Here is a 55,197-nt window from a genome sequence, read left to right as displayed (position 1 = left end):
CTTGTTCGGACTGACGCTGCTGGCGCTGCTGGTGCTGCTGTGGGTCATCCTGTCACTATCGACATCAAGCTTCGCCTCCGCGAACAACATCTCGAACCTCTTGCGCCAGGGCTCGATGATCGCCATCCTGGCTGTCGGCCAGACCTTCGTCATCATCACCGGAGGCATCGACCTCTCCGTCGGCGCCGTGGTCGGCTTCGCCACCGTCATTGCGGCGATGCTGATCAATGCCGGCATACCAGTGTTCCTCGCCATCCTGATCACGCTGCTGGTGGGCGTCGCCATCGGCCTGTTCCATGGTTTTGGCATCGTCAAGATGGGGCTGCCGCCCTTCATCATCACGCTGGCGACGCTGACATCCTTGCGCGGCATCGGCCTTCTGATGACCAACGGCAACTCGATCTCGATCAACAACGATGCCTTCCAGGTATTCTCGCGCAACTCCTTCCTCGGTGTCCCCAATCTGTTCTGGATGGTCATCCTGGTCGGCATTCCGGCCTATGTCTTCCTGCATCACAGCCGCTGGGGACGTTACCTCTTCTCCGTCGGCTCCAACGCCGAAGCCTCGCGCCTGTCGGGCGTCAACGTCCAGCGCACCATCTACATGGCCTACACGCTGTCGGGTCTGTGCGCTGCCTTCGTCGGCGTGCTCTTGGCCTCGCGCATCGGGATCGGCAATCCGACCCAGGCCGAGGGCTGGGAACTGCAGGCGATCGCGTCCTCGGTGATCGGCGGCACCTCGCTGTTCGGCGCGGTCGGGTCGGTGCATGGCCCGCTGCTAGGTGCCTTCATCTTGGCCACCATCAACAACGGCGCCAATCTCTTGAACGTCAACGCCTTCTGGCAACGCATCATCACCGGCGTTCTGATCATCGTCATCGTCTATTTCGACGGCCTGCGCCGCCGCGGGGGCAAGTGACCACCACCTAAATCGATCGCCGGCCCGTATGAAGATGGGCCGGCGACTTCATGACCGACTGGATTGAAAGCATGAAAGCCGTCGTCTGCCGCTCGCCCGGCGAGCTTGTCCTGGAGGATCGCCCGGCGCCAGGAGCCCCCCCTGCCGGCTGGGCGCTGGTCGCGGTCAGCCATGTCGGCATCTGCGGCACCGATTATCACATCTTCGAAGGCAAGCACCCGTTCCTCGCCTATCCCCGCATCATGGGCCACGAAGTGTCGGGAACGATCGTCGAGGTCGGCGAAGGCGTCGACCTGGCAATTGGTGAGCCGGTCGTCATCAATCCCTACCTGTCCTGCGGCAAATGCATCGCCTGCCGGCACGGCAAGCCGAATTGCTGCGTCAGGATCGAGGTGCTCGGCGTCCATCGCGACGGTGCCATGTGCGAACATATTCTTGTCCCGGCCCAAAATCTCTACCCGGCGGACGGCCTGTCGCTGGCGGACGCCGCCGCCGTCGAATTCCTGGCCATCGGGGCGCATGCCGTGCGCCGCTCGCGCGCCGATCCCGATGCCCGCACGCTGGTCATCGGCGCCGGCCCGATCGGCCTCGGCACCGCCATCTTCGCCCGCATCGCCGGGCTCGACGTGACGCTGCTCGACATGAGCACCGAGAGACTTGCCTTCGCCGCAACAGAACTCGGCTTCAAGACCCTCGACGGCTCGCGCGGCGCGGTGCCCGATCTGGTCAGGGACGCGACATCAGGCGAAGGTTTCGACGTGGTCTTCGACGCCACCGGCAACACCCGGTCGGTGCAGTCGGCCTTCGCCCATGTCGCCCATGGCGGCTCGCTGGTGTTGGTCAGCGTCGTCAAGGACGACATCGTCTTTTCCGATCCCGAATTCCACAAGCGCGAGATGACGCTGATCGGCAGCCGCAATGCCTTGCGCGCCGACTTCGACCATGTCGCCGCCTCGATCCGCAACGGTACGGTGCCATTGGCCAAGCTCGTCACCCACCGCACCACACTCGACGGCACGCCGCGCGATCTCGCCCGCTGGGCGCATGAGAAATCCGGCCTGATCAAGGCCGTGATCGAGATCGGGTCATAACCTGGCAGACGCCGGGCCCGGCCCGAATTGACGACGTCCCGCTCAGGTCGACCCCCACTCCGTCTCGGCTTCGCCGAGCGACCTTTCCCCCGATCGACGGGGTAGAGGAAGGGCGCAAGCCTGTTGTAGCCAGCGCTCCTTAACCAGACTCCCTCCTCTGCCAGCGGACTCCCTTCCTCTCCTTCCGGAGGGGGGAGAGGTGGCTCGGCGAAGCCGAGACGGAGTGGGGGAAGGCGGTCCTCAAATGCGCCGCCGCTGACAAGTGACCGCGACCGAGTTGGGCTGATGTCAGCGTGAGCCAGATAATCACGATTTCGTACAAGGCCGGCAATCCCTACAGCGCCGACAGCTTCAACTCCACCCGCTCTGCCGAGAAACGCGTCTCGGAAAACTGGATCGGCTGGCCGTCAGGCGTGACGTTGATGGCGGCCGTGACCAGTACGATGGCGCCCGGCTGCAAGCCGAGATCGGCAAGATCGCCCGCATCGGCGTGGCGCGCCGACAGCACGGTCGATTGCCGGAGATAATCGTCAATGCCGAAACGCGCCAGCGACGCGGTGATCGAGCCCGTCTGCGCCATGGCCTTGTCGATGCCGGCAAAGCGCCTGGCATCGAACCAGCTGGCCGCGCGCGACACCGGCCGGCCATCCGCTTCGCCGCGCGTCTCCAGCCTTATCACCTCGGCACCCTTGGCCAGGCCAAGACCCTCGGCGACGCGCTGGCTGGCCGGCTCGACCGAGGAATCCAGCAGCACGGTGTGCCGCTCCGACGTCTGCCCTTGCAGGCCTGTCGAGAAGCGGGTGCGCGCGCCGATCGGATAGGACAACCGCTTGCGCGACAGCACGAAGGTGCCGCGTCCCTGCTCGGCTCGCAAAACCCCTTCCTGGACGAGGGCTGATATGGCGCTGCGCACCGTATGACGGTTGACGCCATAGCGCTCGGCCAGCACCACCTCCGGCGGCAGTGCGGCATTCTCCGCGAAATCGCCTGTCGCGATCGCGTGCAGGATCTTGTCGGCGATCTGCCGCCACAGTGAAACGCCGCTGCGCCGCTCGATGCCGTCAGCCGCCATCTGCCCGATCATGACTTGCCCCACGCAGCTTCTGGCGCCCCAGCCTTCATGACTGTCACGCACCCGTCATGGACTAGCGCTAGGTAATATGTATAATTTGTATAGTTGTCTATATCAATAGACAAATTTAACAGGAGGAATGCTGCTGATGCGAGGACAGGAAGCCCGCGACCAGGCGGGGCGCAAGGCCGCCATGGCGACCCTGGCGCAATCCAGCGGCGATGACATCGTCCGGCTCTGGAATGGGGCCGGGCTGCCTTCGGAGGCTGAATTGCTGCGTGGCCCCGAGACCGGGCTGGTGACGCTGCGCGGCCGCATCGGTGGTGGCGGCGCGCCTTTCAATGTCGGTGAGGCAACCGTCACCCGTGCCACCGTCCGCCTGCCGTCGGGACAGGTTGGGCATTGCTATGCGCTTGGCCGCGACAAGCAGAAGGCGAAGCTGGGGGCAATAGCCGACGCGCTGTGGCAGGACCCTGCCCGCCGCGCCGAGGTCGAGACCCGCCTGATTGCGCCTCTGCAATCCGCCTTGGCCACCTCCCAGGAGAAACGCCGCGCCGAGACGGCGGCAACAAAGGTGGACTTCTTCACCATGGTTCGCGGAGAAGATTGATGGAGATCGCAGCGCAATCGATTGAAGGTGGTTTCGCCGATCCGGTCTTCAACGCCCAAGCGGTGTTCCGCGCGATCATGGACGCCATGGCGCGGCCGGGCAGCGTTCAGCCCTTGCCGGTCCTGGCCCGCCCGCCGGCACCGCTCTTGGCAACAGCCGGCGCCATCGCGCTGGCGCTCTGCGACAACGACACGCCGCTCTGGCTCGACCCCGCCCTGCACGCCTCCGCCGCGATCGGCTCCTGGCTCGGCTTCCACACCGGCGCACCGCTGGCCAACACGCCAGCCGATGCGCATTTCGCCTTCATTGCCACACCGGCCGAGATGATGGCGCTCGACGGCTTTTCGCAAGGAACGCAGGACTATCCTGACCGCTCGACCACGCTGATCCTGCAGGTCGGCGATCTCGTGTCGGGCGCCCCGCTGTTGCTTGAGGGCCCCGGGATCGAAACCAGCGCGACGATCGCACCGGCGCAGATGCCGCGCCATTTTGTCGAGCAGTGGAAGCAGAATACCAAGCGCTTTCCACGCGGCGTCGACATCATCCTCGCCACGTCAGGCGGCATAGCCTGCCTGCCGCGCACGACGCGCGTCAAGACGATGGAGGCCTAGGATGTATGTCGCGGTAAAAGGCGGCGAGGCCGCAATTGCCAACGCCCACAGCCTGCTTGCCGATCGCCGGCGCGGCGACCGTACGGTGCCCGCGCTGCGCCTCGACCAGATCGTCGAGCAGTTGGCGCTCGGCGTCGACCGGGTGATGAGCGAGGGTTCGCTCTACGACCGCGAACTCGCCGCACTCGCCATCGTCCAGGCGCGCGGCGACATGATCGAGGCGATCTTCCTGGTGCGCGCCCACCGCACCACGCTGCCGCGCTTCGGCTACTCGAAGCCGATCGACACCGGCGCCATGCGGGTCGAGCGGCGCGTGTCGGCAACCTACAAGGACCTGCCTGGTGGCCAGCTGCTCGGACCGACCTTCGACTATACCCACCGGCTGCTCGACCCGGACCTTGCCGCCGGCGCCGATGTCGCGGAGCCGCTGCAGCGCGAGACGGAGACGCAGGCGATGCCGCGCGTCTCGGCGATCCTTGCCCGCGAAGGCTTGATCGAGCCGGATGGCGAGATGCCGCAGGATCATGTTCCCGGCGACATCACCCGTGAGCCGCTGGAATTCCCGATGGCGCGCGACATCCGCTTGCAGGCACTGTCCCGCGGCGACGAGGGTTTCCTGCTGGCGCTCGGCTATTCCACCCAGCGCGGCTATGCCCGCAACCACCCCTTTGTCGGCGAAATCCGCATCGGCGAGGTCGAGCTGGAGCTCGACGTGCCCGAACTGCCTTTCGCGGTGCCGCTCGGCAGCGTGCGCGTCACCGAATGCCAGATGGTCAACCAGTTCAAGGGCTCGGCCAAGGCTCCGCCGCAATTCACCCGCGGCTACGGTCTGGTCTTCGGCCAGAGCGAGCGCAAGGCGATGGCGATGGCGCTCTGCGACCGCGCGCTGCGCGCCTCGGAACTGGGCGAGGACGTCGTTGCCGCAGCACAGGACGAGGAATTCGTCATCTCCCATTCAGACAATGTCCAGGCGACCGGCTTCGTCGAGCATCTGAAGCTGCCGCACTATGTCGACTTCCAGGCCGAACTCGACCTCGTGCGCCGTATGCGCGCCGAGTATGAGGCACGCGAAAATCCGATGACGAAGGACGAGAAGAAGGAGGCGGCGGAATGACGACGCAATCGACCGACATCGCCACCTACAACTTCGCCTATCTCGACGAACAGACCAAAAGGATGATCCGCCGGGCGATCCTCAAGGGCATCGCCATCCCCGGCTACCAGGTGCCGTTCGCCTCGCGCGAAATGCCGATGCCTTATGGCTGGGGCACCGGCGGCGTGCAGGTCACCGCCTCGATTATCGGCCCCAACGATGTCCTGAAGGTCATCGACCAGGGCGCCGACGACACCACCAACGCGGTCTCGATCCGCGCCTTCTTCAAGAAGGTCGCCAATGTCGCCGTCACGACCGATACCGCCAGCGCCACCATCATCCAGACCCGTCACCGCATCCCCGAGCATCCACTGACGGCGGGCCAGGTGCTGGTCTATCAGGTGCCGATCCCCGAACCGCTGCGCTTCCTCGAACCGCGCGAGACTGAAACGCGCAAGATGCATGCGCTGGAGGAATACGGCCTCATGCATGTGAAGCTCTACGAGGACATCGCCAAGCATGGCCGCATCGCCACAACCTATGCCTATCCGGTCAAGGTCGAGGGCCGCTATGTGATGGACCCGTCGCCGACGCCGAAATTCGACAATCCCAAGATGCACCGCTCGCCGGCGCTGCAGCTCTTCGGCGCCGGCCGCGAGAAGCGCATCTACGCGGTGCCACCGTTCACCGAGGTCGTCAGCCTCGACTTCGAGGATCATCCGTTCGAAGTCCAGACCTTCGACCAGCCCTGCGCGCTGTGCGCGGCCGAGAACGTCTACCTCGACGAGGTCATTCTCGACGACCATGGCGGCCACATGTTCGTCTGCTCCGACACCGATCATTGCGAGAAGCGGCGGGCCGACGGCCATCGCGGCCACCTTGCTCCGGAAACCCATTCTGTCTCGGAAAAAATGGAGCCGGCGCAATGACCGACGAACCACTGCTGCGCGTCTCGGCACTCTCCAAATTCTATGGCTCGCGCGTCGGCTGCGACAATGTTTCGTTCGACCTGTGGCCGGGCGAGGTCCTGGCTGTCGTCGGCGAATCCGGCTCCGGCAAGACGACGCTGCTGAATTGCCTGTCGACGCGGCTGCTGCCCTCCTCCGGCACCGCCAGCTACCGCATGCGCGACGGCCAGTTCCGCGAACTCTACCGCATGAGCGAGGCCGAGCGCCGCTTCCTGATGCGCACCGACTGGGGCTTCGTCCATCAGAACCCGGCCGACGGCCTGCGCATGACGGTGTCTGCCGGCGCCAATGTCGGCGAGCGGCTGATGGCCGTCGGTGACCGCCACTATGGCAAGATCCGCGCCACCGCCGTCGACTGGCTGTCGCGCGTCGAGATCGAGCAAGACCGCATCGACGACGAGCCGCGCGCCTTTTCCGGCGGCATGCGCCAGCGCCTGCAGATCGCCCGCAATCTCGTCACCGGACCACGGCTGGTGTTCATGGACGAGCCAACGGGTGGCCTCGATGTTTCGGTCCAGGCCCGCCTGCTCGACCTCCTGCGCGGGCTGGTCACCGATCTCGGTCTCGCGGCCATCGTCGTCACCCACGACCTCGCGGTGGCGCGGCTCCTGTCGCAGCGCATGATGGTGATGAAGGACGGCCGCGTCGTCGAAAGCGGCCTCACCGACCGCGTGCTCGACGATCCGCGCGCGCCCTACACGCAATTGCTTGTTTCCTCGATTTTGCAGGTGTGACGATGGCGCCAAGGCACCCCCCTCTGGCCTGCCGGCCATCTCCCCCTCAAGGGGGGAGATCGAAAGCTTTTCGGCCTCGCACATTCTCCGACGTCGAAAATTGGCGAAAACAGAAGTGACAGCCAATCTCCCCCCTTGAGGGGGAGATGGCCGGCAGGCCAGAGGGGGGCGCTGGCCCGCAAACGAACGACTGGAGACCCCTCTGATGCCGACCCCGCTCGTTGTCTCCGACGTCGCGAAGAGCTTCACCATGCATCTGCGTGACGGCATCAAACTGCCGGTCGTCGCTGGTGTCTCGTTCTCCATCAAGGCCGGCGAATGCACGGTGCTCGGCGGCCCGTCCGGTGCCGGCAAGAGCTCGATCCTGAAAATGCTCTACGGCAATTATGCCGCCGACGAAGGCCAGATCATCGTCAATCATGAGGACGGGCTGATCGATCTCGCCAACGCCAGCCCGCGCACCGTTCTTGCCGTGCGCCGGCAAACGATCGGCTATGTCAGCCAGTTCTTGCGCACCGTGCCACGCGTCTCGGCGCTGGATGTGGTCGCCGAACCGCTGTTCGAGCGTGGCGAGGAGCGCGAGGCGGCGAGAGGCAAGGCGCGCGCGCTGCTGGCGCAGCTCAACCTGCCGGAGAAACTCTGGGCGCTGCCGCCGGCGACCTTCTCCGGCGGCGAGCAGCAGCGTGTCAACATCGCGCGCGGCTTCATCACCGAGCACCCGATCCTGCTGCTCGATGAACCGACCGCCTCGCTCGATGCCAGGAACCGCGACGTGGTGATCGAACTCATCGCCGCCAAGAAGGCGGACGGCGTCGCCCTGCTCGGCATCTTCCACGACCACGACGTGCGCGAGGCGGTTGCCGACCGCATCATCGACGTCACCGCGTTTGCCCCCGGGAAAATCGCCGCATGAGCAGGAAATTGTCGGAGACGCCGCTGGTTCACCCGACGGCGGAGGTGCACAATTCCACGCTCGGCCGCTGGACCGAGATCGCCGACCGCAGCCGGGTCTCGGAAAGCGAACTCGGCGACTATTCATACATGATGCAGGATTGCGCCGTCTGGTGCGCGACCATCGGCAAATTTGCCAACATCGCCGCAAGCGTGCGCCTCAATGCCACCAATCACCCGACCTGGCGGCCGACGTTGCACCACTTCACCTACCGCGCCTCCGACTATTGGGACGACGCCGAGCATGAGAGCGAATTCTTCGCGGAGCGTCGCGCCAAGCGCGTCACCATCGGCCACGACACCTGGCTCGGCCATGGCTCGACCGTCCTGCCCGGCGTCACCGTCGGCGAGGGCGCGGCGGTTGGCGCTGGAGCCGTCGTATCGAAAGATGTCGCCCCCTACACGATCGTCGCCGGCGTGCCGGCAAAACCGATCCGCGAGCGCTTCGACCGCCGCACGGCGGAGCGCTATCAGGCACTCGCCTGGTGGGATTGGGATCACGCCAGGCTGCGCGCCTCGCTCGATGATTTCCGGGAACTGTCTGCCGAAGCCTTCCTGGAGAAATACGAGGGATAGCTCCTCACATCGTCGTCATGGGAACTCGTTCATACCCTTGACATACGACTCGGACAGGAGGCCATCTTCCCAGGGAGATCGCCATGCCCGACACAATCAGCCCCTCGCTCGCCGGATTCTTTGCCGGCTCCAATCCTACCACCCCGGCGCATCTCGGCACACGCCACGACATGTCGGGCAACTTCCTGATCGAGCCCGGCAACACCGTCGTTAGTCACCTGGTCGGCGGCTCGCCGTCGGAGGCCGTGGTGCTTGCAGTGCGCGAGAAGATGCTGGCGATGCCTGACGCCGACCGGTTGGCCTTCACCCCCATCTCCAGCCTGCACATGACGCTGTTCCAAGGCGTCATCGAGTATCGCCGCCGCTTGCCCTACTGGCCCCAGGACGTACCGCTCGACACCAGCATCGAGGCCATGACCCGGCTCTATCTGGAACGGCTGAAGGATTTTCGGGGCTTCGGCCCGTTCAACATCAGGGTGGTCGAAATCGTGCCGAGCGGCCTCACCGTTGCCGGCGCGACCGACGACGACGTGCGCATCATGCGTCAATGGCGCGATGCGCTGGCGGTCCCGTTCGGGTATCGGCACCCCGATCACGACGCTTACGTCTTCCACATCACCTTCGCCTATCAGATCCAGCGTCTTGCCGACGACAGGGCGGCCGCGTGGCAGACGCTGTTCGACGATTGCCTGGCGCTTTTCGCGCGCCAGGCGCCGGTCATCGAGATCAAGCCGCCCGCATTCTGCAGCTTCCGCGACATGGAGCATTTCGAGGAATTGCAAGTGCTCGGCTGATCGCGCGGAAACGGGCGCATGACGCAGCGCCTGTGGAGCGTAACAAAACTGACATCCAGGCGACACGGCAGGTTCATGTGGCTGCGTTAGGCGAGAAGCCTGACGATCAACATGGTCCTGACGGGAACCTGCCCATGCCAGCAACCTCAGCCACGCTCGAAATCCGCGGCGTCACCCGACGATTTGGCAAGAACACCGCTGTCAGCGATATCAACATCTCGATCCCGCAGGGTCAGATGGTCGGCGTCATCGGCCGTTCCGGCGCCGGCAAATCGACCCTCCTTCGCATGATCAACCGCCTCATCGATCCCAGCCAGGGGTCGATTTTTTTTGACGGCGCCGAAGTCTCCCAGTTGCGCGGCTCACCGCTGCGGCGCTGGCAGCGCGACTGCGCCATGATCTTCCAGCAGTTCAACCTGGTGCCACGCCTCGACGTGCTGACCAATGTGCTGCTCGGCAAGCTGAACCACCGTTCGACGATATCGAACCTTTTCGGCATGTTCTCCCGCGCCGAATGCGCCGAGGCCGTCGCCGCCCTCGAGCGGCTCGACATCGCCCGCACCGCACTGCAGCCCGCCGGAACGCTATCGGGCGGACAGCAGCAGCGCGTCGCCATCGCCCGCGCCATGATGCAGCAGCCCAGGGTGATCCTCGCCGACGAGCCGATCGCCTCGCTCGACCCGCTCAATGCCAAGGTGGTGATGGATTCGCTGCAGGACATCAATCTGCGCGAAGGCATCACCGTCGTCACCAACCTCCACACGCTGGATACCGCCCGCACCTATTGCAACCGCATCATCGGCATGGCGGCCGGCAAGGTCGTCTTCGATGGCGCGCCGGAAGAGCTCGACCGCGAGGCCGTCCGCCTCGTCTACGGCGCCGACAGCAATGGTGGCGAGATTTCGGAGGCCATCACCTCCACCAGCGTTGCCTTCAAGCGAAAGATCGCCGCATCCGCCGGACCGCTCGAACCTGCATTCCCAGCTTACTGAGTTCAAGAAAGAGCGGCTCGGATCGTCCGCCCGCGTCAAGGGCACCTGTCAAAATCGATAACGCTGCCGGCGCGGGGCCGGAACCTACAGGAGAGATATCAATGTTCAGGAAGATGGTTCTCAGCGCCGTTTCGGTGCTCGCCATGGCCACCAGCATGGCCCACGCCGCCGATATGAAGGAATTCCGCGTCGGCATTCTCGGTGGCGAGAACGAAACCGACCGGCTGCGCAACTACCAGTGCCTGGCCGACCATTTGAAGGCCGAATTCGGCTTCGAAAAGGTCTCGCTGTTCCCGGCCGCCGACTATGACGGCGTCATCCAGGGCCTGCTCGGCGGCACGCTCGACTTCGCCGAACTCGGCGCTTCCGGCTACGCCAGCGTCGTCCTGAAGGACCCGAAGGCCGTTACCCCGATCCTCACCACCCAGCAGACCGACGGCGCCACCGGCTATTATTCGATCGGCCTGGCACTCAAGTCCTCCGGCATCACCGACATCAAGTCGGCCAAGGGCAAGAAGCTCGGCTACGCCGATCCGGATTCGACCTCGGGCTACCTGATCCCGCTGACCCAGATTCCGAAGGAGACCGGCGCTTCGAACGAGACCTTTTTCGCTTCGACCCAGTTCAACGGCGGCCACGAGAACAACGTCCTGGCCGTGCGTGACGGCAAGGTCGACGTCGCCGTCGATGATTCCTCGGGCATCGGCGACTTCAAGAACGGCTACACTTCGGGCACCTTCCACAAGGAAGTCGCCAAGGGCGCCGTCGACCCCAATGACTTCGTCGAAGTCTGGCGCTCGGGCCTGATTCCGAACGGCCCGTTGGTCGTGCGCACCGCGCTCGGCGACGACATGACCGCCAAACTGGCCGCCTTCTTCACCGACCTGCCCAAGAAGGACAAGGCTTGCTTCGAAGGCGTCGAAGGCGGCGATTTCACCGGCTACGTTCCGGTGAAGGCCGACTTCTACAACGTCATCGTCGAAGCCCGTAAGGCAGCCATCGGCGGCTAACGGCGAAATCGGAAAGGGCGGCGCTAAAAACGCCGCCCTTTTTGCATCTCCGATCATGACCCTTTCCGTGACAGCCCCCTCTTCTGGCGCTACCCACCAGATGGCCGATGCCTGGCGACGGCAGACGTCGTTGCGCCGGTTCTATACCGCCCTCGGCGTCGCGCTGCTGCTTGTCGCCATGCTCGCCAGCATGTGGTTTGCCGACGAAGCCAATGCCGGCCACTTCTTCGACCGGCTGCCGCACATCCTGGATTTCCTGAGCTGGCTCGTCCCCAAGGACTGGAATGACGTCTGGCGGGCTTTGTTCGACATCGCCTCGCCGCATGATACCGGCACCCAGGAATTCAACTTCCCGCTTGGACGCGTCTATGTCTGGGGCGGTTTCTACATCCCCGAATATTTCGAGCTGATGCTGACCACGGTGAACGTGGCGCTGGTCTCGACCTTCATCGGCTTCGTCTTCGCCGTGCCGTTCTCCTTCATCGCCGCGCGCAACCTGACGCCGCACCCTGTGCTGCGGCTTGTCGTCAAGCGCTTCATGGAGCTGCTGCGCGCCTTCCCCGAGATCGTCATCGCCGGCCTGTTCGCGGCCATCGTCTCGATCGGCCCGGTCGCCGCCATCATCGCCATCGGCCTGCATTCGATCGGCGCGCTGGGCAAGCTGTTCTACGAGATCAACGAGAACATCGACATGCGGGCCGAGGAAGGCCTGCGGGCGGTTGGCGCCAACTGGTTCGAGCGGGTTCGCTTTGCCGGCCTGCCGCAGGTTCTGCCCAATTTCATGTCCTACACGCTGCTGCGGATCGAGATCAACGTTCGCATCTCCACCATCATGGGCGCGGTCGGCGGCGGCGGCATTGGCGAGGAGTTGAAGCTCTCCATCTCGCGCGGCTTCGGCGCCAAGACGCTGGCGCTGGTGCTGCTTCTGTTCACCACCATCTTCATCGTCGACCAGTTCTCCGCCTGGCTGCGCCGCAAGCTGGTCGGCGAGCAGGCCTTCGTGATGGGGGCTTAGACCATGGTCCCGAAAAGTGGAGGCCGGTTTTCGGAAGAGATCATGGTCAAACAAAAAGATGAATCATGGTGACGATGACGTCAGACGAAATCAGCGCGATCGAGGACCGCTTTCCGCAGGTGTTCCAACGCCCGGCCTACAAGCGCTTCGGCCCGCTGTTCCTGCTTCTGGGCACAGTGCTCTACCTCGCCTATGCGATGTGGTTCTTCAGCCTGCCGCAGGTGCTGCGGGAATCGCACTGGGAGCGCCTGCCGCTGTTCCTGTCGCAGTGGGTCAGCTACGATCTGCAGCCGGAGTTTCGCCTCGACCAAGCCGAGATCACGCCAAAATATCCGCGCTTCTCCGCGCTTGGCGAGAACCCGAACCCCGACTGGGTGATCAGGAACCCGGACGGCACGTTCACCGTGCAGATCGACGGGCCGGCTAAATCCGTCACTTTCGACAAGGCGCAGGCGACGATCATGGCCAACGGCCAAACCGTGCCTGTCACGCTGACCAGCGGCAAGCCGGTTATCTCAGGCCCAGTGCCGGACTGGATCACCGCGCATGACGACGAAGTGGTCGCCAAGATGGACTTCGCCGGCGAGGTGCGCGTTACCGTCGATCGCGTCAAGGTGCGCAAGCGCTTCCTCGGCTGGGCGAATTTCGTCTTCGACACCCGCTCGCCCTTCTTCGGCAAATCGGCGGGAGACGTGGTCTCCCTGATCGTGTCCGGGCCGCAGTTGAAACCCGGCACCTCGAACCTCGCGCTGGCCGGCGACAACATCTGGAACAACGCCCAGTGGCAGCACGGCGACGTTTGGACGAAGCTGCTACAGACCATCGTCATGGCGTTTCTGGGCACGCTGCTCGGTGGCATCGTCGCCTTTCCGCTAGCTTTCTTTGCCGCCCGCAACATCACGCCGAGCGGATTGCTGAGCCAGGTGCTCAAGCGCTTCTTCGACTTCATGCGCTCGGTCGACATGCTGATCTGGGCGCTGTTCTTCACCCGCGCCTTCGGCCCCGGCCCCCTGGCTGGCAGTGCGGCGATCTTCTTCACCGAGATCGGCACGCTTGGCAAAACCTATTCCGAGGCGTTGGAGAACATCGACGACAAGCCGCGCGAGGGCGTCGTCTCGACCGGCGCCAACGGCCTTCTGGTGCAGCGCTACGGCGTGATACCGGAAGTGGTGCCCGTGTTCATCAGCCAGACGCTCTACCAGTGGGAATCCAACACCCGCGGTGCCACCATCATCGGCGCCGTCGGCGCCGGCGGCATCGGCCTGAAATTGTGGGAAGCGATGCGCACCAATTCCAACTGGGCCAATGTCTTCTACATGGTGCTGCTGACGCTGGTGGTGGTCTTCATCTTCGACAACATCTCCAACTTCCTGCGTCGCAGGCTCAGCCGGACGATCCACGATTACAACAGGATCCAGGCTGAACAGGGGTAGCCTTGTGACGCATAAGCGCGGGCGTCGTATAGGGCGCCAAGGGTCGACCCCCCACTCCGTCGAGCTGCGCTCGACACCTCTCCCCCGATCGACGGGGTAGAGGAAAGGCGCCAGGCTGTCCTAGCCGAAGCCTGTCCTCCTGGGCCGAATCTTCTTCCTCTTCCCGAGCCACCGGGCTCCCTTTCCTCTCCCTCCGGAGGGGGGAGAGGTGGCTCGGCGAAGCCGAGACGGAGTGGGGGAACCACCTGGCAATCGCCGCGAACCCAAAATCGAATGAACCAGACGCAATCATCGTCTCGCCTCGCGCCTAGGGTCGCCGACGCAGGTCTTCCGACCAGGGCGCCTAAGCCGCCCGTCTCCAACCGTTTTTGATATGGTTATACCCCTCCCGATACACCGCTTCCGGCGTCTCGGAAAAATCGCGCCACACCTTGGTCGCCGCCGCCAGATCCTTCAGCGAGCGGCCGAAAGCTTCGATCGTCAACCAGTCGTCATAGCCGCTCTTGCGGATCGCCGCGAACGTCTCTTTCCATGGAATGTTGCCGCGCCCCGGCACGCCGCGATCGTTTTCCGAAATATGGATGTGCACGATATTGCGGCGGTGCTTCGTGTAGGCGCCGATCGGATCTGCCTCTTCGATATTGGCGTGGAATGTGTCGTACATCGCCTTGATATACGGCCGGTCGATGGCGTCGATGTGCTCCGACAGGTCGGCCATCGTGTTGAGAAGATAGCATTCGAAGCGGTTCAGCGCCTCGAGCCCGATGGTGACGTTCCGCTTGCCGGCATGGTCGCCGATGGCGCGCTGCGAGGCGATCGAGCGTTTCTTCTCGGCGGCTGTCGGCCCGGAACCGGAAAAGGCGCCGAGTGTCGAGTGCAGCGGACCGCTCAGCGTCCTCGCCCCAAGCGCCTCGGCGCAATCGACAGCCCACTTCATGTAGTCGACCCCAGCCTTGCGCGTGGCCGCATCGGCCGAGATCAGGTTCATCGCCGGATCGCCCATTGCCGAGACCGCGGTCCGCTCCAAGCCGATGCGGTCAAGCAATTCGCCCAGTTTCCTGTAGTCGTCCGGTGTGCCGGAAAAGATCGGTATCTCGACGCCATCGAAGCCGGTCGCCTTGATGTCGCGTAGCAGCGGCTCGTGCTTCTTAGACACCGCCGTCGTCCACAAGAACATGCACATGCCGATTTTCATCGACGCCCCTCCCCTTGATCCCCCAGATCCCCTCAGTCTTAGAGTTTGGTCCACGCCCCGTTCTTCTTCGACGACTTCACGCAGGCCTCGATGAAGGCCATGCCCTCGACGCCGTCGGCGATCGTTGGGAAGACGACATCCTTTGCCGGCTTGCCGCCCTTCCTGCGCGCTGCCCGGATGGCGCGCGCGGCTTCCTGGTAGATGTTGGCGAAACCTTCCAGATAACCCTCGGGATGGCCCGATGGGACGCGGCTGACACGGCCCGCCACCGGCAGCGCGCCGGCACCGTTGCGGGTGATCAATTGCTTCGGCTGCCCGAACGGCGTGTACCAGAGATAGTTCGGATCGGCCTGCACCCATTCCAGCCCGCCCTTCGAGCCATAGATGCGCAACTTCAGGCCGTTCTCGTGCCCGGGCGCCACCTGGCTTGCCCAGATCATGCCCTTGGCCGGATGCGTCTTGCCGGAGGGCTTGAAGCGCAGCATGACGTTGACATTGTCGTCGAGCAGCCGCCCCGGCACGAAGGCATCGAGATCGGCCGAGAGCGAATCGAGTTCCAACCCAGAGACGAAGCGGGCGAGATTGTAGGCATGGGTGCCGATGTCGCCCAGCGCACCACCCGCACCCGCCTGCTTCGGATCGCCGCGCCATGATGCTTGTTTCTGGCCGGTGGCGGCGAGATCCTCGGTCAGCCAGTCCTGCGGATATTCGGACTGCACGATGCGGATGTCGCCGAGCATGCCCTTGGCGACCATCTCGCGCGCCTGCCGCACCATCGGATAGGCGGTGTAATTGTGGGTCAGCACGAACACCTTGCCGGTCTTCTCGACGATCGCCGCGAGCTTCTTCGCCTCGGCCAGCGTCGTCGCCAGCGGCTTGTCGCAGATGACGTGGATGCCCGCCTCGAGGAAGGCCTTTGCCGCCGGCACATGCACATTGTTGGGCGTCACGATGGCCACCGCCTCGATGCCGTCGGGACGTTTGGCCTCGGCCTTGGCCATCTCGGCATAGGACGCGTAGCTGCGGTCCGGATCGAGCCCGAGTTCGGCGGCCGAAGCCTTGGCGCGCACCGGGTCGGACGACAGCGCGCCGGCAACCAGCACGAAATCATTGTCCAAACGCGCCGCGATCCGGTGCACCGCGCCGATGAAGGCGCCCTGCCCGCCACCGACCATGCCGTAGCGGATCGGGCCGCCTCCCGTCTCCGACTTCGATGCGCCGACCATGTCTTTCTCCCTCATGTCTGAAATATCATTCCCTCGATGGAGGGAAGCCGCGTCAAATTCCCATCATGGCGCGCAACAGCTTCTTGTCGGTGGTGCCGGCGGCGAAATCGTCGAATGCCTTCTCCGTCACCCGGATGATGTGGTGCTGGATGAAGGGCGCCCCTTCGGCAGCACCGTCTTCCGGATGCTTCAGGCAGCATTCCCATTCCAGCACCGCCCAGGAATCATAATTGTACTGCGTCAGCTTGGAGAAGATGCCGCCGAAATCCACCTGCCCGTCGCCGAGCGAACGGAAGCGGCCGGCACGGTTGGTCCAGCTCTGATAGCCGGAATAGACGCCTTGCCGGCCGGTCGGGTTGAACTCGGCGTCCTTGACGTGGAAGGCCTTGATGCGCTCGTGATAGATGTCGATGAATTCTAGATAATCGAGCTGCTGCAGCAGGAAGTGCGACGGGTCGTAGTTGATGTTGCAGCGCTTGTGGCCGCCGACCGCGTCGAGGAACATTTCGAAAGTGGCGCCGTCGAACACGTCCTCAGAGGGGTGAATTTCATAGCCGACATCGACGCCATTGTCCTCGTAGACGTCGAGGATCGGCTTCCAGCGTTTGCCGAGCTCGCCAAACGCTTCCTCAATGAGTCCAGCCGGCCGCTGCGGGAACGGATAGAGGTAAGGGAACGCCAGCGAGCCGGTAAACGACACAGAAGCATTCAGGCCCAGATTGCGCGATGCTTTGGCGCCGAACTTCATCTGCTCGACAGCCCACTTCTGCCGGGCTGCGGGATTATTGTGCACCGACGGCGGCGCAAAGCCATCCATCTGCGCGTCATAGGCCGGATGAACCGCGACCAGCTGCCCCTGCAGATGCGTCGACAGTTCGGTGATCTCGACGCCGGCGTCAGCGCAGATGCCCTTCACCTCGTCGCAATAGGCCTTGGAAGACGCCGCTTTCTCGAGGTCGAACAGGCGTGCGTCCCAGGTCGGGATCTGCACGCCCTTGTAACCGAGACCCGCGGCCCATTTGGTGATCGAAGGCAGCGAATTGAACGGCGCCGCATCACCCGCGAACTGCGCCAGAAACAGTCCAGGACCCTTCATTGTCGTCGGCATCGGCATCCTCCTCATTTGTCGCGACCAAGCATAGCGCCGATTGGAAGCAGGGCCAGCCATTTTGGTCTTCTCGCATCGGGCGCTTTGCAGGCACTGCCATTCTGGTATTACCAAATGGGCAAATTTGGTCAAGCCTCCCAATGCGCCGCCAAAGCCCTCCAATTACTCAAAATGATGGCATATATCGCAATATAATCAATAGCGTAATCCGCGCGAAAAGTTGCGATGCCGCGCTTCTTGCCGTTCCGGGGAATTTGCTGTAGACCTCATTTAAGGCCCAATTGGTCGAACCAGTTTGCAAGGAAAAGGCTGGGGATGCCTTGGGGAGGAACACTTGCGTCGCCTTTCGGCGATGCATGTCGCAGGCAAACCATACGGACGAACTTTGGGAAGGACGGACCATGCATCTTTCGACGCACAACTGGATGCGCGCGGAACCTCTGGAGACGACGCTCAAACGCATCAAGAAATTCGGTTACGAGTCGATCGAGATTTCCGGCGAGCCCGAACAGTACAAGACCAAGGAGACGCGGGCGCTGTTAAAGGAACATGGCATCCGCTGCTGGGGCGCGGTCACCTTGATGCTGGGCGAACGCAACCTCGCCGCCAGGAACCAGGGCCAGCGCGAGCGCTCGGTGCAGTATGTCAAGGACGTGCTGACCATGGTCAGCGAACTCGATGGCGAGATCATCACGCTTGTCCCCGCGACCGTCGGCAAGGTGGTGCCTGACGGCACCGAGGAAGAGGAATGGAAGTGGGTGGTCGATGCGACCCGCGAGTGCTTCACCCACGCCAAGAAGGTCGGCGTCAAGATCGCGGTCGAGCCGCTGAACCGCTTCGAAACCTATCTGTTCAACCGTGGCGCCCAGGCGCTGGCGCTGGCCGACGCGGTCAGCCCCGAATGCGGCGTCTGCCTCGACGCTTATCACATCCACATGGAGGAATTTAACGTCCACGACGCCATCCGCCAGGTCGGAAAGCGCCTGTTCGACTTCCACGTCGCCGACAACAACCGCTTCGCCGCCGGCCTCGGCCAGATCGACTGGCCCAGGATCGTCGCCACCTTGAAGGAAGTCGGCTACGACGGCGCGCTGACCAACGAGTTCGTCGCCCCCGTCGACCGGACGCCGGCGGCACCCTACCCCGAAATGGTCGAGCGCCATCCGGTCGACATCTCGCCTGAACAGCTGAAGTTCATCCAGGACCATGGCTCCAGCGTGCTCACCGAAAAATTCTACACCGACCAGATGCGCATCACCGCCGAAACGCTGCTGCCGCTGATCAAGTAGTCGACTGCTTTGGGATTTTGCCCTTTCGCCCTGGCCGGCGGCAGGGCTGGGGAAAAATATGCGCATCAAGACCGTCCAAGCCTGGTGGGTCCGCATCCCGATCGAAGCCGCTCGGCAACACCGTAGCGACTTCGGCCAGGTCACGACCTTCGACGCCGCCATCCTGCGCATCGAAACCGATGATGGGCTGGTCGGCTGGGGCGAAGGCAAGAACGCCGCCGGCAGCGCCGGCAGTTACGGCGCCCTTGTCCACATGCTGAACCATGAGGTTGGGCCGCAGCTGATCGGCCGTGATCCGGCCGACATCGGCGTCATCTGGGAAATGCTCTACAACGGCGTGCGCCACGACAGCGCCATACGCGCCGGCCATGCCATGCCGCAGCTGGCGCGGCGCGGCATGAGTGTCGCCGCCATCAGCGCCGTCGACATCGCGCTCTGGGATATTCTGGGCAAATCGCTGGGCGTCCCGGTCTGGCGGCTGCTGGGTGGCCGCAAGGCCGACCGCATGCAGGCCTATGCCTCGGGTGGCTGGGCCGCCGCCGATGCCATTGGCGAGCAGTTGAAGTCCTATATCGCCCGGGGTGGCTTCAAGGCGCTGAAGATGCGGGTCGGCGCCATGGATGGCGCCGCGCACATTTCCGCCGCGCGCGTCCGCGCCGCGCGCCAGGCGCTCGGCCCCGACGTCGAACTGATGGTCGACGCCCACGGTACCTATACGGTCGCCGAAGCAAAGCGCTTCATTCATCTGGTCAACGACCTCGATCTCGCCTGGTTCGAAGAGCCGATCATCGCCGATGACAAGCCTGGCATGGCTGAAGTGCGCGCCTCGTGCGCCGTCCCGATCGCCACCGGCGAAAGCGAGGCGACACGCTATGCCTTCCGCGACCTCGCCGTGCTCAAGGCCGCCGACATCTTCCAGCCGGATCCTGCCTTCTGCGGCGGCATCAGCGAGGCGATGAAGATCGGCACCATCGCCAGCGCCTTCAACCTGCGCTTTGCGCCGCATCTGTGGGCCGGCGCCCCCTGCTTCTTTGCCGGGCTGCATGTCTGCGCCGCCTCGCCGGCGAGTTTCACGGTCGAATATTCGCTCGGCGCCAACCCGATGATCCACGATCTGATCGAAGAGACTGTCGAAGCAAGGGACGGTATGATAGCGATCCCCGAAAAGCCGGGGCTGGGATTCACCATTTCGGAGCGGTTCCTGGAGGCGCACGCGCAACGCAATTGACGATGAAAGAAAAGAACCTTCTCGCGGAACTCGCCGCCTATCTGTTCTCCCACTCGGACAAGGAGACCGGCCGGACACCGTCGGAACGTGAGCTGGCGGAGCATTTCGGCGTCAGCCGCGGCCAGATCCGCGAGGCGCTCGCCATCCTCGAAGCCATGCGGATCGTCGAACGCCGCGCCAAGTCCGGCATCTACATCGACACAAAGCAGGCGAGCGTCGAGGCGCTGGCGCTGTTTGCCCGCGCCGGGCTGCCGCTCGATCCGCTGCAGATTTACGAGACAGTCGAGTTGCGCAAGATCCACGAGATCAAGGCCGCAGAACTTGCCTGTTCGCGTGCCACCGAGGAAAATTTCGAACGCCTGCGCGAAATCCTCAAGGCTTCCGAGGAGCGCATCGCCGCCGGCGAGGGCCTTGCCAAGGAGGACCGCGAATTCCATCTTGAGATCGTGCGCGCCACCAAGAACAGCGTCTTCCACAACATCTGCAGCGTCTATTATTTGATGGGCGAGCAGCGCCTGCCGATCTATTTCAACGATCCCGAACGCAGCGTGCGCTCGCATGCCGAGCACGTGCAGATCTACGAGGCGCTGCTGCGCCGCGACGGCAATCTCGCCCAGGCGCTGATGAGCGCGCATCTGCAAGGGGCGGAAAGCTACTGGAAGGGCCTGATCGAAGGCGGCATGGCGGCTGCGCCGCCGAGCCCAGCGCTCGAAAAGGCCTGACCGTGGCCCAGCCGAAGATCCTGTCGACCCATCCGCTGCACCCGCGCGCCGCGGCCAAACTGGCGGGCGCCGGCCAGCTTGTGATCGCATCGGCGCTCGATGCTGGCACCTTGGCCAGGGAAGCGAAGGACGCCGACATCGTCATCGTGCGTGCACCGCTGCCGCCGGCGCTGTTCGAGGGTGCCTGGAAGCTGAGGGCGGCCATCCGCCATGGCGCCGGGCTCGACATGATCCCGATGGAGGCGGCGGCCGCCGCCGGTGTGCTGGTGGCCAATGTGCCGGCGGTCAATGCGCGCTCGGTTGCCGAACACGTCATGTTCACTGCACTTGCCCTGCTTCGGCAATTCCGCAAGGTCGACCGCGACCTGCGCACCAAAGGCTGGCTCGCCGGACGCGAGCATGCCAACGCCAACGTCGAACTCGCCGGCAAGACCATCGGCATCGTCGGCCTTGGCGCCGTCGGCCAGGCTGTCGGCCATATCGCAGCGCACGGCTTCGACTTGAAAGTGGTGGCCACGACGCGCAGCATGCAGCCGGCGCCGGAAAAGGTCGGATTCCTGTCGATCGATGCGCTGGTCGAGCAGAGCGACATCATCGTGCTCTGCTGCCCGCTGACGCCGGAGACGCGCGGCCTGATCAGCCGAGAGCGCATCGCCCGCATGAAACCCAATGCGCTGTTGATCAACGTGTCGCGAGGCCCGGTCGTCGATGACGACGCGTTGATCGAGGCCTTGCAGAAGCGCCGTATCGGCGGTGCCGCGCTCGACGTTTTCTCGACGCAGCCGCTGCCGTCGAATCATTCCTATTTCGGCTTCGACAACGTCATCATCACCCCGCATATGGCAGGGATTACCGAGGAATCGATGATGCGCATGGGCGTCGGCGCCGCGGGCGAGGCCCTGCTGGTGCTGGCTGGCAAACTGCCGGTCAACCTGCGCAATCCGGAAGTGGTCGATCACTACCGGCGGCGCTTTCCGCTCGACATATAGCGCATCGCGGTTTCGCCCCAATTCTCCGCGACGTTGCAACCATGTCCGGTTTTCGCCTCGCATTTCTGACTGTTGTAGCTTCGTCGATCTTCGCTGTGCCGGCACTCGCCGCAGGCGAAAGCAGTTATGTCTATTGCGACAACGGGCTTCGCTGCTTCAAGGCGCCCTGCCCGTCGAACAGCGCGCTCGACCTTGCCACCGGCACGATCATCAAGGGAGTATCGATCGACACCAGCGGATTGCCGCAGGCCGACAAGGCGATAACGGATCAGTCCGACGTGCTTTACAGCGGAAAGATCATCGTCAGGGGTTCGATCGAGCACCGTACCCAAACCATCACCGGCAAGGACTACAGCCTGCCCTGGCTGGTCGCGACCCGCATCGTGCGCACCGCCAAGGACAGCGAACGCAAGCACTGTTCGTCGCACTGATCCGCCATCTGCGGTCGACTGCCGATCATCCGCCCAGCAGCCTTTCCACTTCAGCGGCAATCCGCAAAAGACGGCGATCATGGCCATTGCGCGCCACCAGCATCAGCCCCGCTGGTAGCGTCATGCCCGGCATGGGCAGCGAGATCGCGCAGAGGTCGAACTGGTTGGCAACCTGCGTGTTGCGCAGCAGCAGGCCCTCTATGTGATCGCGCAGCTCGGCATTCTCGGCCATCGATACGATACTCGGCGCCGTCACCGGCGTCGTCGGCAAGGCCAGCACATCGAACGATGTCAGCCGCTCGTCCATGGCGGCGACCAGCGCGGCGCGGCGGCGTAGGGCCCTGATGTAGACCGGCGTCGGTATGGCAGCTGCCCGCGACAAAGGTCCGCTGACATGCGGGTCGACCGGCACCGATGCTCCCGTCGCCAGCCAGTCGGCATGGATTTCGGCCCCTTCCATCGCAGCGATCGAGCCACGCTTCGTCGCCGCGCGCATCTCTCCAAGCAGATCGTCTATCGACATGTCAGCCAGGCGCGCATCTGCCTGTTCGATCTTGCCGAGACAATGCTCGAACGCCGCGGCCACCTCGCTTTCCGTGTCTCCAAAGAGAACGCCGCGCGGAATGCCGATGCGAAGGCCTGAAAGGGGGATCGGCGCCAGCTCGGCCGGCATATTGCCAGCCATCACGGCATCGGCGGCGGCGCACTGGACTACAGTTCGAGCGAGCGGCCCGATCGAGTCGAGAGTGGCGGACAGCGGGAAGGCGCCAGTCAGCGGCACGCGCCGCGCCGTCGGCTTGAAGCCGACGACACCGTTGAGCGACGCTGGTATGCGCACCGAGCCGCCGGTGTCGGAGCCGATCGATATTTCGCTCGTCGCCTCGCCGACGGAAACGCCGGCACCTGAGGACGAACCGCCGGGAATGCGGCTGGCATCGACGGCATTGCCTGGCGTGCCGTAGTGCATGTTGTCGCCGATCGCGGTGAAGGCGAATTCGGTCATGTTGGTCTTGCCGATGATCACAGCGCCGGCTTGCCGCAACCGGCTGACGGTGGCCGCGTCGCGCGAAGCGGGCATGGCGGTCTTGCGCATCAGCGAGCCGGCTGTGGTTGGTTCGCCGGCGACATCGAACAGATCCTTGACCGAGACGATGGTGCCGTCGAGCGGTCCGAACGTCACGCCGGCGCGGCGGCGGGCATCACTGGCATCGGCTGCCGCCCGCGCCACTTCGGCGTAGAGCTTGGTAAACACGCGTTCCTCACCGGCACGAGCGGCAAGGCGCGCCAGGATGATTTCCAGATGATCGCGGGCTGACTGCATTTTCGGTGTCGGACTCCGGACGCCTCGAACGTCCTTGGGCAAGCGCATGGAATGCCAAGACTTAACCCGGCGCAGGTGGTTTTGCACCCCTGCCGGAGGCAAGGAAGAAACGATGCTCTACAAAGGCAGCTGTCACTGCGGCAAGGTCGCCTTCGAATTCGAGGCGGAACTGACCGGGGCCGTACGGTGCAATTGTTCGATCTGCTCACGCAAGGGCGCGCTTCTGTGCGCCATTCCGCACGCGACCTTGGCCGTGCTGGCGTGGGGTGATGATTTGGGCACCTACACATTCGGCAAACATGCGATGGCGCACCGCTTCTGCCGCACCTGCGGCATCCACCCTTTCGCCGAGGATGTACGCGAAGGCGGGGAACGCAGTGCCTACATCAACCTCAACTGTGTCGCCGATCTCGATCCTTCGACCCTGTCGATCTTCGACTTCGACGGGCGCTCGGCCTGATACTGTTGCACAAGCCATCACAAAGACAGCGGCCCGAAGACCGTGACGGTTTTCGGGCCGCTCCCAAATCAGGGATTCGGCGACACTATTCCACGCGCTTCGGGCCGCGCAGGAACACCACGATGGCCGCCAGCAATGTCGCTGTGCCGCAATAGGCGAAGGCGCTGGCGACGCCGGCATGGTCGACCAGCAGGCCACCAAAGACGGCGCCCAATGCAATCGCCACCTGGAACGTTGCCACCATCAAGCCGCCGGCGCTTTCAGCCTGGTCGGGCGCGGCCCGCACCAGCCAGCTCTGCAGCCCGACCGGTACCGCGCCGAAGGCAAAGCCCCAGACCGCAACTGAAACCGCGGCAATGGTCGGCGAGGCGCCAAGAACCAGCATCGAGGCGGCGGCCAGTGCAATCAGCAGGGGTGCCAGCGCGACCGCTGCCTTGAGATTGCGCTCGGCCAGGATGCCGCCGGCGACATTGCCGAAGAAGCCGCCTATGCCGTAGGCCAGCAGCACCAGCGAAATCGTCTCGATGTCAAGCACGGGCACCTTTTCGAGGAACGGGCGCACATAGGTGAAACCGGCAAAGTGCCCCGAGGCGACCAGCAGCACGACCAGCAGCGCCACCCGGATCGACGGCCGTTCCAGCACCTCGAGCAAGGTGCGGAAGCTTGCCACACCCACGGGCGGCAGCTTCGGGATGGTCGCCACCTGCACCAGCAGCGCCAGCGCGCCGACGATGGTCGCGATCATGAAGGCGGTGCGCCATCCCCAGATATCACCGACATAGGCGCCGACGGGAGCCGCGGTGACGGTGGCGAGCGAAACCCCGGTCAGGATGATCGACATGGCGCGCGGCATCAGCCGCATCGGCACCAGCCGCAGCGCCATGGCAGCCGACATCGCCCAGAAGCCGCCCAGGGCGACGCCAAGCACGACGCGGGCAAGCAGAAGCATGGACAAGGATGAAGCAAAGGTGGCCAGGAGATTGGACAGGATCAGGAACATCGTCAGCATCCACATCACCAGCCTGCGGTCCATGCGCCTTGTGATGATTGCCATTGTCGGTGCGGCAATGGCGCCGACGATCGCGGTCGCTGTCACCGCTTGTCCCGCCACGCCTTCTGTGACGCCGAGATCGCGCGCCATCGGGGTCAGCAGGCTGGCGGGCAGGAATTCAGCGGTAACGAGGCCGAAAACCCCAAGCGCGAGCGAGACCACGGCACCCCATGCCGGTTCTGTTCGTTCCTCCTGGTCTGCAGGGTTCAGTAGGGCGGCGTCGACAGCGCCCGTTGCGGATTCGGCCATGGTCAGTCTCCGATGAAGTTGCAGCGCAGCATTTGGCTGCAGCGCAACATAGGGAGTGACGGGCTGGAGTTTCCATGTTAGAAACACCATTATGTTTGACCGTTCGTCCAAAATTCCGGTCACTGGCGACGCGCTGACCGACATATTGCGCGGCTTGCGTCTCGATGGCGTCGAGTATGGCCGCTGCGAAATGAAAGAGCCCTGGGGCATCCAGTTCCCGGCCCAGCCTGCGGCCCGGTTTCACTTCATCGGCCGCAAAGGCTGCTGGCTGAAGCAGCCATCCGGCGAGTGGGTGCAGCTCAATGCCGGCGATGCGGTATTGCTGCCGCGAGGCGCTGCTCATGTGTTGGCAAGCGAACCCGGCGCCCAGGCCTGGCCAATTCACAGCTACGGCCGCGAAGAGGTCTGCAAGGACGTCTATTGTACGTCGAACGCGGAGATGTGCGACAAGAATGGCCAGCCGGGCACGCTGCTGTTCTGCGCCAGCATGTATTTCAACCTCGATGGCCTGCATCCGCTGCTCGGGATGATGCCGGATGTGATGCGCACACACGAGCTCGAAGACTACGAACCGGGCATTCCGCACCTGCTGGATTCGATGGCGCGCGAAGTGACGATGGAGCGCGTCGGGTCCGGCGGCATCCTGGCGCGGCTGGCCGATGTGCTTGCCGCCACCGTCATCCGCTCATGGGTCGAGCGTGGCTGCGGCGACTCCTCCGGCTGGATCGCGGCGGTCAGGGACCGCGACATCGGCCGCGTGCTGGCCGCCATTCATCTCGAACCGGACCATGACTGGACGGTCGAGTCGCTGGCCCGGATGATGGGCGCCTCGCGCTCGGGCTTTGCCGAGCGCTTCGCCACCATCGTCGGCGAAACGCCGGCAAAATATGTCACCCAGGTCAGGATGCATCAGGCGCGGCAATGGCTGGTCCGCGACCGGATGAAGATATCGGTCGTTGCCGCCCGCCTCGGTTACGAATCGGACGCCGCCTTCAGCCGCGCCTTCAAGCGCGTCATCGGTTCGGCGCCCAGCCACCTGCGGGCCGAGGAACAGGCTGAGATACGGCAGGCCAGCTGATGCGCCGGCCGTGACGACTGGTGATTCCGGTTTGCCAAGTTGCCCCCACGCAATAGTTTGCCTGCTAATGGAGGGCCGGCGGCAAATCAGCCTATGGAGCATAGTCGATGCTAAATAATGTGAAAATCCTGACGCTCGCCGCCATGCTCGTGGTCTCCGGCCAGGCCTTCGCCCTCGAAGACAGCTATCTGCCGGCCGACAAGATCCCCTATGTCGCCGAAATTCCCGACCAGCCGCATCGCCTTGGCCCGCTGTGGGGCGAGCGGGCCAAGGGCCCGGCGGGCACGTTGCTGAAGGTCCCGGGCAACTGGCGTGCTCCTGTTCACGCGCACACCGCGGACTACCGGGCGGTGGTCATAAAGGGGCTGTGGGCGCATTGGCAGATGAACGGCGGCGAAGCAACCAAGGTCGAACTGCCTCCGGGATCCTACTGGACCCAGAAGGCCAACGAGATGCACGACGACGCCTGCCTCTCCGACACGGAATGCGTGATCTTGCTGATCAACGACACCCCTTACGAGACCTACATGGCAAAGTGATCGGGCGCTCTATCCGGCGTGCCGCAAGCTGACGCCACTGCCCTTGTCGAACAGCACGACCTTGTCCGGGTTCCAGGCAAAGCGCACCGGCTGCTCGATCGCGACATCGGTCCTTGCCGGCACCGTCGCACGCAGCGTCGTATCGCCGACCCTGAGCGTCAGGATCTTTTCGACGCCGTGATTCTCGACATCGTGGACGCGCGCCTCGACCGGCGCGCCGCTTTCTAGATAGACATCCTCCGGACGGATGCCGAAGACGAGCGGGCGACCGTCGGTCGCGCCGCTCGTCTTTGGTCCCCCCGAGCTATTGGCTCCCCCTGCATAAGGCAGTTCGAAATTCAGCGGTGCCATCACCGCGCGGCCGTTGACCAGTTTGCCGTCGATGAGGTTCATCGGCGGCGAGCCGACGAAGCTCGCCACATAGGTGTCGCGCGGGTTGTTGTAGATCTCGTGCGGCGTGCCAGTCTGGACGATGCGGCCATGGTTGAGCACGCCGACCTTGTCGCCCATCGACATCGCCTCGATCTGGTCGTGGGTGACGAACAGGAAAGTGGCGCCGAGCTGTATCTGCAGGTTCTTCAGTTCCGTGCGCAGCGCCTCGCGCAGCTTGGCATCGAGCGCCGACAGCGGCTCGTCCATCAGGAACACGCGCGGCTTGCGCACGATGGCGCGGCCGATGGAGACGCGCTGCATCTCGCCGCCCGACAGCCGGTCGGTCTTGCGGTCGAGCAGATGCTCGATCCTGAGCGTACGCGCGGCGCGGTCGACGCGATCCTTGATCTCGGCGTCGGGCAGCCGGCGGATCTTCGGCTTGAGCGGGAATTCGAGGTTTTCGCGCACCGTGTAGCGCGGATAGAGCGAGTATTGCTGCAGCACCAACGCCACGTCGCGCTCGGCCGCTCCCCACTCGGCGACGTCGACGCCGTCGATGAAGACCTGGCCTTCGCTTGGCTTTTCCAGGCCGGCGATCAGCCGCAGCGTCGTCGTCTTGCCGGCACCCGTCTCGCCCAGCAGGACGAAGAACTCGCCATCGGCGATGTCGAGATCGAGCCCGGCCAAGGCGGTGTGGTTGCCGAAGGTCTTGGAGATGTTCTTGAGCTGGATATGCGCCATCAGAGTCTCACATCAAGCGACTTGCCGCTTGCCTTGTCGAAGAAATGCGCCTGGGTCGGGTCGATCCTGGCGAACACCTTCTCGCCGGGTCCGGCGACGAAACCGCTCTTGGTGCGCGCGCGCAGCATCTTGGAACCGACCGTCAGGTCGACGATGTCGAAGGAGCCGAGCGGTTCCACGATCTGCGTTTCGACAGCCATGAAACCCTCGGCCGCGTCACGGCGGATGAGCACGCCTTCCGGCCGGATGCCGAGTGCCAGTCCACCCGCGGCATGGCCATTGAGCTTCGACAGGAGAGCTCGCGGAAACTCGAAGCCGGTGGCCGCGTCACCCACGGTCACCGATGCGGACGAGGCTTTTTCGGCCACCGCCGCGTCGGCGACATTCATCACTGGACTGCCGACGAATTGCGCCACGAACAGATTGGCCGGGCGCGAATAGACTTCGTCCGGCGAACCGACCTGCTGCAGCACGCCTTCATGCATGATGACGATGCGGTCGGCGAGGCTCATCGCCTCGATCTGGTCGTGCGTGACATAGATGGTGGTCGAGCCCTGCTTGATGTGCAGCCGCTTGATCTCGGCCCGCATCTCTTCGCGCAGCTTGGCGTCGAGCGCGCCGATCGGCTCGTCCATCAGCATGGCCTTCGGCCGCCGCACCAGCGCCCGGCCGATGGCCACGCGCTGCATGTCGCCGCCCGACAGCGCCGACGGCTTTTTGGCCAGCAGGTCCGTTATCTGCAGCGTCTTGGCGACTGAGCGCACCTCGCTGTCGATCTCCGCCTTGCTCTTGCGCGTGGCGCGCAGGGGAAAGGCGATGTTCTCGTAGACGCTCATATGCGGGTAGAGCGAAAACGACTGGAAGACCATGGCGATGTCGCGGTCGGCAGCCTTCAGATGCTGGATCGGTTTGCCATCGATAAGGATATCGCCTTCGTCGATCGTCTCCAGCCCGGCGATGGCGCGCAATGTCGTCGTCTTGCCGCAGCCCGACTGGCCGAGCAGAACGATGAACTCGTTGTCGGCGATCTGGAGGTTGAGGTCCTTGATGACCTGGACGGCACCGAAAAATTTCTGGACGCCGCGAAGCTCGATCTGGGTCAATGCTGTGCTCCCGGATTTCGCGCCTGCATGTCCCCGGAATGCCCGGTACCGGCCTTGTCTTCCGGTGCGATCTTCGAGGTGACGTTGAAGCCGATCAGCCCGATCAGGATGATGGTCAGGCCGTATGTGTGCAGCAGCATGTTCCACGGCTGGCAGAGCGCGACGATGCCGAGCACCATCAGCACCTGGCTGCCTGGCTCCAGATATTTCTGATTGATGGCGCGAAAGCTCATTTGCGGATCGCTCCGAAGGACATGCCACGCAGCAGGTGATTGCGCAGCAGGAAGGTGAAGATGGCGACCGGCAGCAGGAACAGGAAGGTACCGGCGGCGATCACCGTCCAGTCCGGCAGGCCGGAGCCGACCTGGCTGGGGATGAACGGCGGGGCCGTCTGCGCACGGCGATTGGTCATGATCAGCGCGAAGGCATATTCGTTCCACGCGGTGATGAAGCAGAACACGGCGGTGGCGGCGATGCCGGTGGCCGCCTCCGGCAGCACGATCTTGAAGAAGGCTTCCATGCGCGTGTAGCCGTCGACGAGTGCCGCCTCCTCATATTCTTTCGGTATCTCGTCCATGAAGCCCTTCATCAACCACACCGAGAAGGACAGGTTGAAGGCGGTGTAGAGGATGATCAGCCCGACATGGGTGTCGTTGAGGCCGACCGCTCGGTACATCAGGAACATCGGGATCGCCACCACCACCGGCGGCAGCATGCGCGTGGACAGGATGAAGAAGAGCAGATCCGCCTCCCCCTTCACCTTGAAGCGCGAGAAGCCGTAGGCGGTGAACGTGCCCATGCCGACCGCCAGCACCGTCGAGGTGATGGCGATGATCAGCGAGTTCAGGAAGCGGCTCGGATAGCCCGACCACTGCACCTGACCTTTACCGTCACGCACGATCTTCTCGCCGCCATCGAAAACGACGCGCTCCCACCACGGGGCGGCCGCGTACTCTTCGGGCGTCGGCGGGCTGCGCAATTGCGAGCGCTTGGTGAACAGCTTCACGAAAGGCGAAATTTCCGGCTGGAAGACGACCGTCGGCGGGATGGTGGTGGCCAGGTTGCGCGGCTTGAACGCCGTCGAGGCGATCCAGTAGATCGGGGCGAGGAAGATGATCGTCACCAACAGCACGGCGACGATGGCGACGCGATTGAAGCCGATCTCGGAAGAAGTGCGGACTGCGGCCATCTCAGCGCTCCTTCACCTTGTTGAGGTATTTGACATAGATGTTGGTAATGGCCAGCACCATGATCAGCACGATGTAGGCCATCGCGCAGGAACGCCCGGTCTGCCACTCCTGGAACGCCATCTTGTAGAGCCGGATCGAGATCAGCTCGGCCGTCGGCTGGCTGGTCAGGATGTAGGCGAGGTCGAAGGTCTTGAACGCCTCCATGGTGCGGAAGATGACCGCGATCATCAGGATCGGCGCGACCAGCGGCAGCGTGATGCGGAAGAAGGTGTAGAACGGTCCGGCGCGGTCGATCGCGGCGGCCTCGTAGAGATGTTTCGGCACCGCCGAGAGGCCTGCCAACGACAACAGCATGACGAAGGGCGACCACATCCAGATGTCGGTCAGCGCAACCGCATAGAGCGCCATCTTGGGATCGGCCAGCCACTCGAAATTGCCGAGCCCGAGCGCATAGTTGATGACGCCCCATGATGGATCGTAGAGAAGCTTCCAGAACAAGCCGACAACAGCCATCGACAGCATCATCGGCAGCAGCAGGAGCGTGGTGATAAGGCCCTTGAGCGGGATATCCCGGTTGAGCAGCATCGCCACGCCGAAGCCGACAAACAACTGGCCGGCGACCGAGATGATGACGTATTTGGCGGTGATGGCGAAATTGGACCAGACATAGGGGTCGTTGAGCAGGTCGCGATAGTTCTGCAGCCCGATGAAAGTCGCCGGCGCATTGGTCGACGCACGAAAGTCGGTGAAGGAATAACCAAGCGAATAGATCAGCGGAAAGATGTTGAAGACGATCAGGAACAGGACCGTCGGGATGATGAAGAGATTGCGGATGGAAGTGTCGCTCAGGCCGCGCGCGGCCGCTCTTGAAGACCTGTCCAGCGTGGTGATCATCGTGGTCGCCAAGACCCTGCTCCCGGTTGCGGAAAAAGAAACGGAGGGGGCTTCAAGCCCCCTCCGCGAGGCATGATCGTTACTGGCCGCGGCCGTACTTCTTGAAGGTCGCGTTCCAGTCGGCCGCCAAAGCGTCCAGCGTTTCCTTGGCGGTACCTTCCCCGCCGATCATGTAGGGATAGACGCGCTGGTTGAGCTGCTGCAGCAGTTCGGCATATTCCGGCACCGCCCAGAAATCCTTCACCTTGAACATGGTCTCGTAGAAGGCCTTGTTGTAGGGCGTGGCGTTCTGGAATTCCGGCGACTTGAGCACCGCCGCGCTGCAGGTATAGCCGCCAAGGGCCGCCCACTTCTTCTGGGTTTCGTCCTTGATGAACCATTCCAGGAACTTCGTCGCCTCTTCCTGCTTCTGCGAGTAGGAGACGATGGAGATGCCCTGCCCGCCGAGTGCGGCGAACTGGTCGCCGTTCGGGCCTGGAGGGTTGGCGAAGAAGCCGGTGTTCTTGGCATTCGGGTTCGACGCCTCGTTGATCAGCGAGGGGAAGAACGCGAAGAAGTTCATGCTCATCGCGGCCAGGTTTTCGGTGATGGCCTGGTTGTCCTCGACGAAGAACGACTTGGCCCAGCCCGGAGGCGTGAACTTGTAGAGTTCCTTGTAGGCATCGAGCGCCGCCACCGCCTTTTCGGAGTTGATGTGGCCGTCGACCTTGTAGGTCGAATAGTCGCCCAGATCACCGCCATAGGAAAACAGCGCGTTCTCGAAACCCATCGCCATCGCGTCGTAGGAATTGTCGGTGTAGATGGCGATGCCGTATCTCTTCTGATCCGGCCGGTAGAAGAATTCGGCGATGTCGCGCAACGCCTTGAAATCCTTCGGCACGTCGAGGTCATAACCATACTTGGCTTTGAAGGCCTCCTTTTCCTTGGGATCCTCGAACCAGTCCTTGCGATAGGACCAGCCGACGGCATCGCCTTCGAGCGGGATGGCCCAGTATTTGCCGCTGTTGCCGGGATATTCGGAGTAATATTTCACCGTCGCCGGCGCCATTACATTGCCGAGGTCATGCTTCTTGAAGAAATCGGTCAGGTCCACATAGTGGCCGCCGGTCGAGCCGGCGCCAAGCCACTGCGAGTCGCCGACGACCAGGTCGTAGGCGTCGCCATGGGCGTTGAACTCGGTGAAGGCCTTGGTCTGGAAGTCGGACCACGGGGTGGTTTCCACCGTGATCTTGACGCCCGTTTCCTTCTCGTACTCGTTGCCGAGTTCCTGCAAATAGTTGGCCGGATCCCATTCCGCCCAGAAGATGGTGAGCGACTTTTCCTGCGCGTAGACGGACGTTCCGCAGGCAAGCGTTAAGCCGATACCAGCAAGCACGCTGGTCACTAACTTGCGCATAATGATTTCCTCCCTTGTGCGCGTTCTACCTTGTCATCCGAGCCGGCGACGCAGCCGACCCTGGTAGTTCCTCCCGTAATCGCACCTTTCCGGTTTCGGCCTCCTCGCCCTGCCGGAAAAATGGATCGCAACCCTCACTTTCAATCCACTTTTCTGATCCAATCTGGTATTACCAATCCTGCGTCGACGTCAAGCCCTTTCTTGGGAGCCCGCGTTCCTCAGGGCCCCCGGATTCAGACATTATCTGCCTGTTTTCGCATGATTTTCCTACTCAGTGATATGCACAGGTGTTGCCTGGCACCTCGCGCTGGAGTTAATATCGATAGTCGGCATGCAAATCTGGTCGAACCAGATTGATGCTATTTCACGGCTGTCCTTGAACCGACACCGCCTCCTTCATCGATCGATTCCGCAACCGCCGCACGCACCAGCGCGCCAGCCGCCCATTGCGCGACCGCCATCGTTTTGCGGCTATCCAGCCCCCAGATGTCTTTCAGCACGATCAGCACCTCGACCCCGAAGATCAGCGACAGTGCCTGCGCCAGGCGTTTGAAGTCGCGCGGCGGCAAGCGGCCTTTGAGCGGCGCGATCGCCTCCTTCAAAAGATCGACGCGATGACCGCGCGTGAGGGCCGGCTCGCCGCCCAGCGTGCCGGCCTGGCGCCTCGCCCACTGGTCGAGCGACAGCTTCAGCGCCGCCTTGAACGTCGCCTCGAAGGCCTCGATACGCGGCATGGCGGTGGCGAACAGCTCGGCGACCCGGCGCCCGGCATCGGTGGAGGTCGATTGCCAGGTGAGGATCGGGCCGAGCCCCTCATTGACGACTGCCTGCACCAACGCCGCCTGGCTCGGGAAATAACGATAGGCGGTGGCACGGGAAACCTGCGCCGCTTCCGCGACCTCGCTGACCGAAGGCGTGACGCCCGCCTGCATCAGCCGCGTCGCCGTCTCCAGCATCAGCCGTTTCGTGCGCGCCCGGGGTCCGCGCTCGGCTCTCTCGCCGGCGTCGTCCTGCACGGCGGCTTGTTGACGTGAGACATCCATATCAATACGATACGCGCGTCTCAAAAATTTGCAATGACCTGGGAACGGCCCGTGAAGCGCATCTACGTCGTGGGCACCGCCGATACCAAGGGTGAGGAACTCGCCTTCCTGGCCGATGCGGTCGCCGCCACCGGCGCCGCTGTTTGCCGTGTCGATGTCGGAACGCGCAACGCAACCGTGCCTGTCGACATCACCGCCAAGGAAATTTCCGGCCATCACCCCGACGGCGTCAACGCCGTGCTCGGCGGAAGTGATCGCGGCGCCGCCGTCGCCGCGATGGGCGTCGCCTTCGCCCGCTTCATCCAATCGCGAAACGACATTGCCGCGATTATCGGTATCGGCGGCGGCGGCGGCACATCGATCATCACCTCGGGCATGCGCGCCCTGCCGCTCGGCCTGCCCAAGATCATGGTCTCGACGCTCGCATCGGGCGACACCGCGCCCTATGTCGATGTCTCCGACATCATCATGATGCCTGCGGTGACCGACATGGCGGGGTTGAACCGGCTCTCCCGCGTCGTCCTGCACAATGCCGCCCAGGCGATCTCCGGCATGGCGGCGAGGCCTGCGCCGCCGCCCGACGGCAAGGCTTCGATCGGTCTCACCATGTTCGGCGTCACCACGCCGTGCGTGACCGCCATCGCCGACCAGCTCCGCTCCCGATACGATTGCATGGTTTTTCACGCCACCGGCACCGGCGGCCGCAGCATGGAGAAGCTCGCCGACAGCGGCTTGCTGTCCGGCGTCATCGACGTCACCTCCACCGAAGTCTGTGACCTTCTGCTCGGCGGCGTGCTGCCGGCGACGCAGGATCGTTTCGGAGCGATCATGCGCACCCGCCTGCCCTATGTCGGTTCGGTCGGCGCGCTCGACATGGTCAATTTCTGGGCGCCTTCGACCGTTCCGGAACGATATCGCGGCCGGCTGTTCTACGAGCACAATCCGAACGTCACGCTGATGCGCACCACGGCTGACGAGTGCCGCCAGATCGGCGAATGGATCGGCGCCAGGCTCGCCCGCTGCGAAGGGCCGGTGCATTTCCTGATCCCTGAAAAGGGTGTCTCGGCGCTCGACATCAAGGGTGGCGCCTTTTTCCATCCGGAGGCCGATGCCGTCCTGTTCGAAGCCATCGAGCGCACCATCCAGCCAAACGACACGCGCCGCGTCACCCGCCTGCCGCTGCACATCAACGACCCCGAATTCGCCCGGGCGGCAACCGCTGCCTTCCTCGACATCGCCAGACACTGAGGTCCAAGAACATGCCCGCAATCCCTCGCAAGGACATATTGAAGAAGTTCCGGGGAATGATCGACAAGGGCGTGCCGATCGTCGGCGGCGGCGCCGGCACCGGCCTGTCAGCCAAGGCCGAGGAGGCTGGCGGCATCGACCTCATCATCATCTACAATTCAGGCCGTTACCGCATGGCCGGGCGCGGCTCGGCCGCCGGCCTGCTCGCCTATGGCAACGCCAACGAGATCGTCAAGGAAATGGCGTACGAAGTGCTGCCGGTGGTGAAGAAGACACCGGTTCTGGCCGGCGTCAACGGCACCGATCCTTTTGTCATCATGCCCCTGCTTCTGGCCGAGCTGAAGACCATGGGCTTTTCCGGCGTGCAGAACTTTCCGACCATCGGCCTGTTCGACGGCTCCATGCGGCAGAGTTTCGAGGAAACCGGCATGGGCTTTGGGCTCGAGGTCGACATGATCGCCGAGGCGCACAAGCTTGACCTCTTGACCACACCCTATGTCTTCAACCCCGACGAGGCCCGCGCCATGACCAAGGCCGGTGCCGACATCGTCGTTGCCCATATGGGCGTGACGACGGGCGGCTCGATCGGCGCCACCTCGGCGAAATCGCTCGACGACTGCGTGGTCCAGATCGACGCCATCGCCGAAGCCGCCCGCTCGGTGCGCAAGGACGTCATCCTGCTTTGCCATGGCGGCCCGATCTCGATGCCCGACGACGCGCGCTACATTCTCTCACGAGCCAAGGGCCTGCATGGCTTCTATGGCGCAAGCTCGATGGAACGGCTGCCGGCCGAAGCGGCGATCGCCAGGCAGACTGCCGATTTCAAGGCGCTCGGCAGCGAGAAAGCCGCGAAGAAAAAGAAGGGTGATGAGAGATGATCGACAAGAGCAAGGTGTTTGTCTACCCGAAGGACGTCAGCGCCTTCGGCTTCGACTGGGGAAAACTATCGCTGACGGTGGCTCCGGAAGTGAACGGCGCTGTCCGTTTTTCCGGCGGCGTGGTCGACCTGCCCTCCGGCAAGGGCCACGCCCGCCACAACCATCCCGGCGCCGAAGAGATAATCTTCGTCATTTCGGGCCATGGCGAGCAGATGGTCGAGGACGAGAAGGGCAATCCGGCGGTCGAGAAGGTCGGCCCCGGCTGCACCATCTATGTGCCGGAAAGCCGGTTTCATTCGACATTGAACACAGGCGACGGGCCGATGCAGCTCTTCGTCGTCTATTCGCCGGCCGGGCCGGAATTGGGCTTGCGGGAACTGCCGGATTTCAGGCTGATTCCGGCGGGCCAGTGAAGAACTTATTATAGGGTGGCGCCGCCCCTCATCCGCCTGCCGGCACCTTCTCCCCGTAGAACGGGGAGAAGGGAGCAGCTCCGGCGATGGCGAAATCGTTGGTGACAGCGCCTTTCTCCCCGTCACTATACGGGGAGAAATGTCCGGCAGGACAATGAGGGGCGGCGCCGGCCTTGGGTTCTATGAAATCCCACCCCGGTTCCACCCCCTGCCCCGATCACCGAACATCACATAGCCGCTCTCGGTCACCGCCAGTGTATCCTCAAGCTTGATGAAGCCACGCGTCGGGTGGAGCATCGTCGTCTCGACCGACAGCACCATGTTCTTCTCCAGCGGCTTGGCCGCATAGGTGCCTTCATAGGTCACCGGATGGTTGGTCATCAGGAACGGCGCCTCATGCGTGATCAGGCCCATGCCGTGGGCGAAGAAATCCGTGTAGGGCGCCACCTTGGATGTCTTCAGCACGCCCTCGGCGTGGGAAATCATGTCGCCGCCGAGTGTGCCCGCTTTGACCTTCGAGAAGGCAGCCTGCTGCACCGTCTCGACCTCGGCCAGCAGATCCTCCAGCTCGGTATCCGGCTCGCCCAGGATGCCCATCCGGCAGAGGTCGCCGATATAGCCGTGGTAATTGCCGCCGGAATCGATCGACAGCACCTCGCCCTTCTTCCAAGCCTGCGGCGAGGCGGCGCGGTTGTGGCTGGGGCCCAGCGTCAGCAGGCAATATTCGAAATGGATCCCGCGATTGGTTTCCTCGCGCCGCAGCTGCTCGATCATCTCGGCCTTGGTCGTGCCTTCGCGCGCCCATTGGATGGTTGCCAGCATGGAATCGGTGATCAGTTCGGAAGCCGTGCGCAGCTTCTCCAGCTCGGCATCGGTCTTGATCGCACGCATGCGCTCCAGCATGTCGGTCGCATCGATCAGCTTGGCCTCCGGCAGCGCCTTGCGGATCAGCGTGTAGGCGTCCGAGGGCAGGAAACCCGGCTCGATGCCGATGCGCGCGCCCGCCTTGCCGATCTTCTGCAGATGTTCGACGGCGAGGTTCGCGGCATCGAGCGTGCCCCAGCAGGCGGCATGCAGCGTCGGTGTCCAGAACGGGTTGTTCTGGTGCTCGCCGCCTTCCATGCGGTTGCCGATATAGGCGGCGTGATCGGGTCCGCCCTTCTCGTAAACGACTATGGGCAGATAGCGGCTATGGCCGATCGCATCCATGGCGGCGAAGAAGATGAATTTGTAGCCGCCAAGCAGATATTGCGTGTTGTGCTTGGAGGTCGCGAGCAGCACATCGATGCCGGCCTCCTCCATCAGCCGATCGACCCTAGCCTGGTCGAACGGGATCTTGCTGACGGCACTCTTGCCCGGGGCAATGTTCATCTCTCTCTCCCTTGGATTGCCTGGGATCACAGGCCGCTCCGCGCCCGATCCGCTGGCTGTCGATCAAATCTGCACCATTTTTCCCACACTGGTCCAGCCAGAATGCGCGAAGAGCGCGACTGCGCCGTCACCAAGTCGTCATTGGCCGTATATCCATCAAATCTGGTCTTACCAGATAGTTGGAATTGAGCCTTTTCCCGCAAACTGGTCCAGCGGACGAAAATTTCAAAGCCAAGCAAGGATGCGCCAATTCCGTCTCTGGCGAAACCCTTGGCAAGGCTCATAATCGCCGCCGCAAGGATGCCGGCGGGCTCGCAGGCGTTCGAGGGGTATGGCGCGCCGTGTGGGGTCGCGGAGAGGACGGAGTTCGATCATGTCAGGTTTCACGATTTCCAGACGCAGAATGCTTGCCGGCTCGGCGATACTGCTCGCCTCCACCGCCATGCCGACACTTGGCTGGGCGCAGACACCGAAGAAGGGGGGCCGGCTGGTGCTCGCCGCCGATTCCGAGCCGCGCAACCTCAACCCGGCGATCGTCGCCTCAAACGGCGTCTTCTTCATCTCCAGCAAGATCGTCGAAACGCTGGCCGAAGCCTCCTTCGACGGCAAGGACGGGCTTGCGCCACGCCTGGCTCTGAGCTGGGAAGGCGCCGCCGATGGGCTTTCGGTGACGTTCAAGCTGCGCGAAGGCGTCAAATGGCATGACGGCAAGCCGTTCACGTCGGCCGACGTCGCCTTCTCGGCGCTGCAGATCTGGAAGCCGCTGCAAAATCTCGGCCGCACCGTGTTCAAGGACCTGGCCGCCGTCGACACGCCCGACGATCTCACCGCCGTGTTCAAATTCGCCAAGCCGACGCCGTTCCAGCTGATCCGCAACGCGCTGCCGGCGCTGAGCAGCGTCGTGCCGAAGCATGTCTACGAGGTCGGCAAGATCGAGGACAACCCGGCCAACAACGCGCCCATCGGCACTGGGCCGTTCAAGTTCGGCGAGTACAAGGCCGGCCAGTATTACCGGCTGATCAAAAACACGGATTACTGGGGCAAGGACGAGCCCTACCTCGACGAGATCATCTACCAGGTGCTGCCCGACCGCACGTCGGCGGCAAGCGCGCTGGAAGCCGAGGAAATCCAGCTTGCCGCCTTCTCGGCCGTGCCGCTGGCCGACCTCGACCGCATCTCCAAGGTGCCGGGCCTGAAGGTGATCACCAAGGGTTATGAAGGACTGACCTATCAGCTCGTCGTCGAAATCAACCATCGCCGCAAGGAACTGGCCGATGTGAAAGTGCGCCAGGCGATCGCGCACGCCATCGACAAGGATTTCGTCGTCAAGACGGTGTTCCTTGGCTATGCCGCGACCGCCACCGGCCCGGTGCCGAAGAACGACCCGCAGTTCTACACCGCCGACGTGCCGACCTATGCCTTCGACGTCGCCAAGGCCAACGCCTTGCTCGACGAGGCCGGCTACAAGAAAGGCCCGGACGGCAAGCGCTTTTCGCTCAAGCTCCTGCCCGCGCCATATTTCAACGAGACCAAGCAGTTCGGCGACTATTTGCGCCAGGCACTCGCCGCCATCGGCATCGACGCGGAGCTCGTCAACAACGACTCCGCCGCGCACATCAAGGCCGTCTACACCGACCACGCCTTCGACCTTGCGGTGGGTCCGCCGGTGTTCCGCGGCGATCCCGCGATCTCGACAACCATCCTGGTGCAGAGCGGCATTCCCGACGGCGTGCCGTTCTCCAACCAGGGCGGCTACAAGAACGACGCGCTCGATGCGCTCATCGCCAAGGCGTCCGAGACGCTCGACACCACGGCCCGCACCGACCTCTACAAGGAGTTCCAGAAGGAGGTGGCCGCCGACCTGCCGCTGATCAACGTCGCCGAATGGAGTTTTATCAGCGTCGCGCGCGATACGGTTGGCAACATCGCCAACAACCCGCGCTGGGCGGTGTCGAACTGGGCGGACACGTATTTGGAATCGTGACACATTTGCGCGGATGAGAATTCGCGAGAAAAGGGGAATTTGGCCGAAGGCCGAGTTCCTTCGCACCCCCCTCTGTCCTGCCGGACATCTCCCCCGCAAGGGGGGAGATCAGCTATTTGTCCGCTCCGCCAATTATGCGGCGTCGAAAGTTGGCGAAGCCGTCGGTGACATCCAATCTCCCCCCCTGCGGGGGAGATGTCCGGCAGGACAGAGGGGGGTGCCTGGGCTCGGCATTTCTTATAGGCGGACATACGCCAACACTCGGAGGGGCCTATGACCCGCGCCCTCATCCTCATCCGCCGTCGCCTCGTCGGCAGCATCTTCGTGCTGCTGGTCGTCGTCATCGGCACATTCCTTTTGCTCGAGGCGGCCCCTGGCGATGCCGTCGACGCCTATATCGTCTCGACCGGCGGCGACGCCGGCATGATCGAATTGCTGCGTCATCGCTGGGGTCTCGACCAGTCGGAGCTGACGCGGCTGGCCAACTATCTCTGGGCGTTGCTGCATCTCGACCTCGGCCAGTCGGTGACCTTCTCCCGGCCGATCCGCGACGTCATCCTCGAACGCCTGCCCAACACGCTGCTGCTGATGGTCAGCGCCACCGCGCTCTCCTTCGGGCTCGGCTCGGCGCTCGGCATCTATGCGGGCGCGAGGCCAGGGAGTTTGCGCGACCGCTTCCTGTCGATCGGCTCGCTGGCGCTTTATGCCGTGCCCGGTTTCTGGCTCGGCCTGGTGCTGATCGTCGTCTTTGCCGTCGACCTGCGCTGGCTGCCGATCGGCGGCATCGAAACCCTGGCCTCGGACAAGACCGGCCTCGACCGCGCCGCCGACATCGCCATCCATCTCGTCCTGCCGGTTTCCGCTCTCGGCTTCATCTATCTCGCGCTCTATCTGCGCATGATGCGTGCCGGCATGGCCGAGGTCTGGCGGCAGGATTTTGTGCTGGCCGCCCGCGCCAGGGGGCTTTCGCGCCGCCGCATCGTGCTCGCCCACATTGCCCGCAACGCGCTGCTGCCGCTGGTCACCATGCTCGGCTTGCAGTCGGCGCAGATGCTCGGCGGCAGTGTCGTCATCGAAAGCGTTTTCTCCCTGCCCGGCCTCGGCCGGCTGGCGCAGGAAGCGGTGGCCGCGCGCGACACACCTTTGCTGCTCGGCATCATCTTGGTCAGCGCCGTGCTGGTCATCGTTATCAACCTCCTGGTCGACATCGCCTATGTCTTCCTCGATCCGCGCGTCGGCGCCAGCGAGGCCGGCGCGTGAACCCGCTTCGCCGCTTTCTGCGGAGGCCTGAGGCCGTCGCCGGCGCCATCCTTCTGGCGGCATTGATCGCCATGGCGCTGTCGGCACCGCTGCTGTTCTCCGGTGATCCGCAAGCCATTGCCGGGCCGTCGCTGCTGCCGCCGTTCCAGGACTGGTCGCTGCCGCTCGGCACCGACCGGCTCGGCCGCGACGTGCTGGCCGAGCTGTTCCACGGCGCCCGCACCTCGCTCGCCGTCGGGCTTGCGGCGGCGGCGGCGGCACTGGCCATCGGCGCAGCGGTCGGCACGCTGGCCGGCTTTGCCGGCGGCCTTATCGACGAGCTGCTGATGCGCGTCACTGATGCCTTCCAGACCGTGCCGGGCTTCCTGCTGGCTCTGGCCTTCGTCAGTGTCGTCGGGCCATCATTGGGCGTCGTCGTGATCGCCATCGCGCTCGGCACCTGGACCGGGCCTGCCCGTATCGCCCGCGCGGAAGTTCTCTCCATTCGCGAGCGCGACTATGTCGCCAGCGCCCGCGCCGTCGGCATGCATCCGCTCGAAATCGCCTTTCGCGAAGTGCTGCCCAATGCGCTGCCGCCGGTGCTGGCGATGTCATCGGTGATCGTCGCCGCCGCCATCCTCACCGAGGCAGCCTTGTCGTTTCTCGGCCTCGGCGACCCCAATCGGGTCACCTGGGGCGGCATGATCGCCGAAGGCCGCACTGTTTTGCGCACCGCGCCCTTCCTGTCGATCGTCCCTGGCATAGCACTGGTGCTGACGGTGCTCGGCGTCTATCTCGCCGGCGAAGGCATCGTCGAGACGACGGCAATCAGGAGTGGCCTGTCGTGACCGCACTCGCAGCGATCCGCGACTTGACGGTCACCTACCGCCGTGACGGCGGCGAGGTCGCGGCGTTGAAGCACGTCAGCTTCGATATCGTCGCTGGCGAGCGCCTGGCCATCATCGGCGAAAGCGGATCCGGCAAGAGCACGCTGGCGCTGGCTATTGCGGGGTTGTTGCCGGGGTCTGCCGCTGTTGAAGGCCGCATCGACTGGTCCTTGCCAACCTTCGGCGCCAAGGCACCCCCCTCTGTCCTGCCGGACATCTCCCCCGCAAGGGGGGAGATTGTGCATTCATCTCCGCTTTCGCCAGTCACCAACGTTGCCAAAAGTGGGCCGTCGAAGACGCTGCCGATCTCCCCCCTTGCGGGGGAGATGTCCGGCAGGACAGAGGGGGGTGTGACGGAACGCCAACCTTTCGAATCCGAGCTCAGCAGAATCCCTCTCGGCGGCCGCGATATCGGCTTCGTCTTCCAGGACCCATCCGCCAGCCTCGACCCCGTTATGCCAATCGGCAAACAAATCGCCGAAGTCGCCCGCACCCATCTCGGCCTCACCTGGCCACAGGCATACACGCAAGCAAAAACCCTGCTCGAACGCGTCCGGCTGCCCGATCCTGACTCGGCCCTGCGAGCCTTCCCGCACCAGCTCTCCGGCGGCCAGAAGCAGCGCGTTGCAATTGCCGCCGCCATCGCCGCCGGGCCGAAATTGCTGATCGCCGACGAGGCGACCAGCGCGCTCGACACCATCGTGCAGGCCGACATCGTTGCCTTGATCCGGCGGCTGGTGGCCGAGGACGGCATGACGCTGCTGTTCATCAGCCATGACATCGCGCTTGCCGCGGAGCTTGCCGAGCGCATCGCCGTGTTCCGCCATGGCCAGTTGGTCGAACTTGGCACGACGCCGAGGATTATCGACGCCCCGGCCCAGGCCTACACGAGCGCGCTGCTTGATGCCCATATCGGCCTCGATGCCGAACCGTTGTCGAACCGGAGCGGGCGCCACGCATGAGCCTGCTCTCGGTGTCCAGCCTCACCAAACGCTACCGTCGCGGCGGCAAGACCGTTGCCGCCGTGGACGATGTCTCTTTTCACATCGAGCCGGGCGAAACGCTGGCGCTCGCCGGCCCCTCCGGCAGCGGCAAGTCGACAATCGCGCGGCTCGTACTGCGATTGACCGACCCGGATGCCGGCCGCATCGAATTCGAAGGCAATGATTTCCTGGCCTTGGGTGGCGCCGCGTTGCGAGCGCATCGCGCGCGCCTGCAAATGGTGTTCCAGGACCCGCTGGCCGCCTTCAATCCGCGGGCCACGGTGGCGCGTGTGCTCGACGATCCGTTGCGCATCCATCGCATTGCCTCGCGCGCTGAGCGCCCGCGGCGCATCGCCGCCTTGCTCGAACGCGTAGGGCTGGCGGCGGATCTTGCCGCGCGCGCCATCCACGAAATTTCCGGAGGCCAGCGCCAGCGCGTCGCCATCGCGCGCGCCATCGCCACGAAACCGTCGCTGATCGTGCTCGACGAAGCGGTGTCGGCGCTCGACGTCTCCGTGCGCGGGCAGATCCTTGATCTTTTGCTCGACCTGCAAAGGCAGGAACGGATCGCCTATCTCTTCATTTCACATGATCTCGGCGTGGTCCGCGCGATCGCTCAGCGCGTCATCCTCCTCGACGCTGGGCGAATTGCCGAGAGCGGCGACGCCCGTGCCGTCATCGACGCACCGCAATCGGCCATCGGCAAGGCCCTGGTGGCCGCCGCGCCAAAACTCAAGAGAACCGCACAGGACGTATCATGACCGACCCCGTAGCCAGAGCCGAGAAACTGTCGCGCGAACTCGATTCCGCCTTCCGCAACCGCGCCGATCTCTACCGTCTGTTCCTTGACGAACTGACCGGAGAGCTCGGTGCCGAAAAGGCCGAGGCGGTCATGATCCGAACCATCGAGCAGCGCGGCAAGGAAGTGGCTGCAGCCGCCTTCGCCAGCTTCGGCGCCAACGACGCGCGCGCCATCGGCGAGGCCTTCCTGGCGGTCAGCCCGGATGGCGGCCTGATGTACCCGACCGATGTCGAGCGCGGCGATGACCGCATCGCCTTCAAGGTGAAGCGCTGCCCGCTCAAGGACGCCTGGGTCGAGGCCGGAGTCGGTGACGAAAAGCTCGCCACGCTCTGCCGCATCGCCGGCGCCTTCGACCGCGGCCTGTTCGAGGCGACGGGCGTGCGTTTCGACAATGTCACCTGGACGCCGGGCCACGGCCCAGGCTGCTGCCACATCGCGCTGACCAATCGCGATGCCGGCTAGAGCAATTCCAGGAAAAGTGTGACATTGTTTTCCCGGGAAAAGCGCGTAGCGCTTTCCGTTCGGAATTGCGTAAAAACAAAGAGATAGAGCGGTTCGCCGTTTCCGTGAAACGGTGAAATGCTCTAGCCGCCGACCATCAGCCTGACGACTTCGTCATGGTTGGTCTCGGAGATTTTGCGCTCGCCGGCCTGGATGCCGCGCCGCAACACGACGATGCGGTCCGAGACGGCAAAGATGTCCTGCAGATTGTGCGAGATGAAGATCACCCCGCGCCCCTGCGCCTTGAGCTGGTGGATGAGCGAAATCACCTTGCGCTGCTCCGGCACGCCAAGGGCTGCGGTCGGCTCGTCCATGATCAGGATCTGCGCATCCCAGTAGACGGCGCGGCCGATGGCGACGGCCTGGCGTTGGCCGCCGGAGAAGTTGCTGACCGGGGCTTCGAGCCGGCTGACGTGGAAATCCAGCCGCCCCATCGTCTCCTTGGCCGCCGCGGCCATCGCCTTGCGGTCGAGCACCGGCAGGAAGCCGAACGCCTTGCGCATCGGTTCGCGGCCAAGGAAGATGTTGGCGCCGATCGACAGATTGTCGGCAAGCGCGAGGTCCTGGTAGATCGTCTCGATGCCCTTTTCGCGCGCCTCCTGCGGCGTCGCGAACGTCACCGGCTGACCCCTGAGCAGGATTTCGCCGCCGGTCGGCTGGAACACGCCCGATATCGCCTTGATCAGCGTCGTCTTGCCGGCGCCATTATCACCGGCGAGCGCCACCACTTCACCCGGCCGCACGGCCATGGAGAAGTCGTTCAGCGCCCGCACGGCGCCAAAGTGCCTCGACAGATTGCGGACTTCCAGCAGGGGTGCGTTCTGGTTGGTGCTATTCATCCTGACGGGCTCCACTGAACCGGCGCTGCGCCTGGTCGATGAGAACGGAAATGATAATGACGATGCCGACGGCGATGAATTGCCAGAACGGTTCGACATTGACGAAGACCAGCCCGTACTGGATGACCGCGATCACGAGCGCGCCGGCGACCGTGCCGAAGATGGTGCCGGAGCCGCCGAACAGGCTGGCGCCGCCGATCACCACGGCCGCGACGCTATCGAGCAGCAAAGGCTCGCCGGCTTGCGCGGCACCGGCGGTGAAGCGCGCGGCATAGAGCGCGCCGCCAAGGCCGGCGCACATCGCCGACAGCACATAGAGCCGAAGGATGTGGCCCCTGATGTCGATGCCGGCGCGCCGCGCCGCCTGCACGTTGGCGCCGATGGCATAATTGTGCTGGCCGAACCGGGTCTGGCTGAGCAGATAGTGCATCACGACGACGAAGACGGCGGCGATCATCACCAGATAGGGGACGCCATGGAACTTGCCGTTGCCGAGCAGCGCGAACCACGAATTCTGCACCGGCACCGTCGTGCCCCCGGCGAGCAGAAAGGCGGCACCGCGCGCGACGCCGAACATGCCAAGCGTGCCGATGAAAGGCGGGACCCTGAGGCGCGATATCAGCAAGCCGTTGATGACGCCCGGCACGCCGGCAACGATCACCGCGGCAAGGATGCCCGCCAGCATCGCCAGCGGCAAGGGGATGGCCGCGCCCGCCATGTTGGTGGCATGCGCGGCGATGACGGCGGCCAGCCCCATGATGAAGCCGAGCGACAGGTCGATGCCGCCCGAGATGATGACGAAGGTCTGCCCTGTCGCCAAGAGCAGCGGCGCCACCGCGAATATCGCGATGGACTGCAGGTTGAACGGATTGAGCACGAAGGTCGCGCCGAAGTCGGTCCTCGACCAGATCTCAAAGCAGATGATCAGGCCGGCAAGGAACAGCCAGGCGCGCGCTTCCGCTATGCGTGCGATCCAGTTCCTGGCCGGATCGCCGTGATCGGCCTGAGGGGCGACATGCTTCTCGACCGGCTGGGCTGGTGATGTGGAAGTCATGGATACTCCGCGGCTGCCATCAAAAAAGGTCCTGCCTTCGGCGAGAACCCGGCACGGGCTCCTCCCGGCGGACCGGGAAGAGCCGGGCTCGTCTGGATTACTCGGAGTAGAGATACTTCGAGACGTTCGGATCCGCGATGTTGGACTTGTCCATGATCGTGAAGCCGGTGCCGATCATGACCGGAATCGACTGGCCGGTCAGATGGGCATAGGCCGAAACGACGCCGTAATAGCCGATCTCGGCGGGATGCTGGGCGATCGCCACGTCCACCAGGCCGGTGTTGATGTTGTCGACGATGCTGGTCGGAGCATCGAAGGCGACCACCTTGACGGTTCCCGTCTGTCCGGCCTGCTTGACGCCATTGGCCGCGCCCAGCGCCGAGAACAAATTGGCGCCGAACACGCCGACCAGGTCCGGATTGCGCGCGAACACGGCCTGCAGTTGCGAGGCCGCCTTGTTGGCATCGTCGTCGTTGAACTGGGTCTCCAGCACGGTGATGCCCGTATGCTTGGCCATCTCCTTCTTGAAGCCCTCTTCACGCTGGTCGGTGGTCGAGATTCCGGGCTTGACGTTCGAGACGTAGACCTTGCCCTTGTCGCCAACCGCGGTGGCCAGCGCGCGAGCGGCAATCTCGCCGCCGAGCACATTGTCCGAGGCGATGTAGGACAGCGGGAAATCAGCGTCACCCGCACCGGTCTGGTAGGCGCCGCTGCCGATGAAAGTGTCGACGGTGATGACCGGAATGCCGGCATCATTGGCCTTGCGCAGCGGCTCGACCAGTTGGACCTTGTCGGTCGGCGCGATCAGGATCGCGTCAGGCTTCTTGGCGATGACCGCATCGAGCACCGGCACCTGGGTGACCGGGTTGAATTCCGGCGCGCCCTGGAAAACCAGGTTTACGCCAAGCGCATCGGCAGCCGCCTGGGCGCCCTTGCGCATGGTGATGTAGAAACCATCGGTGGTGAGGCCCGGAATGAGCGCAATGGTGTATTTCTTGTCCTGCGCCTGCGCGGGCGCGATCAGCACCGTCGCACTGACGGCAAGCGCCGCGAGCGCGGCAACAATCTTCTTCATGACATCCTCCTCATTATTGGCAGATCTGCCGTTGCAAGTGACATTGGAATGGCCGCCATCCGCTAGGGGACAAGGCGGCGTGAACGCCTTTTTGCCGTCACGGGCAGCTTTCCTCCCAAGCGCCCTCCAGTCGATATGTCAGCCGGTCAGCCAGACCGGTACACTTGGCCACAGCCCCATTCCCCTACCTCCGCGAGGTCCCGGCAAACTGTGCCCCCGCCGCGCCTTGCTGGCGGGCATTCTGACTTGTAACACTTTGCAGAAATAAATTGCAACTCGGTTTTTCCGAGCTTGCAGCGCCGGGTTTTTCACACCGTACGACATTCGACTGCTCCGCGGAGCCCCAGCAAACTATTGCCCGCGCCTTTCGGCGACACAACTTGTTTTCGCAGCCGGCTCCATCCTGCCGCCAGTGTTCTGCCGATCCTATCGCTGCGCAAGCGTCGCGAGGATGGCCTGCGCCGTCTTCGTATCGGTGACCAGCGTGTTGATCAGCCCTGCGCGAGCCGCGCCGATAATTGCCGTCGCCTTCTCCGGCGATGCGGCAAGGCCGATCACCTGCGGCACGGCGCGAAGCTGTGCCGGCGACATGGCGATCATCCGGCTCTCCCCTTCCCACGCGATCGGCTGCCCCTCGACATCGAAATAATGCCGAAGCACATCACCGGCCGCATGAACCAACGCCTGCTCGCTCGGCGTGGCGGCACTCGCCTCCGGCGCATTGATGGCATGCGGCAGGCCGATACCGACGATCGCGATGTCGGTCTTCCCCCACAAGGCGACGGCATCGCGGATGGCGACATCGCGCAGGAAGACATCCCGCAACTCCGTGGACGGCAGATAGGGCGCATGGATGAAGTGCGGCGTGCCGCCGAACTCCTCGGCGGCGAGCCGCACGAACTCGTTGACCTGAAAATGCGCCGCGTGCTGCTGCATGCCGCCGGTGGCGGCGACGGTGAGCACACCGGGCATGCGCGGCAGGCCGGCCCGGATAACTTCGCGCACAGCGCGCCCCCAGCCGATGGCGACCACGGAGCCTGCCACCAGTTGCGCCTGCCTGAGCAGCCCGCCAAGCGGTGCCGCTAGTGCTGCCAGCGTGCCTGCCGCCGGCGTCTCGACCACCGCGGCATCCCGCAACTTCAATCCATCGATCAACTGCCTGGTGATGTCCTCCGGCGTCGCCAGATCGAGAACCTCGATACGCACGATCCCTTCCGTCCGCGCCCGCTGCAGCAGGCGCGAAATCGTCGCGGTGGAGACACCGAGCTGCCGCGCGATGTCGACCTGCGACATCTCCTCCAGATAGTGCAGCTTGGCGACCGTGTGCAGCAATGTCCGCGACGCGGTCGCATCCTGGATGGAGGGAACAGACAGCTTGCAATTCCTTTCAGCAACGTGTTACACACGTATACGCCGATGGGAGTTATCGCGCAAATCCAGCCAACTCGCAACGTGGGGCCGTCTCCATGCGGCAATGCCGGCGGGCACCGTTTTTGAGAGCGGAGGGCGCACCACGCGGCAAAAATCTCCTCGCCGGCAAAGGCGGGCAGAACTGAACATTGTTGTTTCCACGGGATCCGCGCCCTCGGCAAGACGGCGCCAACATCGGACTGAAGATCATGACGAAGATGACCACCGCGGAGCTGCGCGGCTACCAGCAGATATGCGGCAAGGACGGGGCCATGGTGGCCATCGCCTGCGACCAGCGCGGCGGCATGCGGACCTTGCTGGCGTCGGATCCGGCCGAGCAGGCCAGGATCACCAACGACATGCTCGGCGACACCAAGGCTGACATCACGCGCTACCTCGCCAGTGCAGCATCCTGCGTGCTGCTCGACCCGCTCTGCGCGGTGCCGCGCATTGTCGACGAGGGCGTCTTGAACCGCGATACGGCACTGCTCATCGGCCTCGACGCCTCCGGTTTTGACGTCTCGCCCGAGGGCTACCGGCTGTCACGCCTGGTTCCAGGCATCGATGCGCGCCGTGTCCGCGCCCTGGGCGGCACGGGCGGCAAGATCATGGTGTATCTGCGGGCCGACAAGCCGCAGGCCAACGAACACAACACCGCCATCCTGCGCCAGTGCATCGCCGATTTCGGCAAGGAGGACCTGTTGCTGGTCGTCGAGTTCCTGACCTATCCGCTCGAAGGCGAAAGCCCCGAGGACTATGCGGCCATGACACCACGGCTTGTCGAGGAAGGGACAAGAATCTCGCTGGAATGCGGCGCCAAGGTGCTGAAGCTTCCCTATCCCGGCACGCCCGAAGCCTGTGCCAACATCACCGCAATGGCAGGCGATGTGCCCTGGGCAGTGCTTTCGGCCGGCGTCAACCACGCAACCTTCCTCGGCCAGGTCGAGATCGCCATGCAGAACGGCGCCTCGGGCGTCATCGCCGGCCGTTCGCTGTGGAAAGACTGCATCTCGCTCGACCGTGACATCCAGCGCGAAAGGCTTAAGACCATCGCAGTGCCGCGACTGCGTGAGATCCAGGCCGTGATCGGGCACTACCGGCAAAAAGCAGCTGCCTGATAATTGCGTTTGGACGAGAGCTATTCCAGTAAAAGCGTGAAGCGGTTTGCGTCCGGAATTTGCGGAAAAACAGATGCAGGACGTCATGCCCCTCAGCATAGGGATCGATATAGGCGGCACCAATCTGCGCGCCGCCCGCGTCTCCGGGACCGGTGAAATCCTCAAGCGCGTTTCCGAAAAGAGTGCGCCCGACCCGGAGCTGGTGCTTGGCCGCATCGCCGACATGGTGCGCCTTCTCGACACGCCCGATGTGAAGGCCATCGGCGTCGGCGTCCCCGGCCGTGTCGATGCGCGGCGCGGCGCCGTCCTGTCGGGTGGCTACGTCAACCTCGCTTCGGTCGCGCTGGCGCAACGCCTGGAAGACATGACAGGCAAGCCCGTCATCATCGACAACGACTGCAACATGGCGTTGGCCGCCGAGATGGCGCTCGGCGCCGGGCGCGGCCATGACAACATCGTCATGTTCACCATAGGCACCGGCATTGGCGGCGCCGTCGCTCAAGATCGCCTGATTACGCGTGGCTCGGCAACGGCGGGCCAGCTTGGCCACATCACCGTCGATGTCGACGGCGAGTTTTGCGCCTGCGGCCGGCGCGGCTGCGTCGAGACCACCAGTTCAGGCACCGCGCTCGGCCGCCACATTGCGCGCGCCGGGCTCGGCGCCGACATTTCTGTCGATCAGCTTTTTGCCCGCGATGCGGCCGGCGACATCCAGGCGCGCGGCATACTCGACGCCTGGGCGAGACCGCTGCGTGCCGCCATCGACACGGCCGTTGCCGTGCTCGATCCCGACATGGTGCTGCTTGGCGGCGGCCTTGGCCGGGCAGCACATACAGCTCTCGGCCGAGCGCCGGCGCTGGCGCCCTGGTACCAATGCCCGGTGGAACCCGCGCAGCTCGGCGACGACGCCGGTGTGATCGGCGCTGGCCTCCAGGCGCTCGCCGTGGGACCGGGCGCAGGTACGTCTCCGCGCTTGGCCCAGTCCAGCCACGCCAGGCGTGCCGTGCTCGTCAACGGCATTCCCGCAAGCGGCAAGAGCACCGTCTCGCGCGGCATCGCCGACCGCATGGGATGGCCGTTGCTCGCGCTCGACACGATCAAGAATCCGTTCCTCGAAGTGCTTGGCGGCGGCGACCGCGAATTCAACCGCACGCTCGGCCGCGCCAGCTATCAGGCGATCTGGTCGGCCGTCGGCGAAGCGCCAGCGGGCAGCACCTTTGTCATCGATGCCTGGTTCGGCTTCCAGCCGCGTGAAGTCCTCGAGGACCATCTGCGAAAAGCTGGCGTCGAACAGACCTTCGAAATCTGGTGCCACGCGCCCGGGGAGGTCCTTGCCGAGCGCTATGGCGTCCGGCTCGACCAGCGCCCCGCTGGTCATCCCGGCGCCGCCTATATCCCCGAACTGATAGAACTCGCCAGGCGCGCCGAACCGCTGCGGCGCGGACCGCTCTTCGACGTCGACACGACAAAACCGATCGACTTCGATGCCATCTCGGCATGGCTGCGGGCGGTCATGGCCGCCCGCTTGGATGTACCTGGCTGAACCAGGACGTCAGTCCCGTTTGATCAATAGCCGACCGTAAAACGCTGCCTGACATGCGCAGGCTTCTCGATCTCGTCGACCATGACGATGGCGTAATCCTCGAAGGAGATGCTGCTGCCCTTGTCCGAGGCGAGGAGCGTGTCCTTGCCGAGGCGGAATTTGCCGGTGCGCTCGCCCGGGATGAACATGGCGGACGGCGACAGGAACGTCCAATCGAGATCGCCGACGGTCTTCAACTTGTCGAGGAAGTCGGCGCCCTTCTGTGCCTCCGCCTTGTAGATTGCAGGGAATTCGGCTGTATCGACCAGGCGCTTGCCTGGCGCGACCTCGAGGCTGCCGGCGCCGCCGACAACGAGGTAGCGCTTCACGCCGGAAGCACGCACCGCGGCGATCAGCGTGTCGGCATCGCTGTCCAGAAAATGCACCGAGCTGATCACCACGTCATGGCCGCGGATCAGGTCGGCGAGAGCTTGGCTGTCGAAGACATCCCCCTTCCTGGCCGTGACGCCGGGCAACGCAGCGATCTTTTCCGGATGTCGCGCAATGCCGGTGACTGTGTGGCCACGATCCGAGAGTTCCTTGAGGATGCGCGAACCGACGGCGCCCGATGCACCGATGAGAGCGACTTTTGCCATGTCTTTTTCCGTTCCTTGCTGGAGATTAGTTGGGAGAGATCACGCCGCCTCGATATGGGCGACAAGATTGTCGAAGCTGCCGAACAGTGCGTTCGAACCGATAAGCCGGGGCGCATCGTTGCGGATGACCGCGAGCGAAGGCACGCCGTTGGCATGAAGGCGCTCGAACAGCGTGCGGCCTTGGCCGACCAGGTCGCGGTGCGCTTTCATCAGCCGTTCCGTCGGCGCCTGCAGCAGCCCGGCGGCATCCGCCATGCCGGCGGCGGCAAGCACCTCTGCGACACCGTCGATCGTCACGATATCCCTGCCATCGACGTAACGCGCCCACTGGATCGCCTTCAGCGCCGTCAGCCGGCCGCCGGGGCCTTCCAGGCCAGCCGCGCTGATGCCGAGCGTGGCGGCATGGGAATCGAGCAAGGTGCCACGGACATTGAGGACATCGCGCCGATAGGCCTGCGTGAATCTCTGCCCGGTCAGGCGCTCGATGCGCTGGTCGTTCGCCCAGGCGTGGGCGGCGAAGGCTTCATCCATCGGTCGCGCCCCTGCGCCGGAGAACAAGCCGGTCGGCAGCAGGTCGATGAGCACGCCGCTGGCCGACAGCCTGTCCAGCATCGGGGTGGCGCCGTAGCACCAGCCGCAGAGCGGATCGAAAAGATAGGTCACGTCTGGATTGCTCATGATCATGCTGTCCTTGCTGTGGGCATCGGGCGCGGCCCACCGGAATGTGCTGGCCATATGTGGCAGACGGCGACCTTGCGATAAACCAGAGCCAATAATACAAACTGTCCGATCAAATCGGACAAAGGCAGGTCATATGGCCGAGCTTCTGAATCTCAATCGGCTCGTCTACTTCACCACGGTGATGGAGACCGGCTCGTTCACCGTGGCGGGGGACCGGCTGGGCGTGGCCAAGGCCGTGGTCAGCCACCAGATCGGCAAGCTTGAGGAGGAATTGGGCGCAACGCTCATGCGGCGCACGACGCGGCGCATCACGCCGACAGAAGAGGGGCGCCTCTTCTATGACCGCGCGACCATCATCCTGCGCGAGGCCGAGGCAGCCTATGGCGAGATCTCGCACGGGGCGGTCGAGCCCGCCGGAATGCTGAGGCTGACCGCGCCGCTCGACTATGGCGCTAAGGTGGTCGCGCCGGTGATGGCCGCGTATCTGAAGACCTATCCGCAGATGCGTGTCGAGGCGATCTTCGACGACGCTGTGAGCAATCTGGTGGACGAGCAGATCGACCTCGGCATCCGCGTCGGCTGGCTTGCCGATTCCTCCAACCAGGCACGGCGCCTGGGAACGATACGGCAGATCGTGGTGGCGAGTCCGGCCTTTGCCGCAAGCCTGCCATCAGACGTCGGTCCGCACCAGGCAAGATCGCTGGCCTGGGTCGGCAACGCGCAACTGCGCGGCATCGGCCAATGGCTGTTTTCCAGGGATGGGGAAACGGTGCTGACCGAACTCAATCCGGTCATCATGTGCGACAAGAGCCCGGCGGCCCTGGCCTGCGTGCTCGCCGGCATCGGGCTGGGCATCTTCCCTGACTACAGTGTCGATGACGATATCGCCGAGGGACGGCTGGTGCCGGTGTTCGCTGATTGGACCTTGCCGACCGGCGGTATCCACGCGGTCTTCCCGCCGGCCCGCTTCCGGCCCGCCAAGGTGCGCGCCTTCGTCGACTTGCTCGCGGCGGCCGAGAGAAAGCGCGCGCGCCGCCTCGAAACGGCATGACGCCGCCGGGCGCGCGACACTGTCAGCAAGAACTTACATTCACGCGCGGAGCCGTGCCGTTCGATTGCCGACGAGAGGCACTCCTCATGGTCTGGAACTTGCCGCCTGAATGCAAACGGCCCGCATTGATGCGGGCCGTTTTAAGTTTGGTTGCGGGGACAGGATTTGAACCTGTGACCTTCAGGTTATGAGCCTGACGAGCTACCGGGCTGCTCCACCCCGCGTCAACCCTAAGCAAGCGTTTGCTTGCTGACCCTAAGCAAGCGTTTGCTTGCTGACCCTAAGCAAGCGTTTGCTTGCTGATCTAGGCAAGCGTTTGCCTGCTTTGGACGTAAGCCGATGCCTATGACTAGGATGGCCTACAGATAGGTAGATGGCTCACCAAATGAAAGGGCCGCTTGCGCGGCCCGTTGTTCCCTAGGCGGGCCTTGATCGTGAAGAGAAGATTTAGAACGTGCGTTTGGCAGACCTGGCAGCGACCTACTCTCCCGCGTCTTGAGACGAAGTACCATCAGCGCTGGAGCGTTTCACGGCCGAGTTCGGAATGGGATCGGGTGCAGCCGCTCCGCCATAACCACCAGGTCGGCAAAACGCACGTTGTTTTCGAGAAGCTGGGTTAGGGATCAGGCAGCAGGGAATAGTGAGTAGGGAAACCCGCTCGCTATTGGCTTGTGCCGTTTGCCCGTCTTTCCGTGCCAATGGCGACGTTCATTGCAGGGCGCCCCGGGCGTAAGCCCGCAAGCGCGACTGCGCGTCGCCGGTTTTCCGGCGCCCTCGCGGAGCATAGGCCCGTAAGGGCCGCTCATGCGTGAGCGCTGGCCAGATCATCGTGTTCACGATGAGCATAAGGAATGAGAACGATCAAGCCGATCGAACTATTAGTACCGGTAAGCTTCAAGCGTTGCCGCTCTTCCACACCCGGCCTATCAACGTGGTCGTCTTCCACGGTTCTCAGGGAATACTCGTTTTAAGGTGGGTTTCCCGCTTAGATGCCTTCAGCGGTTATCCCGTCCGGATATAGCTACCCTGCTATGCGGCTGGCGCCACAACAGGTCCACCAGAGATCCGTCCATCCCGGTCCTCTCGTACTAGGGACAGATCCTTTCAATATTCCTACACCCACGGCAGATAGGGACCGAACTGTCTCACGACGTTCTGAACCCAACTCACGTACCGCTTTAAATGGCGAACAGCCATACCCTTGGGACCTGCTCCAGCCCCAGGATGCGATGAGTCGACATCGAGGTGCCAAACAACCCCGTCGATATGGACTCTTGGGGGTCATCAGCCTGTTATCCCCGGCGTACCTTTTATCCGTTGAGCGATGGCCCTTCCACGCGGGACCACCGGATCACTATGACCGACTTTCGTCTCTGCTCGACTTGTCAGTCTCGCAGTCAGGCAGGCTTATGCCATTGCACTCAGCGAACGATTTCCGACCGTTCTGAGCCCACCATCGCGCGCCTCCGTTACTCTTTAGGAGGCGACCGCCCCAGTCAAACTACCCACCATACATTGTCCCGGACCCGGATAACGGGCCGCGGTTAGACATCCATAGTAATAAGGGTGGTATTTCAAGGGTGGCTCCACCTGAGCTGGCGCCCAGGTTTCAAAGCCTACCACCTATCCTACACATGCCACTACGAATGCCAATGTAAAGCTATAGTAAAGGTGCACGGGGTCTTTCCGTCTAACCGCAGGAACCCCGCATCTTCACGGGGAATTCAATTTCACTGAGTCTATGCTGGAGACAGCGGGGAAGTCGTTACGCCATTCGTGCAGGTCGGAACTTACCCGACAAGGAATTTCGCTACCTTAGGACCGTTATAGTTACGGCCGCCGTTTACTGGGGCTTCGATTCAGAGCTTGCACCCCTCCTCTTAACCTTCCAGCACCGGGCAGGCGTCAGACCCTATACGTCGTCTTGCGACTTCGCAGAGCCCTGTGTTTTTGATAAACAGTCGCTACCCCCTGGTCTGTGCCACCCTCCT

General features: G+C 63.8%; 55 protein-coding genes, 1 tRNA gene and 2 rRNA genes (2 of these 58 cut by a window edge). 34 read left to right on the top strand and 24 right to left on the bottom strand.

The features are described from left to right. Together MESOP_RS08585 and MESOP_RS08580 are read left to right on the top strand one after the other, a co-directional pair. A protein-coding gene (locus tag MESOP_RS08585) for an ABC transporter permease (RefSeq protein ID WP_013892935.1) crosses the window boundary here: on the top strand, window positions 1–919 show its 3' portion. Its footprint begins 50 nt before the window's first position; only the last 919 of its 969 coding nucleotides appear in the window; the start codon falls outside the window, past its left edge; the stop codon is at window positions 917–919. Between the two features lie 71 nt (window positions 920–990). Continuing rightward, complete coding sequence (locus tag MESOP_RS08580; RefSeq protein WP_013892934.1) at window positions 991–2,010, top strand: zinc-binding alcohol dehydrogenase family protein; 1,020 nt, start codon at window positions 991–993, stop codon at window positions 2,008–2,010. Window positions 2,011–2,344: 334 nt separating this feature from the next. Here the strand turns inward: MESOP_RS08580 and phnF are convergent, their stop codons facing one another. Continuing rightward, the gene (gene phnF, locus MESOP_RS08575; RefSeq protein WP_013892933.1) at window positions 2,345–3,094 is read right to left on the bottom strand and encodes a phosphonate metabolism transcriptional regulator PhnF; all 750 of its coding nucleotides are present in this window, start codon (window positions 3,092–3,094) and stop codon (window positions 2,345–2,347) included. 136 nt (window positions 3,095–3,230) lie between these two features. Here phnF and phnG point away from each other — a divergent pair, with 136 nt between their 5' ends. The 12 genes from phnG (at window position 3,231) to phnE (MESOP_RS08515) (ending at window position 13,869) form a co-directional block, all read left to right on the top strand. Beyond that, complete coding sequence (phnG, locus tag MESOP_RS08570; protein WP_013892932.1) at window positions 3,231–3,692, top strand: phosphonate C-P lyase system protein PhnG; 462 nt, start codon at window positions 3,231–3,233, stop codon at window positions 3,690–3,692. Beyond that, window positions 3,692–4,303, top strand: coding sequence for a phosphonate C-P lyase system protein PhnH (gene phnH / locus MESOP_RS08565; RefSeq protein WP_013892931.1), 612 nt, complete (start codon window positions 3,692–3,694; stop codon window positions 4,301–4,303). Before phnG ends, phnH begins: the two co-directional genes overlap by 1 nt. A 1-nt stretch (window position 4,304) precedes the next feature. Continuing rightward, window positions 4,305–5,417 carry a carbon-phosphorus lyase complex subunit gene (locus MESOP_RS08560; protein ID WP_013892930.1) on the top strand — a complete coding sequence of 371 codons (1,113 nt, stop codon included), beginning with the start codon at window positions 4,305–4,307 and terminating at the stop codon, window positions 5,415–5,417. After that, on the top strand, window positions 5,414–6,325 hold the full coding sequence (locus MESOP_RS08555) for an alpha-D-ribose 1-methylphosphonate 5-phosphate C-P-lyase PhnJ (protein WP_013892929.1): 912 nt from the start codon (window positions 5,414–5,416) through the stop codon (window positions 6,323–6,325). The genes MESOP_RS08560 and MESOP_RS08555 overlap by 4 nt, the downstream gene beginning before the upstream one ends. Next, the gene (gene phnK, locus MESOP_RS08550; RefSeq protein WP_013892928.1) at window positions 6,322–7,098 is read left to right on the top strand and encodes a phosphonate C-P lyase system protein PhnK; all 777 of its coding nucleotides are present in this window, start codon (window positions 6,322–6,324) and stop codon (window positions 7,096–7,098) included. The genes MESOP_RS08555 and phnK overlap by 4 nt, the downstream gene beginning before the upstream one ends. A 205-nt stretch (window positions 7,099–7,303) precedes the next feature. Further along, window positions 7,304–8,011 carry a phosphonate C-P lyase system protein PhnL gene (phnL, locus tag MESOP_RS08545; protein WP_013892927.1) on the top strand — a complete coding sequence of 236 codons (708 nt, stop codon included), beginning with the start codon at window positions 7,304–7,306 and terminating at the stop codon, window positions 8,009–8,011. Then, window positions 8,008–8,625: a DapH/DapD/GlmU-related protein gene (locus tag MESOP_RS08540; RefSeq protein WP_013892926.1), complete on the top strand. Its 618-nt coding sequence runs from the start codon at window positions 8,008–8,010 to the stop codon at window positions 8,623–8,625. The genes phnL and MESOP_RS08540 overlap by 4 nt, the downstream gene beginning before the upstream one ends. A gap of 83 nt (window positions 8,626–8,708) precedes the next feature. Then, window positions 8,709–9,419, top strand: a complete 711-nt coding sequence (locus MESOP_RS08535) for a DUF1868 domain-containing protein (protein ID WP_013892925.1) — start codon at window positions 8,709–8,711, stop codon at window positions 9,417–9,419. A 134-nt stretch (window positions 9,420–9,553) separates the two neighbouring features. Next, a complete protein-coding gene (gene phnC / locus MESOP_RS08530; RefSeq protein ID WP_013892924.1) occupies window positions 9,554–10,411 on the top strand; it encodes a phosphonate ABC transporter ATP-binding protein in 858 nt (285 codons plus the stop codon). 101 nt (window positions 10,412–10,512) lie between these two features. Continuing rightward, the gene (gene phnD, locus MESOP_RS08525; RefSeq protein ID WP_013892923.1) at window positions 10,513–11,421 is read left to right on the top strand and encodes a phosphonate ABC transporter substrate-binding protein; all 909 of its coding nucleotides are present in this window, start codon (window positions 10,513–10,515) and stop codon (window positions 11,419–11,421) included. 55 nt (window positions 11,422–11,476) lie between these two features. Continuing rightward, window positions 11,477–12,436, top strand: coding sequence for a phosphonate ABC transporter, permease protein PhnE (gene phnE / locus MESOP_RS08520; RefSeq protein ID WP_013892922.1), 960 nt, complete (start codon window positions 11,477–11,479; stop codon window positions 12,434–12,436). A 65-nt stretch (window positions 12,437–12,501) separates the two neighbouring features. Then, window positions 12,502–13,869 carry a phosphonate ABC transporter, permease protein PhnE gene (gene phnE / locus MESOP_RS08515; protein ID WP_013892921.1) on the top strand — a complete coding sequence of 456 codons (1,368 nt, stop codon included), beginning with the start codon at window positions 12,502–12,504 and terminating at the stop codon, window positions 13,867–13,869. A gap of 343 nt (window positions 13,870–14,212) precedes the next feature. Here phnE (MESOP_RS08515) and MESOP_RS08510 read toward each other — a convergent pair whose 3' ends face one another. From MESOP_RS08510 to MESOP_RS08500, 3 genes are read right to left on the bottom strand one after another with little or no spacing between them, the layout of a single operon-like run. Continuing rightward, window positions 14,213–15,064, bottom strand: coding sequence for a sugar phosphate isomerase/epimerase family protein (locus tag MESOP_RS08510; RefSeq protein WP_013892920.1), 852 nt, complete (start codon window positions 15,062–15,064; stop codon window positions 14,213–14,215). Window positions 15,065–15,102: 38 nt separating this feature from the next. After that, window positions 15,103–16,290, bottom strand: coding sequence for a Gfo/Idh/MocA family protein (locus MESOP_RS08505; RefSeq protein ID WP_013892919.1), 1,188 nt, complete (start codon window positions 16,288–16,290; stop codon window positions 15,103–15,105). Between the two features lie 52 nt (window positions 16,291–16,342). Beyond that, on the bottom strand, window positions 16,343–17,398 hold the full coding sequence (locus MESOP_RS08500; protein WP_013892918.1) for a sugar phosphate isomerase/epimerase family protein: 1,056 nt from the start codon (window positions 17,396–17,398) through the stop codon (window positions 16,343–16,345). 401 nt (window positions 17,399–17,799) lie between these two features. Between MESOP_RS08500 and MESOP_RS08495 the strand changes: the two genes are divergently transcribed. Genes MESOP_RS08495 through MESOP_RS08475 form a run of 5 tightly spaced genes read left to right on the top strand, consistent with a single transcriptional unit; the run spans window position 17,800 to window position 22,057 of the window. Next, the gene (locus MESOP_RS08495) at window positions 17,800–18,687 is read left to right on the top strand and encodes a sugar phosphate isomerase/epimerase family protein (RefSeq protein ID WP_013892917.1); all 888 of its coding nucleotides are present in this window, start codon (window positions 17,800–17,802) and stop codon (window positions 18,685–18,687) included. 58 nt (window positions 18,688–18,745) lie between these two features. Beyond that, complete coding sequence (locus MESOP_RS08490; RefSeq protein WP_013892916.1) at window positions 18,746–19,915, top strand: mandelate racemase/muconate lactonizing enzyme family protein; 1,170 nt, start codon at window positions 18,746–18,748, stop codon at window positions 19,913–19,915. Window positions 19,916–19,917: 2 nt separating this feature from the next. Then, the gene (locus MESOP_RS08485) at window positions 19,918–20,637 is read left to right on the top strand and encodes a FadR/GntR family transcriptional regulator (RefSeq protein WP_013892915.1); all 720 of its coding nucleotides are present in this window, start codon (window positions 19,918–19,920) and stop codon (window positions 20,635–20,637) included. Window positions 20,638–20,639: 2 nt separating this feature from the next. After that, window positions 20,640–21,626, top strand: coding sequence for a hydroxyacid dehydrogenase (locus MESOP_RS08480; protein ID WP_013892914.1), 987 nt, complete (start codon window positions 20,640–20,642; stop codon window positions 21,624–21,626). 41 nt (window positions 21,627–21,667) lie between these two features. Then, window positions 21,668–22,057 (top strand): hypothetical protein, encoded by a 390-nt coding sequence (locus MESOP_RS08475; RefSeq protein WP_013892913.1) that lies wholly within the window; start codon window positions 21,668–21,670, stop codon window positions 22,055–22,057. Window positions 22,058–22,082: 25 nt separating this feature from the next. Here MESOP_RS08475 and MESOP_RS08470 read toward each other — a convergent pair whose 3' ends face one another. Then, a complete protein-coding gene (locus MESOP_RS08470; RefSeq protein WP_013892912.1) occupies window positions 22,083–23,378 on the bottom strand; it encodes an amidase in 1,296 nt (431 codons plus the stop codon). Between the two features lie 112 nt (window positions 23,379–23,490). Here MESOP_RS08470 and MESOP_RS08465 point away from each other — a divergent pair, with 112 nt between their 5' ends. Further along, window positions 23,491–23,838, top strand: a complete 348-nt coding sequence (locus MESOP_RS08465) for a GFA family protein (RefSeq protein ID WP_013892911.1) — start codon at window positions 23,491–23,493, stop codon at window positions 23,836–23,838. Window positions 23,839–23,923: 85 nt separating this feature from the next. On the opposite strand, the gene MESOP_RS08460 is transcribed toward MESOP_RS08465, so the two are convergent. Then, window positions 23,924–25,138: an MFS transporter gene (locus MESOP_RS08460; protein ID WP_013892910.1), complete on the bottom strand. Its 1,215-nt coding sequence runs from the start codon at window positions 25,136–25,138 to the stop codon at window positions 23,924–23,926. Between the two features lie 91 nt (window positions 25,139–25,229). On the opposite strand from MESOP_RS08460, the gene MESOP_RS08455 reads away from it, so the two are divergent. Together MESOP_RS08455 and MESOP_RS08450 are read left to right on the top strand one after the other, a co-directional pair. After that, a complete protein-coding gene (locus MESOP_RS08455) occupies window positions 25,230–26,216 on the top strand; it encodes an AraC family transcriptional regulator (RefSeq protein ID WP_013892909.1) in 987 nt (328 codons plus the stop codon). Window positions 26,217–26,323: 107 nt separating this feature from the next. Then, window positions 26,324–26,755, top strand: coding sequence for a DUF4437 domain-containing protein (locus MESOP_RS08450; RefSeq protein WP_013892908.1), 432 nt, complete (start codon window positions 26,324–26,326; stop codon window positions 26,753–26,755). A gap of 9 nt (window positions 26,756–26,764) precedes the next feature. Here the strand turns inward: MESOP_RS08450 and MESOP_RS08445 are convergent, their stop codons facing one another. From MESOP_RS08445 to MESOP_RS08415, 7 genes are all read right to left on the bottom strand, one after another. Further along, window positions 26,765–27,868 carry an ABC transporter ATP-binding protein gene (locus MESOP_RS08445; RefSeq protein ID WP_013892907.1) on the bottom strand — a complete coding sequence of 368 codons (1,104 nt, stop codon included), beginning with the start codon at window positions 27,866–27,868 and terminating at the stop codon, window positions 26,765–26,767. Continuing rightward, window positions 27,868–28,971 (bottom strand): ABC transporter ATP-binding protein, encoded by a 1,104-nt coding sequence (locus MESOP_RS08440; RefSeq protein WP_013892906.1) that lies wholly within the window; start codon window positions 28,969–28,971, stop codon window positions 27,868–27,870. Before MESOP_RS08440 ends, MESOP_RS08445 begins: the two co-directional genes overlap by 1 nt. After that, window positions 28,968–29,204: a hypothetical protein gene (locus MESOP_RS08435; RefSeq protein WP_013892905.1), complete on the bottom strand. Its 237-nt coding sequence runs from the start codon at window positions 29,202–29,204 to the stop codon at window positions 28,968–28,970. The genes MESOP_RS08440 and MESOP_RS08435 overlap by 4 nt, the downstream gene beginning before the upstream one ends. Continuing rightward, entirely contained in the window at window positions 29,201–30,160 is a 960-nt protein-coding gene (locus MESOP_RS08430) for a carbohydrate ABC transporter permease (protein WP_013892904.1), read from the bottom strand. Before MESOP_RS08430 ends, MESOP_RS08435 begins: the two co-directional genes overlap by 4 nt. A gap of 1 nt (window position 30,161) precedes the next feature. Then, window positions 30,162–31,067 carry a carbohydrate ABC transporter permease gene (locus MESOP_RS08425; RefSeq protein ID WP_013892903.1) on the bottom strand — a complete coding sequence of 302 codons (906 nt, stop codon included), beginning with the start codon at window positions 31,065–31,067 and terminating at the stop codon, window positions 30,162–30,164. Window positions 31,068–31,134: 67 nt separating this feature from the next. Next, complete coding sequence (locus tag MESOP_RS08420) at window positions 31,135–32,451, bottom strand: ABC transporter substrate-binding protein (RefSeq protein ID WP_013892902.1); 1,317 nt, start codon at window positions 32,449–32,451, stop codon at window positions 31,135–31,137. A gap of 359 nt (window positions 32,452–32,810) precedes the next feature. Next, window positions 32,811–33,494 carry a TetR/AcrR family transcriptional regulator gene (locus MESOP_RS08415; RefSeq protein WP_013892901.1) on the bottom strand — a complete coding sequence of 228 codons (684 nt, stop codon included), beginning with the start codon at window positions 33,492–33,494 and terminating at the stop codon, window positions 32,811–32,813. 51 nt (window positions 33,495–33,545) lie between these two features. On the opposite strand from MESOP_RS08415, the gene MESOP_RS08410 reads away from it, so the two are divergent. Genes MESOP_RS08410 through MESOP_RS08400 form a run of 3 tightly spaced genes read left to right on the top strand, consistent with a single transcriptional unit; the run spans window position 33,546 to window position 36,033 of the window. Beyond that, entirely contained in the window at window positions 33,546–34,742 is a 1,197-nt protein-coding gene (locus MESOP_RS08410; RefSeq protein ID WP_041164576.1) for a Tm-1-like ATP-binding domain-containing protein, read from the top strand. An 11-nt stretch (window positions 34,743–34,753) separates the two neighbouring features. After that, window positions 34,754–35,620, top strand: coding sequence for a phosphoenolpyruvate hydrolase family protein (locus MESOP_RS08405; protein WP_013892899.1), 867 nt, complete (start codon window positions 34,754–34,756; stop codon window positions 35,618–35,620). Beyond that, the gene (locus MESOP_RS08400; RefSeq protein WP_013892898.1) at window positions 35,617–36,033 is read left to right on the top strand and encodes a cupin domain-containing protein; all 417 of its coding nucleotides are present in this window, start codon (window positions 35,617–35,619) and stop codon (window positions 36,031–36,033) included. The genes MESOP_RS08405 and MESOP_RS08400 overlap by 4 nt, the downstream gene beginning before the upstream one ends. Window positions 36,034–36,213: 180 nt before the next feature. Here the strand turns inward: MESOP_RS08400 and MESOP_RS08395 are convergent, their stop codons facing one another. Then, entirely contained in the window at window positions 36,214–37,404 is a 1,191-nt protein-coding gene (locus MESOP_RS08395) for a M24 family metallopeptidase (protein WP_013892897.1), read from the bottom strand. 26 nt (window positions 37,405–37,430) lie between these two features. Further along, window positions 37,431–37,688 carry a hypothetical protein gene (locus MESOP_RS34935; RefSeq protein ID WP_150111179.1) on the bottom strand — a complete coding sequence of 86 codons (258 nt, stop codon included), beginning with the start codon at window positions 37,686–37,688 and terminating at the stop codon, window positions 37,431–37,433. Between the two features lie 89 nt (window positions 37,689–37,777). On the opposite strand from MESOP_RS34935, the gene MESOP_RS08390 reads away from it, so the two are divergent. The 6 genes from MESOP_RS08390 (at window position 37,778) to MESOP_RS08365 (ending at window position 43,761) form a co-directional block, all read left to right on the top strand. Further along, window positions 37,778–39,388: an ABC transporter substrate-binding protein gene (locus MESOP_RS08390; RefSeq protein ID WP_013892896.1), complete on the top strand. Its 1,611-nt coding sequence runs from the start codon at window positions 37,778–37,780 to the stop codon at window positions 39,386–39,388. Between the two features lie 273 nt (window positions 39,389–39,661). Then, a complete protein-coding gene (locus MESOP_RS08385; RefSeq protein ID WP_013892895.1) occupies window positions 39,662–40,648 on the top strand; it encodes an ABC transporter permease in 987 nt (328 codons plus the stop codon). Continuing rightward, a complete protein-coding gene (locus MESOP_RS08380; protein ID WP_013892894.1) occupies window positions 40,645–41,475 on the top strand; it encodes an ABC transporter permease in 831 nt (276 codons plus the stop codon). The genes MESOP_RS08385 and MESOP_RS08380 overlap by 4 nt, the downstream gene beginning before the upstream one ends. Next, entirely contained in the window at window positions 41,472–42,476 is a 1,005-nt protein-coding gene (locus tag MESOP_RS08375) for an ABC transporter ATP-binding protein (RefSeq protein ID WP_013892893.1), read from the top strand. The genes MESOP_RS08380 and MESOP_RS08375 overlap by 4 nt, the downstream gene beginning before the upstream one ends. Then, window positions 42,473–43,258 carry an ATP-binding cassette domain-containing protein gene (locus MESOP_RS08370; RefSeq protein WP_013892892.1) on the top strand — a complete coding sequence of 262 codons (786 nt, stop codon included), beginning with the start codon at window positions 42,473–42,475 and terminating at the stop codon, window positions 43,256–43,258. The genes MESOP_RS08375 and MESOP_RS08370 overlap by 4 nt, the downstream gene beginning before the upstream one ends. Continuing rightward, window positions 43,255–43,761, top strand: coding sequence for an L-2-amino-thiazoline-4-carboxylic acid hydrolase (locus MESOP_RS08365; protein ID WP_013892891.1), 507 nt, complete (start codon window positions 43,255–43,257; stop codon window positions 43,759–43,761). Before MESOP_RS08370 ends, MESOP_RS08365 begins: the two co-directional genes overlap by 4 nt. 122 nt (window positions 43,762–43,883) lie before the next feature. On the opposite strand, the gene MESOP_RS08360 is transcribed toward MESOP_RS08365, so the two are convergent. From MESOP_RS08360 to MESOP_RS08345, 4 genes are all read right to left on the bottom strand, one after another. Beyond that, complete coding sequence (locus MESOP_RS08360) at window positions 43,884–44,639, bottom strand: ATP-binding cassette domain-containing protein (protein WP_013892890.1); 756 nt, start codon at window positions 44,637–44,639, stop codon at window positions 43,884–43,886. Next, the gene (locus MESOP_RS08355; protein WP_013892889.1) at window positions 44,632–45,693 is read right to left on the bottom strand and encodes an ABC transporter permease subunit; all 1,062 of its coding nucleotides are present in this window, start codon (window positions 45,691–45,693) and stop codon (window positions 44,632–44,634) included. The genes MESOP_RS08360 and MESOP_RS08355 overlap by 8 nt, the downstream gene beginning before the upstream one ends. 97 nt (window positions 45,694–45,790) lie before the next feature. Beyond that, on the bottom strand, window positions 45,791–46,768 hold the full coding sequence (locus MESOP_RS08350) for an ABC transporter substrate-binding protein (protein WP_013892888.1): 978 nt from the start codon (window positions 46,766–46,768) through the stop codon (window positions 45,791–45,793). Window positions 46,769–47,194: 426 nt separating this feature from the next. Then, window positions 47,195–48,100: a sugar-binding transcriptional regulator gene (locus MESOP_RS08345; RefSeq protein ID WP_013892887.1), complete on the bottom strand. Its 906-nt coding sequence runs from the start codon at window positions 48,098–48,100 to the stop codon at window positions 47,195–47,197. 287 nt (window positions 48,101–48,387) lie between these two features. On the opposite strand from MESOP_RS08345, the gene MESOP_RS08340 reads away from it, so the two are divergent. Continuing rightward, window positions 48,388–49,296: a tagatose-bisphosphate aldolase gene (locus MESOP_RS08340; protein WP_013892886.1), complete on the top strand. Its 909-nt coding sequence runs from the start codon at window positions 48,388–48,390 to the stop codon at window positions 49,294–49,296. 85 nt (window positions 49,297–49,381) lie between these two features. Next, on the top strand, window positions 49,382–50,839 hold the full coding sequence (locus MESOP_RS08335; RefSeq protein WP_041164572.1) for an ROK family protein: 1,458 nt from the start codon (window positions 49,382–49,384) through the stop codon (window positions 50,837–50,839). Between the two features lie 23 nt (window positions 50,840–50,862). Here the strand turns inward: MESOP_RS08335 and MESOP_RS08330 are convergent, their stop codons facing one another. Both MESOP_RS08330 and MESOP_RS08325 read right to left on the bottom strand, forming a co-directional pair. Continuing rightward, window positions 50,863–51,474: an NAD(P)-dependent oxidoreductase gene (locus MESOP_RS08330; protein WP_013892884.1), complete on the bottom strand. Its 612-nt coding sequence runs from the start codon at window positions 51,472–51,474 to the stop codon at window positions 50,863–50,865. Window positions 51,475–51,513: 39 nt separating this feature from the next. After that, on the bottom strand, window positions 51,514–52,152 hold the full coding sequence (locus MESOP_RS08325) for a DsbA family protein (protein WP_013892883.1): 639 nt from the start codon (window positions 52,150–52,152) through the stop codon (window positions 51,514–51,516). Between the two features lie 136 nt (window positions 52,153–52,288). On the opposite strand from MESOP_RS08325, the gene MESOP_RS08320 reads away from it, so the two are divergent. After that, window positions 52,289–53,206 carry a LysR family transcriptional regulator gene (locus MESOP_RS08320; protein ID WP_013892882.1) on the top strand — a complete coding sequence of 306 codons (918 nt, stop codon included), beginning with the start codon at window positions 52,289–52,291 and terminating at the stop codon, window positions 53,204–53,206. 147 nt (window positions 53,207–53,353) lie between these two features. Here the strand turns inward: MESOP_RS08320 and MESOP_RS08315 are convergent. From MESOP_RS08315 to MESOP_RS08305, 3 genes are all read right to left on the bottom strand, one after another. Beyond that, window positions 53,354–53,430: transfer RNA gene (locus MESOP_RS08315), tRNA-Met, on the bottom strand. A 243-nt stretch (window positions 53,431–53,673) separates the two neighbouring features. Further along, window positions 53,674–53,788: ribosomal RNA gene (rrf, locus tag MESOP_RS08310) — 5S ribosomal RNA — on the bottom strand. A 275-nt stretch (window positions 53,789–54,063) separates the two neighbouring features. Then, window positions 54,064–55,197: ribosomal RNA gene (locus MESOP_RS08305) — 23S ribosomal RNA — on the bottom strand (it continues 1,688 nt past the right edge of the window).

Source organism: Mesorhizobium opportunistum WSM2075 (assembly GCF_000176035.2).
GTDB lineage: Bacteria > Pseudomonadota > Alphaproteobacteria > Rhizobiales > Rhizobiaceae > Mesorhizobium > Mesorhizobium opportunistum.
The sequence above is the reverse complement of the archived record's forward strand: the minus strand, read 5'-3'. Positions and strand labels throughout refer to the sequence as shown.

What these genes read in the sequence shown, in the direction of transcription:
- MESOP_RS08540 (WP_013892926.1), top strand. Translation starts at nt 8,008, where the DNA reads ATGAGCAGGAAATTGTCGGAGACGCCGCTGGTTCACCCGACGGCGGAG.
- phnK (WP_013892928.1), top strand. Translation starts at nt 6,322, where the DNA reads ATGACCGACGAACCACTGCTGCGCGTCTCGGCACTCTCCAAATTCTAT.
- MESOP_RS08385 (WP_013892895.1), top strand. Translation starts at nt 39,662, where the DNA reads ATGACCCGCGCCCTCATCCTCATCCGCCGTCGCCTCGTCGGCAGCATC.
- MESOP_RS08450 (WP_013892908.1), top strand. Translation starts at nt 26,324, where the DNA reads ATGCTAAATAATGTGAAAATCCTGACGCTCGCCGCCATGCTCGTGGTC.
- MESOP_RS08370 (WP_013892892.1), top strand. Translation starts at nt 42,473, where the DNA reads ATGAGCCTGCTCTCGGTGTCCAGCCTCACCAAACGCTACCGTCGCGGC.
- MESOP_RS08395 (WP_013892897.1), bottom strand. Translation starts at nt 37,404, where the DNA reads ATGAACATTGCCCCGGGCAAGAGTGCCGTCAGCAAGATCCCGTTCGAC.
- MESOP_RS08445 (WP_013892907.1), bottom strand. Translation starts at nt 27,868, where the DNA reads ATGGCGCATATCCAGCTCAAGAACATCTCCAAGACCTTCGGCAACCAC.
- MESOP_RS08330 (WP_013892884.1), bottom strand. Translation starts at nt 51,474, where the DNA reads ATGGCAAAAGTCGCTCTCATCGGTGCATCGGGCGCCGTCGGTTCGCGC.
- MESOP_RS08490 (WP_013892916.1), top strand. Translation starts at nt 18,746, where the DNA reads ATGCGCATCAAGACCGTCCAAGCCTGGTGGGTCCGCATCCCGATCGAA.
- phnL (WP_013892927.1), top strand. Translation starts at nt 7,304, where the DNA reads ATGCCGACCCCGCTCGTTGTCTCCGACGTCGCGAAGAGCTTCACCATG.
- MESOP_RS08420 (WP_013892902.1), bottom strand. Translation starts at nt 32,451, where the DNA reads ATGCGCAAGTTAGTGACCAGCGTGCTTGCTGGTATCGGCTTAACGCTT.
- phnH (WP_013892931.1), top strand. Translation starts at nt 3,692, where the DNA reads ATGGAGATCGCAGCGCAATCGATTGAAGGTGGTTTCGCCGATCCGGTC.
- MESOP_RS08335 (WP_041164572.1), top strand. Translation starts at nt 49,382, where the DNA reads ATGCCCCTCAGCATAGGGATCGATATAGGCGGCACCAATCTGCGCGCC.
- phnF (WP_013892933.1), bottom strand. Translation starts at nt 3,094, where the DNA reads ATGATCGGGCAGATGGCGGCTGACGGCATCGAGCGGCGCAGCGGCGTT.
- MESOP_RS08405 (WP_013892899.1), top strand. Translation starts at nt 34,754, where the DNA reads ATGCCCGCAATCCCTCGCAAGGACATATTGAAGAAGTTCCGGGGAATG.
- MESOP_RS08495 (WP_013892917.1), top strand. Translation starts at nt 17,800, where the DNA reads ATGCATCTTTCGACGCACAACTGGATGCGCGCGGAACCTCTGGAGACG.
- MESOP_RS08355 (WP_013892889.1), bottom strand. Translation starts at nt 45,693, where the DNA reads ATGACTTCCACATCACCAGCCCAGCCGGTCGAGAAGCATGTCGCCCCT.
- phnC (WP_013892924.1), top strand. Translation starts at nt 9,554, where the DNA reads ATGCCAGCAACCTCAGCCACGCTCGAAATCCGCGGCGTCACCCGACGA.
- MESOP_RS08430 (WP_013892904.1), bottom strand. Translation starts at nt 30,160, where the DNA reads ATGGCCGCAGTCCGCACTTCTTCCGAGATCGGCTTCAATCGCGTCGCC.
- MESOP_RS08535 (WP_013892925.1), top strand. Translation starts at nt 8,709, where the DNA reads ATGCCCGACACAATCAGCCCCTCGCTCGCCGGATTCTTTGCCGGCTCC.
- MESOP_RS08560 (WP_013892930.1), top strand. Translation starts at nt 4,305, where the DNA reads ATGTATGTCGCGGTAAAAGGCGGCGAGGCCGCAATTGCCAACGCCCAC.
- MESOP_RS34935 (WP_150111179.1), bottom strand. Translation starts at nt 37,688, where the DNA reads ATGAGCCTTGCCAAGGGTTTCGCCAGAGACGGAATTGGCGCATCCTTG.
- MESOP_RS08510 (WP_013892920.1), bottom strand. Translation starts at nt 15,064, where the DNA reads ATGAAAATCGGCATGTGCATGTTCTTGTGGACGACGGCGGTGTCTAAG.
- MESOP_RS08320 (WP_013892882.1), top strand. Translation starts at nt 52,289, where the DNA reads ATGGCCGAGCTTCTGAATCTCAATCGGCTCGTCTACTTCACCACGGTG.
- MESOP_RS08465 (WP_013892911.1), top strand. Translation starts at nt 23,491, where the DNA reads ATGCTCTACAAAGGCAGCTGTCACTGCGGCAAGGTCGCCTTCGAATTC.
- MESOP_RS08325 (WP_013892883.1), bottom strand. Translation starts at nt 52,152, where the DNA reads ATGAGCAATCCAGACGTGACCTATCTTTTCGATCCGCTCTGCGGCTGG.
- MESOP_RS08475 (WP_013892913.1), top strand. Translation starts at nt 21,668, where the DNA reads ATGTCCGGTTTTCGCCTCGCATTTCTGACTGTTGTAGCTTCGTCGATC.
- MESOP_RS08350 (WP_013892888.1), bottom strand. Translation starts at nt 46,768, where the DNA reads ATGAAGAAGATTGTTGCCGCGCTCGCGGCGCTTGCCGTCAGTGCGACG.
- MESOP_RS08415 (WP_013892901.1), bottom strand. Translation starts at nt 33,494, where the DNA reads ATGGATGTCTCACGTCAACAAGCCGCCGTGCAGGACGACGCCGGCGAG.
- MESOP_RS08435 (WP_013892905.1), bottom strand. Translation starts at nt 29,204, where the DNA reads ATGAGCTTTCGCGCCATCAATCAGAAATATCTGGAGCCAGGCAGCCAG.
- MESOP_RS08485 (WP_013892915.1), top strand. Translation starts at nt 19,918, where the DNA reads ATGAAAGAAAAGAACCTTCTCGCGGAACTCGCCGCCTATCTGTTCTCC.
- MESOP_RS08360 (WP_013892890.1), bottom strand. Translation starts at nt 44,639, where the DNA reads ATGAATAGCACCAACCAGAACGCACCCCTGCTGGAAGTCCGCAATCTG.
- MESOP_RS08460 (WP_013892910.1), bottom strand. Translation starts at nt 25,138, where the DNA reads ATGGCCGAATCCGCAACGGGCGCTGTCGACGCCGCCCTACTGAACCCT.
- MESOP_RS08555 (WP_013892929.1), top strand. Translation starts at nt 5,414, where the DNA reads ATGACGACGCAATCGACCGACATCGCCACCTACAACTTCGCCTATCTC.
- phnE (WP_013892922.1), top strand. Translation starts at nt 11,477, where the DNA reads ATGACCCTTTCCGTGACAGCCCCCTCTTCTGGCGCTACCCACCAGATG.
- MESOP_RS08340 (WP_013892886.1), top strand. Translation starts at nt 48,388, where the DNA reads ATGACGAAGATGACCACCGCGGAGCTGCGCGGCTACCAGCAGATATGC.
- MESOP_RS08470 (WP_013892912.1), bottom strand. Translation starts at nt 23,378, where the DNA reads ATGCAGTCAGCCCGCGATCATCTGGAAATCATCCTGGCGCGCCTTGCC.
- MESOP_RS08365 (WP_013892891.1), top strand. Translation starts at nt 43,255, where the DNA reads ATGACCGACCCCGTAGCCAGAGCCGAGAAACTGTCGCGCGAACTCGAT.
- phnD (WP_013892923.1), top strand. Translation starts at nt 10,513, where the DNA reads ATGTTCAGGAAGATGGTTCTCAGCGCCGTTTCGGTGCTCGCCATGGCC.
- MESOP_RS08390 (WP_013892896.1), top strand. Translation starts at nt 37,778, where the DNA reads ATGTCAGGTTTCACGATTTCCAGACGCAGAATGCTTGCCGGCTCGGCG.
- phnG (WP_013892932.1), top strand. Translation starts at nt 3,231, where the DNA reads ATGCGAGGACAGGAAGCCCGCGACCAGGCGGGGCGCAAGGCCGCCATG.
- MESOP_RS08455 (WP_013892909.1), top strand. Translation starts at nt 25,230, where the DNA reads ATGTTTGACCGTTCGTCCAAAATTCCGGTCACTGGCGACGCGCTGACC.
- phnE (WP_013892921.1), top strand. Translation starts at nt 12,502, where the DNA reads ATGGTGACGATGACGTCAGACGAAATCAGCGCGATCGAGGACCGCTTT.
- MESOP_RS08505 (WP_013892919.1), bottom strand. Translation starts at nt 16,290, where the DNA reads ATGGTCGGCGCATCGAAGTCGGAGACGGGAGGCGGCCCGATCCGCTAC.
- MESOP_RS08580 (WP_013892934.1), top strand. Translation starts at nt 991, where the DNA reads ATGAAAGCCGTCGTCTGCCGCTCGCCCGGCGAGCTTGTCCTGGAGGAT.
- MESOP_RS08400 (WP_013892898.1), top strand. Translation starts at nt 35,617, where the DNA reads ATGATCGACAAGAGCAAGGTGTTTGTCTACCCGAAGGACGTCAGCGCC.
- MESOP_RS08500 (WP_013892918.1), bottom strand. Translation starts at nt 17,398, where the DNA reads ATGCCGACGACAATGAAGGGTCCTGGACTGTTTCTGGCGCAGTTCGCG.